This is a genomic window from Infirmifilum sp. NZ (assembly GCF_022693705.1).
Classification (GTDB): domain Archaea; phylum Thermoproteota; class Thermoprotei; order Thermofilales; family Thermofilaceae; genus Thermofilum.
Genome location: NZ_CP094288.1, coordinates 111129 through 168799, shown reverse-complemented (window position 1 = coordinate 168799; position 57671 = coordinate 111129). Strand labels below are relative to the sequence as shown.

General features: G+C 57.6%; 58 protein-coding genes and 1 pseudogene (1 of these 59 only partly in view). 34 read left to right on the top strand and 25 right to left on the bottom strand.

Annotated elements, in window-relative coordinates; genetic code table 11:
* Together MOV14_RS00900 and MOV14_RS00895 are read right to left on the bottom strand one after the other, a co-directional pair.
* Positions 1-300: the 5' portion of an inosine/xanthosine triphosphatase gene (locus tag MOV14_RS00900; protein WP_318537349.1), read on the bottom strand. The gene continues 228 nt to the left of window position 1, outside the view; 300 of the gene's 528 nt are visible here — the first part of the coding sequence; its start codon is at positions 298-300; its stop codon lies off the left edge, out of view.
* A 42-nt stretch (positions 301-342) separates the two neighbouring features.
* A complete protein-coding gene (locus MOV14_RS00895) occupies positions 343-1737 on the bottom strand; it encodes an SLC13 family permease (protein WP_318537348.1) in 1395 nt (464 codons plus the stop codon).
* Between the two features lie 64 nt (positions 1738-1801).
* Here MOV14_RS00895 and MOV14_RS00890 point away from each other — a divergent pair, with 64 nt between their 5' ends.
* Positions 1802-2224 carry a hypothetical protein gene (locus tag MOV14_RS00890; RefSeq protein ID WP_318537347.1) on the top strand — a complete coding sequence of 141 codons (423 nt, stop codon included), beginning with the start codon at positions 1802-1804 and terminating at the stop codon, positions 2222-2224.
* 38 nt (positions 2225-2262) lie between these two features.
* Here the strand turns inward: MOV14_RS00890 and MOV14_RS00885 are convergent, their stop codons facing one another.
* On the bottom strand, positions 2263-3042 hold the full coding sequence (locus tag MOV14_RS00885; protein WP_318537346.1) for an AN1-type zinc finger protein: 780 nt from the start codon (positions 3040-3042) through the stop codon (positions 2263-2265).
* Positions 3043-3163: 121 nt separating this feature from the next.
* On the opposite strand from MOV14_RS00885, the gene MOV14_RS00880 reads away from it, so the two are divergent.
* Entirely contained in the window at positions 3164-3841 is a 678-nt protein-coding gene (locus MOV14_RS00880) for a hypothetical protein (protein ID WP_318537345.1), read from the top strand.
* Between the two features lie 68 nt (positions 3842-3909).
* Here MOV14_RS00880 and MOV14_RS00875 read toward each other — a convergent pair whose 3' ends face one another.
* Both MOV14_RS00875 and MOV14_RS00870 read right to left on the bottom strand, forming a co-directional pair.
* Positions 3910-5517: an ATP-binding protein gene (locus MOV14_RS00875; protein WP_318537344.1), complete on the bottom strand. Its 1608-nt coding sequence runs from the start codon at positions 5515-5517 to the stop codon at positions 3910-3912.
* A 1-nt stretch (position 5518) separates the two neighbouring features.
* Positions 5519-6520 (bottom strand): DNA double-strand break repair nuclease NurA, encoded by a 1002-nt coding sequence (locus MOV14_RS00870; RefSeq protein WP_318537343.1) that lies wholly within the window; start codon positions 6518-6520, stop codon positions 5519-5521.
* Positions 6521-6778: 258 nt separating this feature from the next.
* On the opposite strand from MOV14_RS00870, the gene MOV14_RS00865 reads away from it, so the two are divergent.
* The 4 genes from MOV14_RS00865 to MOV14_RS00850 all read left to right on the top strand — a co-directional run bounded on the left by MOV14_RS00865 (position 6779) and on the right by MOV14_RS00850 (position 12336).
* Entirely contained in the window at positions 6779-7588 is an 810-nt protein-coding gene (locus MOV14_RS00865; protein ID WP_318537342.1) for an HFX_2341 family transcriptional regulator domain-containing protein, read from the top strand.
* Between the two features lie 809 nt (positions 7589-8397).
* A complete protein-coding gene (locus tag MOV14_RS00860; protein WP_318537341.1) occupies positions 8398-9579 on the top strand; it encodes a hypothetical protein in 1182 nt (393 codons plus the stop codon).
* Between the two features lie 22 nt (positions 9580-9601).
* Positions 9602-10981 (top strand): Piwi domain-containing protein, encoded by a 1380-nt coding sequence (locus MOV14_RS00855; RefSeq protein WP_318537340.1) that lies wholly within the window; start codon positions 9602-9604, stop codon positions 10979-10981.
* A 68-nt stretch (positions 10982-11049) separates the two neighbouring features.
* Positions 11050-12336: a hypothetical protein gene (locus tag MOV14_RS00850; protein ID WP_318537339.1), complete on the top strand. Its 1287-nt coding sequence runs from the start codon at positions 11050-11052 to the stop codon at positions 12334-12336.
* 265 nt (positions 12337-12601) lie between these two features.
* On the opposite strand, the gene MOV14_RS00845 is transcribed toward MOV14_RS00850, so the two are convergent.
* A complete protein-coding gene (locus MOV14_RS00845; protein ID WP_318537338.1) occupies positions 12602-16888 on the bottom strand; it encodes a hypothetical protein in 4287 nt (1428 codons plus the stop codon).
* A 305-nt stretch (positions 16889-17193) separates the two neighbouring features.
* Here MOV14_RS00845 and MOV14_RS00840 point away from each other — a divergent pair, with 305 nt between their 5' ends.
* The 9 genes from MOV14_RS00840 to MOV14_RS00800 all read left to right on the top strand — a co-directional run bounded on the left by MOV14_RS00840 (position 17194) and on the right by MOV14_RS00800 (position 25984).
* On the top strand, positions 17194-17853 hold the full coding sequence (locus tag MOV14_RS00840; protein WP_318537337.1) for a DedA family protein: 660 nt from the start codon (positions 17194-17196) through the stop codon (positions 17851-17853).
* A 10-nt stretch (positions 17854-17863) separates the two neighbouring features.
* The gene (locus MOV14_RS00835) at positions 17864-18502 is read left to right on the top strand and encodes a hypothetical protein (protein WP_318537336.1); all 639 of its coding nucleotides are present in this window, start codon (positions 17864-17866) and stop codon (positions 18500-18502) included.
* Entirely contained in the window at positions 18499-18774 is a 276-nt protein-coding gene (locus tag MOV14_RS00830; protein WP_318537335.1) for a winged helix-turn-helix domain-containing protein, read from the top strand. The genes MOV14_RS00835 and MOV14_RS00830 overlap by 4 nt, the downstream gene beginning before the upstream one ends.
* A 61-nt stretch (positions 18775-18835) precedes the next feature.
* Positions 18836-20614, top strand: coding sequence for an NEW3 domain-containing protein (locus tag MOV14_RS00825; RefSeq protein ID WP_318537334.1), 1779 nt, complete (start codon positions 18836-18838; stop codon positions 20612-20614).
* Positions 20615-20619: 5 nt separating this feature from the next.
* The gene (locus MOV14_RS00820; protein ID WP_318537333.1) at positions 20620-21561 is read left to right on the top strand and encodes an ABC transporter ATP-binding protein; all 942 of its coding nucleotides are present in this window, start codon (positions 20620-20622) and stop codon (positions 21559-21561) included.
* A complete protein-coding gene (locus MOV14_RS00815; protein WP_318537332.1) occupies positions 21558-22478 on the top strand; it encodes an ABC transporter permease in 921 nt (306 codons plus the stop codon). Before MOV14_RS00820 ends, MOV14_RS00815 begins: the two co-directional genes overlap by 4 nt.
* 239 nt (positions 22479-22717) lie before the next feature.
* Positions 22718-23071 carry a hypothetical protein gene (locus MOV14_RS00810; RefSeq protein ID WP_318537331.1) on the top strand — a complete coding sequence of 118 codons (354 nt, stop codon included), beginning with the start codon at positions 22718-22720 and terminating at the stop codon, positions 23069-23071.
* Complete coding sequence (locus tag MOV14_RS00805; protein WP_318537330.1) at positions 23055-24536, top strand: tryptophanase; 1482 nt, start codon at positions 23055-23057, stop codon at positions 24534-24536. Before MOV14_RS00810 ends, MOV14_RS00805 begins: the two co-directional genes overlap by 17 nt.
* Positions 24537-24589: 53 nt before the next feature.
* On the top strand, positions 24590-25984 hold the full coding sequence (locus MOV14_RS00800; protein ID WP_318537329.1) for an ATP-binding protein: 1395 nt from the start codon (positions 24590-24592) through the stop codon (positions 25982-25984).
* Positions 25985-26354: 370 nt separating this feature from the next.
* On the opposite strand, the gene MOV14_RS00795 is transcribed toward MOV14_RS00800, so the two are convergent.
* The 4 genes from MOV14_RS00795 to MOV14_RS00780 all read right to left on the bottom strand — a co-directional run bounded on the left by MOV14_RS00795 (position 26355) and on the right by MOV14_RS00780 (position 29477).
* Positions 26355-27563, bottom strand: a complete 1209-nt coding sequence (locus MOV14_RS00795) for an MFS transporter (protein ID WP_318537328.1) — start codon at positions 27561-27563, stop codon at positions 26355-26357.
* 114 nt (positions 27564-27677) lie between these two features.
* Complete coding sequence (locus tag MOV14_RS00790) at positions 27678-28157, bottom strand: PIN domain-containing protein (RefSeq protein WP_318537327.1); 480 nt, start codon at positions 28155-28157, stop codon at positions 27678-27680.
* Complete coding sequence (locus MOV14_RS00785; RefSeq protein ID WP_318537326.1) at positions 28150-28386, bottom strand: hypothetical protein; 237 nt, start codon at positions 28384-28386, stop codon at positions 28150-28152. Before MOV14_RS00785 ends, MOV14_RS00790 begins: the two co-directional genes overlap by 8 nt.
* Before the next feature lie 104 nt (positions 28387-28490).
* Positions 28491-29477 carry an MDR/zinc-dependent alcohol dehydrogenase-like family protein gene (locus MOV14_RS00780; RefSeq protein ID WP_318537325.1) on the bottom strand — a complete coding sequence of 329 codons (987 nt, stop codon included), beginning with the start codon at positions 29475-29477 and terminating at the stop codon, positions 28491-28493.
* Positions 29478-29551: 74 nt separating this feature from the next.
* Between MOV14_RS00780 and hypA the strand changes: the two genes are divergently transcribed.
* The 5 genes from hypA to MOV14_RS00755 all read left to right on the top strand — a co-directional run bounded on the left by hypA (position 29552) and on the right by MOV14_RS00755 (position 32602).
* A complete protein-coding gene (gene hypA, locus MOV14_RS00775) occupies positions 29552-29947 on the top strand; it encodes a hydrogenase nickel incorporation protein HypA (RefSeq protein ID WP_318537324.1) in 396 nt (131 codons plus the stop codon).
* Positions 29948-30676 carry a P-loop NTPase gene (locus tag MOV14_RS00770; RefSeq protein WP_318537323.1) on the top strand — a complete coding sequence of 243 codons (729 nt, stop codon included), beginning with the start codon at positions 29948-29950 and terminating at the stop codon, positions 30674-30676. It abuts the gene before it with no gap.
* A gap of 88 nt (positions 30677-30764) precedes the next feature.
* Positions 30765-31994: an ATP-binding protein gene (locus MOV14_RS00765; RefSeq protein ID WP_318537322.1), complete on the top strand. Its 1230-nt coding sequence runs from the start codon at positions 30765-30767 to the stop codon at positions 31992-31994.
* A 12-nt stretch (positions 31995-32006) separates the two neighbouring features.
* Positions 32007-32234 (top strand): hypothetical protein, encoded by a 228-nt coding sequence (locus tag MOV14_RS00760; protein WP_318537321.1) that lies wholly within the window; start codon positions 32007-32009, stop codon positions 32232-32234.
* Positions 32235-32254: 20 nt separating this feature from the next.
* The gene (locus MOV14_RS00755) at positions 32255-32602 is read left to right on the top strand and encodes a hypothetical protein (RefSeq protein ID WP_318537320.1); all 348 of its coding nucleotides are present in this window, start codon (positions 32255-32257) and stop codon (positions 32600-32602) included.
* A 151-nt stretch (positions 32603-32753) separates the two neighbouring features.
* Here the strand turns inward: MOV14_RS00755 and MOV14_RS00750 are convergent, their stop codons facing one another.
* Positions 32754-32909, bottom strand: a complete 156-nt coding sequence (locus tag MOV14_RS00750) for a hypothetical protein (RefSeq protein WP_318537319.1) — start codon at positions 32907-32909, stop codon at positions 32754-32756.
* A gap of 282 nt (positions 32910-33191) precedes the next feature.
* Between MOV14_RS00750 and MOV14_RS00745 the strand changes: the two genes are divergently transcribed.
* Entirely contained in the window at positions 33192-33353 is a 162-nt protein-coding gene (locus MOV14_RS00745; RefSeq protein WP_318537318.1) for a hypothetical protein, read from the top strand.
* 108 nt (positions 33354-33461) lie between these two features.
* Here MOV14_RS00745 and MOV14_RS00740 read toward each other — a convergent pair whose 3' ends face one another.
* Together MOV14_RS00740 and MOV14_RS00735 are read right to left on the bottom strand one after the other, a co-directional pair.
* The gene (locus tag MOV14_RS00740; RefSeq protein WP_318537317.1) at positions 33462-33671 is read right to left on the bottom strand and encodes a hypothetical protein; all 210 of its coding nucleotides are present in this window, start codon (positions 33669-33671) and stop codon (positions 33462-33464) included.
* Between the two features lie 435 nt (positions 33672-34106).
* The gene (locus MOV14_RS00735; protein WP_318537316.1) at positions 34107-34310 is read right to left on the bottom strand and encodes a hypothetical protein; all 204 of its coding nucleotides are present in this window, start codon (positions 34308-34310) and stop codon (positions 34107-34109) included.
* An 89-nt stretch (positions 34311-34399) separates the two neighbouring features.
* On the opposite strand from MOV14_RS00735, the gene MOV14_RS00730 reads away from it, so the two are divergent.
* The gene (locus tag MOV14_RS00730; protein ID WP_318537315.1) at positions 34400-35242 is read left to right on the top strand and encodes an MBL fold metallo-hydrolase; all 843 of its coding nucleotides are present in this window, start codon (positions 34400-34402) and stop codon (positions 35240-35242) included.
* Positions 35243-35279: 37 nt separating this feature from the next.
* Entirely contained in the window at positions 35280-35594 is a 315-nt protein-coding gene (locus tag MOV14_RS00725) for a DUF5320 domain-containing protein (protein ID WP_318537314.1), read from the top strand.
* Positions 35595-35628: 34 nt separating this feature from the next.
* Here MOV14_RS00725 and MOV14_RS00720 read toward each other — a convergent pair whose 3' ends face one another.
* Positions 35629-36576, bottom strand: coding sequence for a radical SAM protein (locus MOV14_RS00720; protein ID WP_318537313.1), 948 nt, complete (start codon positions 36574-36576; stop codon positions 35629-35631).
* A 474-nt stretch (positions 36577-37050) separates the two neighbouring features.
* Here MOV14_RS00720 and MOV14_RS00715 point away from each other — a divergent pair, with 474 nt between their 5' ends.
* The 4 genes from MOV14_RS00715 (at position 37051) to MOV14_RS00700 (ending at position 40597) form a co-directional block, all read left to right on the top strand.
* Positions 37051-37287 carry an AbrB/MazE/SpoVT family DNA-binding domain-containing protein gene (locus tag MOV14_RS00715; protein WP_318537312.1) on the top strand — a complete coding sequence of 79 codons (237 nt, stop codon included), beginning with the start codon at positions 37051-37053 and terminating at the stop codon, positions 37285-37287.
* Between the two features lie 434 nt (positions 37288-37721).
* Positions 37722-38744, top strand: a complete 1023-nt coding sequence (locus tag MOV14_RS00710; RefSeq protein WP_318537311.1) for an ATP-binding cassette domain-containing protein — start codon at positions 37722-37724, stop codon at positions 38742-38744.
* A gap of 1 nt (position 38745) precedes the next feature.
* Positions 38746-39516: an ABC transporter permease gene (locus MOV14_RS00705; protein ID WP_318537310.1), complete on the top strand. Its 771-nt coding sequence runs from the start codon at positions 38746-38748 to the stop codon at positions 39514-39516.
* Between the two features lie 118 nt (positions 39517-39634).
* On the top strand, positions 39635-40597 hold the full coding sequence (locus MOV14_RS00700; protein ID WP_318537309.1) for an ornithine cyclodeaminase family protein: 963 nt from the start codon (positions 39635-39637) through the stop codon (positions 40595-40597).
* A 67-nt stretch (positions 40598-40664) separates the two neighbouring features.
* On the opposite strand, the gene MOV14_RS00695 is transcribed toward MOV14_RS00700, so the two are convergent.
* The 5 genes from MOV14_RS00695 to MOV14_RS00675 all read right to left on the bottom strand — a co-directional run bounded on the left by MOV14_RS00695 (position 40665) and on the right by MOV14_RS00675 (position 44207).
* The gene (locus MOV14_RS00695; RefSeq protein ID WP_318537308.1) at positions 40665-41198 is read right to left on the bottom strand and encodes a hypothetical protein; all 534 of its coding nucleotides are present in this window, start codon (positions 41196-41198) and stop codon (positions 40665-40667) included.
* A gap of 4 nt (positions 41199-41202) precedes the next feature.
* Positions 41203-43200 (bottom strand): ferrous iron transport protein B, encoded by a 1998-nt coding sequence (gene feoB / locus MOV14_RS00690; protein WP_318537307.1) that lies wholly within the window; start codon positions 43198-43200, stop codon positions 41203-41205.
* Positions 43201-43392 (bottom strand): FeoA family protein, encoded by a 192-nt coding sequence (locus MOV14_RS00685; RefSeq protein ID WP_318537306.1) that lies wholly within the window; start codon positions 43390-43392, stop codon positions 43201-43203.
* A complete protein-coding gene (locus MOV14_RS00680) occupies positions 43379-43672 on the bottom strand; it encodes a FeoA family protein (RefSeq protein ID WP_318537305.1) in 294 nt (97 codons plus the stop codon). The genes MOV14_RS00685 and MOV14_RS00680 overlap by 14 nt, the downstream gene beginning before the upstream one ends.
* Positions 43673-43844: 172 nt before the next feature.
* Complete coding sequence (locus tag MOV14_RS00675; protein ID WP_318537304.1) at positions 43845-44207, bottom strand: NifB/NifX family molybdenum-iron cluster-binding protein; 363 nt, start codon at positions 44205-44207, stop codon at positions 43845-43847.
* Positions 44208-44353: 146 nt separating this feature from the next.
* Between MOV14_RS00675 and MOV14_RS00670 the strand changes: the two genes are divergently transcribed.
* A complete protein-coding gene (locus tag MOV14_RS00670; protein ID WP_318537303.1) occupies positions 44354-44809 on the top strand; it encodes a metal-dependent transcriptional regulator in 456 nt (151 codons plus the stop codon).
* Positions 44810-45029: 220 nt separating this feature from the next.
* On the opposite strand, the gene MOV14_RS00665 is transcribed toward MOV14_RS00670, so the two are convergent.
* Positions 45030-45929, bottom strand: a complete 900-nt coding sequence (locus MOV14_RS00665) for a DUF1028 domain-containing protein (protein ID WP_318537302.1) — start codon at positions 45927-45929, stop codon at positions 45030-45032.
* Between the two features lie 200 nt (positions 45930-46129).
* Between MOV14_RS00665 and MOV14_RS00660 the strand changes: the two are divergent.
* From MOV14_RS00660 to MOV14_RS00635, 6 genes and pseudogenes are all read left to right on the top strand, one after another.
* Positions 46130-46625 (top strand): annotated as a pseudogene (locus tag MOV14_RS00660) (rubrerythrin family protein).
* Between the two features lie 280 nt (positions 46626-46905).
* A complete protein-coding gene (locus tag MOV14_RS00655; RefSeq protein WP_318537300.1) occupies positions 46906-47307 on the top strand; it encodes a nitroreductase family protein in 402 nt (133 codons plus the stop codon).
* A gap of 178 nt (positions 47308-47485) precedes the next feature.
* Positions 47486-49480 (top strand): oxidoreductase, encoded by a 1995-nt coding sequence (locus tag MOV14_RS00650; protein WP_318537299.1) that lies wholly within the window; start codon positions 47486-47488, stop codon positions 49478-49480.
* 9 nt (positions 49481-49489) lie between these two features.
* Positions 49490-49945 (top strand): SCP2 sterol-binding domain-containing protein, encoded by a 456-nt coding sequence (locus tag MOV14_RS00645; protein WP_318537298.1) that lies wholly within the window; start codon positions 49490-49492, stop codon positions 49943-49945.
* Between the two features lie 17 nt (positions 49946-49962).
* A complete protein-coding gene (locus tag MOV14_RS00640; RefSeq protein WP_318537297.1) occupies positions 49963-51162 on the top strand; it encodes an aconitase X catalytic domain-containing protein in 1200 nt (399 codons plus the stop codon).
* Positions 51163-51164: 2 nt separating this feature from the next.
* Positions 51165-51611: an aconitase X swivel domain-containing protein gene (locus MOV14_RS00635; protein ID WP_318537296.1), complete on the top strand. Its 447-nt coding sequence runs from the start codon at positions 51165-51167 to the stop codon at positions 51609-51611.
* 114 nt (positions 51612-51725) lie between these two features.
* Here MOV14_RS00635 and MOV14_RS00630 read toward each other — a convergent pair whose 3' ends face one another.
* From MOV14_RS00630 to MOV14_RS00610, 5 genes are read right to left on the bottom strand one after another with little or no spacing between them, the layout of a single operon-like run.
* Entirely contained in the window at positions 51726-52703 is a 978-nt protein-coding gene (locus MOV14_RS00630; RefSeq protein ID WP_442786713.1) for an ABC transporter ATP-binding protein, read from the bottom strand.
* The gene (locus tag MOV14_RS00625; protein ID WP_318537294.1) at positions 52703-53677 is read right to left on the bottom strand and encodes an ABC transporter ATP-binding protein; all 975 of its coding nucleotides are present in this window, start codon (positions 53675-53677) and stop codon (positions 52703-52705) included. The genes MOV14_RS00630 and MOV14_RS00625 overlap by 1 nt, the downstream gene beginning before the upstream one ends.
* Positions 53674-54600: a nickel transporter permease gene (gene nikC / locus MOV14_RS00620; protein WP_318537293.1), complete on the bottom strand. Its 927-nt coding sequence runs from the start codon at positions 54598-54600 to the stop codon at positions 53674-53676. The genes MOV14_RS00625 and nikC overlap by 4 nt, the downstream gene beginning before the upstream one ends.
* Positions 54597-55601: an ABC transporter permease gene (locus tag MOV14_RS00615; RefSeq protein WP_318537292.1), complete on the bottom strand. Its 1005-nt coding sequence runs from the start codon at positions 55599-55601 to the stop codon at positions 54597-54599. Before MOV14_RS00615 ends, nikC begins: the two co-directional genes overlap by 4 nt.
* 35 nt (positions 55602-55636) lie before the next feature.
* A complete protein-coding gene (locus MOV14_RS00610; protein WP_318537291.1) occupies positions 55637-57667 on the bottom strand; it encodes an ABC transporter substrate-binding protein in 2031 nt (676 codons plus the stop codon).
* Positions 57668-57671 lie beyond the last annotated feature (4 nt).

Sequence of the window (57671 nt, the reverse complement as noted above, 5' to 3'; positions counted from 1 at the left end):
CCCAACAGACTCCCTCCCGTCCCTCGACGCCACGAAGGCAACCTGCACGTCCACAGCAACCCCAGGGAGAGTTAAGATGCCCGCCTCGATCCCGACGCCGAAGTTGCTCCCCTGCACCTGCCCAAGCGCAACCAAGGCCCTCTTCCTAGCGCCGTCCAGGATTTCGCCGAGCCCGATAGGCTGTGGCTTGAGGCCCTCGACCCTGACCCCCACTACCTCCGCCTGCCCGAAAACCTCACGGAATGCTCTCCTCACCCCTCCAAGCTTCGAGGGGTTCAGCGAGCCGACGGCGACGAGCACAGGGAGGGGAGCCCCCGGGGAAATTTAAGCATAACGTAGTAGCTACGGCATTAGCGGGGTCTGAACGTAGATGAGGCTTACCGCGAGGGCTAGCGGCACGACTGTTGCCCACCACCCGTGTCTGAGCCACTCCCTGAGGCTGGGCCTCTGGTAGCCAGCTTTCTCGAGCAGGCCTAGGGCCACGATGTTGGCCGTGCTCCCGATGGGGGTTAGGTTCCCGCCGATGGTTCCGCAGAAGAGGCTGACCCAGTACAGCGGGAAAGAGCTGATGCCGGCAACAGCCAGCGCCTCAACCACGGGAAGGAGCACCGCGACGGCGAGGACGTTATCCATGAAAGCCGACATTAAAGTAGCCGTTGTGGAGTACAGGAGGAGCGTGAGCTCGAATGTGCCTCCAGTCACTGATGAGAATCCTTGGCTGAAGTACTCGATAAATCCGGACGACTCTAGTGCTCCAACAGAGGCAAAGAGCATAGCGAAAAAGATGAGTGTCGGCCAGTCTACTCTCTCACGGAAGGCCTTCATACCCCTGTCGAGGTCGATCATGATGCTCACAGCTGCAGCCATGAGCGGGATGCCTAGCAGAAGCGTGTTTTTCTCGAGGTGCAGGAGCTCCTCGAGCTGGTGATGCAGCGCTAAACCCGTTATAGTCGACAGAAACAGGATCGCGTCCCGCTTGAAGCTCTTCGAGCCCGTAGACTCATCTTGTGGAACAACCCGTTGCTGAGACGCTAGGCCCATGGTGAAGCTGACGATGTAGCTCCTCTGGAAGCGGAACGCCAGGACAGTGAGCACCGCCAGTGCGAGAACGGAGATAGGCGTGGCCCAGCGCAGGAAGTCGCCGAAAGTCAGCCCCCCTCGGAAAGCGACCAGCACTCCAACGGGGTTGCCGATAACAGTCGCACTGCTCCCAATGTTTGTCGCGAAGATGCTTAGAAGGAGCAACGGGACGGGGCTCACACCGGCGAACCTAGAGAGCGGGAGTATGAAGGAAGTCATCACTACTATAGAAGTAACCTCGTCGACGAGGGCGGCCAGGAGCGCCGAAAGCGCGAGAACCGCTAGAATAAGGACGACACCGTTGCCCTTCGAGGCGTTCAGCGTTATAGACACCAAGCGGTCGAAGAAATGCCTCTCTTCTAGCGTCCCCACGAAGGCCATCATGCCGATTAGGAAGAATATCACGTCCAGGTTCGCAAATCTCAGGAACGATTCAATGTTCAGGGCTCCGAGAGCTAGGAGGAGGGCCACTCCGAGGAAAGCCACGGGCACTCTCCTGTCCCAGAGGAGCAGGGTCGCTGCGATCTCGGCGAAGAACACGCTGATCGCCAGCACGGCCATTTCTGGGAAGCCGGCTAGGTAGGATAGGAGGGCTGCAACCAGCGCTATCACTAGGATGGCGGCGAAGCTCGAAAAGTACCCGCTCCTTGCAGACATCACATTCAGTCAGTTAAACAAAGTAAAAAATATAAGCCTTCCTTTGTTACTTGAGTTAGTACCGGTGGTTCGCATGGAGTCCTCGCAGAGGATACCTCCCTCGGTCGTCCAGACAGCCCGATACTTCCTGAAGGCCGGGGAAGTTGTCACGAGGATAGCCGTCCTCGTTTCCATAGTTGTTGCGATCTTCCTCGCAGTGCACCTTGCACCCATCGCGCTCAGGGGGGCCTTGACTACCCGCGAGGTCCTCGAGAACCTGCTCTTCATCTCCCTCAACCTCCTGTGGGCCGGGTTGACGTCAATCGCCATGGACAAGTGGTACCCCGCCTCTAAGTTCAAGCCGCTCGGGCTGCTCGACCTCCTGGCTGGGGCGTTCACGCTCATCAGCGCGCCACCAGCGGGCATTCTCTTCATCGTCGCCGGCCTGCCCTTCTACATCGCCGCGGAAATGATCTCAGTGTTCAAGATAGAGGAGAAGCTCGTATAATCACACATACACAGACTTTTCACAATTTTGACATTTGATTAGAGCTTTCTAATCTCATATACAACTACAGCGTATACATCGCTACGATATTCACAATGAAACTTTTCTACCTTCCCAACGGCTTCATATAGCTCTCCACGATACAGGTTTCGTTGCTCACTAGGAGGAACTATGAGGACATAATATCCTTGGGAGTCTTCCAGACTCAAGTTGCTTAATGTTAAACCTTCGGGGGAAGTGCACGACGAAACAGATACAAACGCTAAACCGAGGAGACCTCTTATCCGCACTACTTTTCCAACGTATTTTTCTGGGTTTTTTGCAATATCTTCTATACTATCGTACGATGCAACAATTGTTGGTTGTGTAGATGTTTGTTGTGCAGTGTTTCCCTGTGAAGTTGCAGGGGTTACTGTTGATGGTTCTGTAACTGTAATTCTCACAGGTGGAATAGCAATCCAGTTGTATACAACATAGATTGCTACAAGAACAAAAACCAGAATTAAGGACAAGACAACTTTCCCGGCTTTTCCCATCGAGATCTCTGGTGACGAATATTTGGCTTGAGACCTTCGATGAGAAGAAGACTTGACAGGCACCTCAATCGGCTTTTCCTTTATGTCCTCCACAGTTCTTCCTCGTGAAGGATAAGGAAGATAAAACCATTTTCCATCACTAGCTTTGGTTGCTTTCAGAAGAGCTAAACTTGGGCAATTATGGTTCTCTGGTAAGTGGTGTTTAACGCAGAAAGTTCCGCCACAATACTTACACTTCCATGGAATACCGTCAATTTCTTCTCCACAATAATCGCACTTCACGATAAGTACCTCACCGAATGATTTTCTACCAATCCTTATATTAAGGATTTCTATATTTTGTCTCCTTTATCACTTAGAAGAAGCTATGTTTTTAAGTCATTTTGAGTAGAAAACTAGTGTTATGGTAGAAGACAAAGATGGTTTTTATGTTGCTACCAGAATCATAAATCCTATCTTACTTAAATTTCGTCAGTTTATTTCTAAGAAGTATGGATTGCAGGTACTAAAAAATCCGCACAAATATTCCCATGTAGCTGACGTCGAAATATGGCTAAGCATTGAAAGGTTAAGAGACGACCTGGCATTTGACAAGATTAGAACAGAGGAATTCACCAACAGTATTCTTAGGATTATTGCTTCTCATAAAAGCCTTTCACCTCAGGTGTATGCTATAGTGGACGAGATCTTTTACGCCATGCAGGGTTGTCATATTCATCAGCTTACGAAGGAGAGCCCAACACTATTGATCTCTAGTGAGGTGGAAAAATCTTTGTCCAACGAATTGCAAGCAACTGAATGGGGGGTGTGTCCTATATGCTCTAAAAATGGTGATGTTGCAGAGAAACCATTGATGAAGTGCAGATATTGCGGAGAATTATATTGTAAAGATCATATTGAGCCCAGGTTAGTTATGACTTTTAGTGCTTATCAGCTATACATTAAAGAATATCGTGACATAGCTGATGTAATCAAGGAACATTGGAGAAGCGAACGTGGGCATCCCTGTATTAAATATACAGCTATTTTCTGGAAAACATATCATAAATTAGGTGGTAGAGGGAAAATAGTGACGGTTTGAGAATCTAGCTCACATTAATTTTCGTTATCATAGCGTGAAGTAAGAGTGCAACTACGCGGTTCAGCGAGCTATCGATTAGGTGCTTGCAGCACTTGCTCCGCTTTCTCTTCCTCTATTAGCCTCGTGCAGTACTCCTCGTAGCTGAAGACCTTGACCGAGACCGCGAAGCGGAAGCCGCTCGGCTGGCTCACGACGACGGCCTCCCCCCTGTCGAGCGTCTTGATCTCGCTCTCCGCCTCGTCGAGGTAGGGGCTGTGGTTTATGACCATGAGGTAGTCGGGCCTGGTGGGGAGGGAGAGTATCACCTTGGTGAGCGCCTGCCTGACGACCGCCTCCATGAGCTCGCTGGGCATCTGCGTTATGTAGAGCCCCCCGACCTTGTACTTCCTGCCGCGCTTCGCGATAACGGAGAAGATGTTCTCCCTCACCTCCCCCCTCCCGCCGAGGGCCTGGGCTGACAGGTACCTGTGGGCCTCCTCGACCATGATGAGGACCGGGGGGAGCTGGCTCCACCTATCCGGGACCTTCTTCCTCATCTCCTCGTAGCTCCTGAAGATCCTCTCCGCGATGATCGTCGCGAGGAGCTTCTCCTCGCCCTCCGTCGCGAACGGCGTCTCCACGAGGACGACTCTCCCCTTAGCTACCATGGAGAGCACGGCTGAGGCTAGATCGTAGTCGCACTCGCGGCAGAATATGTCGCCGTCGCCGACGAGGTACTTCAGCTTCCTCTTCGTCACGTTGATCGTGTTGACGCCGGCTAGCCTGCCGAGCCTCGCGTAGATGCTCCTGCTGTCCGCGGTGAGGAGCGAGTACACCCAGTCTTCACCGAACTGCTTGTACGCAAGCCAGAGTAGCTCCTCCTGGGGGCCCGAGAACTCACCGGTGAGCGTGAAGTCGTGGGGCTTCAGCCTGCTGATGTCCATCTTCAGGGGGTACGCTGGGATGCTCCTCTCCTCCCCGAGCTCGGGCAGCTCGAGCCTCAGCCTCCCAGGCCTGCTCACCCTCCCGGTGACGAGGAAGAGGTACTCCTCCGAGAAGGGGAGGTGGGCGAGCCCCATCTCCCCCGGCTTCGAGCCCAGCAGGTACTCGCTCTCGCAGTCGAAAATCACGAGGCTGTACTTCCCCTTGTTGTGTAGCACCGAGGCAGCCAGCACCCTGCCGAAGTTGCTCTTCCCGGCGCCGGTACCCCCGACCACGAGGACGTGGTGCGGGATCACCCTGGCTCCGCTGAGCGCTACGACGACGTCCACGGGCTCGTGCCCGAACCTCACGTAGCCTATCGGGAGGTCCCCCGTGTGGAGGCCCAGCTTCTCGAGGACGTCTCTGTCAAGCGACTCGACGGTTGAGAAGATCGCGGGCACGCTCGTGGGGCCGTGAGCCTCCCCGTCCGGGTCGATCTGGGCCACTATAGTGCCTATAGCGGTGTCGTAGAGCCTGAGGTCCCTGTCCCTCAGCTGGACTCGTTCCCCCTTGTCGGCCTTGCTCGTGATCACAGCCACCTCGGCGGCGCTGAGCAGGCTCTCAGGCTTGAAGTCAACCACCTTCACGATGAACGTCCTGCCGGCGTCCTCGATCTTGACCAGCATCCCCCTCTCGACCCTCGCTCCCTCGGCGATCCTGAACCTCACAGTCGTGCCCTCTACCCACGTGACCACACCCAGCTTCAACTCAACCACCCTAGTCTCCTACACCCCATATGAAGCGGCTCTTGAACTCGGAGCCAGCCGCGTCCTCGAGCATGCGCGTCGAGACACCGCTCAGCGAGAGGTCCTCGAGGAGCAGGGACCTGTCCAGGTCGAGCTCGTCCTGCGATATGCGCGACAGCTCGTGCACTATCTTCAGGGGCAGGGGGTAGCCGGGGGAGGAGAAGTCCTGCAGGTACGCCAGCATGCCCGCCACCTCCTCGGCGTCCAGCCTCTCGGCCAGAGCGTACGGCGCGTCGACCCTGAACGGCGGCGCGCCCGGCGAGAGCCTCGCAACCGACACAGCCAGCCCCCCGGGCTGGACGCGCGGGTTCTCGAGGACGGGGTAGTAGACCCAGGGGAGGCCCTTGAAGTACTTCTCAGCCAGGCGGAACAGGTAGCCGAGGAGGCTCTCCCCCGTCGACACGCGGAGCGACGTGGACTTCGGGACCCCGATCACCCTCCAGGTGCGCTTGAGGAGCATCGAGTAGGCCCTAGAGGACCTCGACTCGGGGGTGAAGACTAGGGGCCTGTCGAAGAGGATGAAGGCGGAGGGGTACTCGCGGACGAGCCTGAGCGCGGCCTCGAGCTCCACCTCCGCCAGCCAGCTCCCGGCCTCCTCGAGGTTCTCGAAGAGCTGTATCCTTTTGTAGGGCCCCACCAGCTTCACCCTCTCTACGCCCCTCCAGACGCCCGCGACGACCTTCGCGGAGAGGATCTTGTATGACCCGGCGTCGAAGAGTATTCTAGCCGCCGCGTCGACCGAGACCACGTGGAAGTCGTGGGGCAGCTCGTCTACGACCCTGAACCGGCTCTCGGAGATCGGCGGGCCCCTGATCCTAGCGCCGTGTATTTTCGCGACGGGGTATGGCTTGGCCGGGGTGCCCTCGAGGGTTAGCTGCACGCCCCCGGCTCCGCGCCTGTACATTTCGGAGAGCTTCTCCACGAGGATCTTCACGTCGGGGTCCAGGTAGCCTGACCTTTGCAGCAGAGCCATATTGCCTCACACATACTAGCTTTTTACTTTTTATAATAGGTTTCGAAGGTAACCCCGTTATATTACAAAAAACGGGGGTTGCAACGGTATTTAAGCTGTACAACGGTAACTATTTTCTGTTACCTTGACCCGGCTTGCGTTAGGGAGGATGGTTGCATGAAAATGTTACTGTTAATCTTCTCTGCAACAGTTGCAACAGGTATATATACTGGTAGCGCGCTAGTGTTACCGTAGCAGAGAGCAGTTACAGTGGGCGCGATGGTCGTCACAGTGCACTACGTCGGCTTCCACCCGAACCTCGTGTTCCAGGGGTTCGAGCAGATCAGGCTACGCTACCCCATCGAGAAGGTCTACCTAGTCTACGACGCGAAGCCCGACCGCTACGGCGCCGTCTCCCGCTACAACCTCAAGCGCCTTCAGGAGGCGCTCTCGTTCTTCAAGCCCGTGACCGTGAAGGTGAACCCGCTCAGCTACTCGAGCGTCGCCAGCGTCTTCTACGCCATACTCAGCGTCGAGAAGGGCAAGCAGGTCCTCATAGACATAACCGACATGCCCCCCTACATGGCCTCAGCGGTGACCGTCGTCGCCATGATGTTCGGCAACGCCCGGGTTTACGCGGTCCAGCCCCAGCAGCACGGCGAGTTCATACCCGACCCCGACACCCCGGAGTTCGCGGACTTCATCGCGAGGAAGGACAACCTCCAGCTCGGCGCTCTCTTCGAGGTCGAAGTCCCCTCAAGGCCGCTGGAGCTGATCGAGGACGAGAGGGAGGTCGATATCCTCGTGACGCTGTACACCAAGAACGGCTCCGCCGGCAGCATCGCCCAGCTGATAGAGTGGATGGGCGAGGATCCCAGGAACCCCGTCGTCAAGGCGACGTACAGCAGGATCGTGGCGTCGATGGAGGAGAAGGGGCTGCTGAAGAGGATCCGGGAGGGGCGGAACAGGACGGTGAAGCTCACCGAGCTGGGCACAGCCATAGCTGAAGCCAGGGTCAGGCTTGGGGTAGCGAAGCCACCGCCAGCACCCCCTCTACCCGAGAAGCCCCTAAGCCTACACACCCCTTAACTCTCAGCAGAAATCTCCAGTGAACTCCCTTAGCTTCTACATGCCCAGAATGTACCGCTGAGCATTTAAGGAAACCTATCCAATATAGATACCCTTACCCTCAATTCTTAATGATTTTGATCAAATACTAGGTGGGGGAAGCTTTTCAGTTCTCAACGAAACCTCAAGTCGAACGGCACCATTATACCTTTTTTATAGCTCGACGTTATCACAGCCACGGTTGCCCGGCTACCTTGCGAGCCTGCCCTCCTCACTGCCCTGCACTACTCCATCACCGCCCTTCGAGATTTTCTAGGCAAGCATGATCTTCACGCCGCTCTTCCCACATCCGGCGAGCTCCACTCAATAATCTACCTCTACAGGCATTGACAATGGATCCAGGAACGCGACCTGCAACCTCACGCCGACAGCCCTTACTGAGCTCCTCCATACTCCGCCCACAATCAATTTGAAGGGCTAGCCAGTCCCCTTATTACACTCCAGAAGCCTCCGGCTGACCTAAAGGGCTTAAACAAGTTGCTCACATACAGGAAGGTTTAGTAGCTACTAGGCAACAAGAAGATCCACTGGGAAAACAATCTCTTCGTATTTTTAAATTAATCTACCGCGCTTACCAAGTTTTCGTTTTTAAGATTCCTCAAAGTTTGGATCACTGAACATAGCTTGTTCTGCTAGCATGAATTTGTTCAATTATACTCTTTTTTTTAAAAAGTTACTGATAAATTCTTTATTGAAAAATAATTATGTAGTTTGCGCATTAGACGAAAACTTTTAATTTTAGCACTTCGGTACATGTAAAATAAAGGGTTATGAGCGCAAGGAAAACGTATGTGTTGCCGGCCTTCACTAGCAATATTTACGAGTACTTGGTCGATGAATTAGACGACCTATATGTCTTAGTGACTAGAAGCGACTACCTGAAAGTATCCCTCTCGAAAGCGCTCGTTAATCTGAGAAGCATAATCAAGCAGAGATGGCTGGGCAAAGTCTTCGCCTACATAAGAGACAATTATTTAGTGGTGCTTACGCCTTCGAGCGAGGCTAAAAGCGACCTAGTCCAAATCCTTGCAGAGTACCGGAAAGGTGATATATCTCGGGGATGGGAATTCAGGTCGGTGGCCAACCCCCCAGCTCTTCCGAGACCTTCCTTGGCGCTCAGGAAAACTTCTTCTCTCAAAGCTCTGGGTTTGGAGTTCCACTCCTTCACTACAATTCAACAGCCCTTCAAACCAGTTGTGTACGCAGCTCTTGCGAGAGCTTTACTCCACCACACACTGCTCTCTCTTAGCAGTGAGGGTTGGACGTTGCTAGGTCGAGCCAGAGCTTATACTACGAGGAATTACAGCGACTTCGTCGTGGATCTTCCGAGCCCGGTAGGAGAGTATGTCAGCCTGTATCGTGGCACTGAAATCGCAACGCTACCATTAGAAGTATATGCGTTTGGTAAGCGCTTCCAAAGCTTGGGCCTGTGTATCGATTACGCCGTTATCCTAGAGCCCCTGAAGACCCTCCAAGAGCTGATCGACGAGGGGCTAAAGTACAGCGAGGGAAGTCTCATGATCAAAGGAGAGGAGAGGGACGAGCAGTTCGGCTACACTACTGTGAGGTACGAGACATGGGATATTGATGAGCTCGGGCCGCGCACAGCGAAGGTTTACCGGCTGAGGAAGGTTGAAGGAGGAGCGTGGCAGCCACAACAGGACGAGGTGGAGCTGAAAAACGCGTACCCGCTCCGCCGACCTGAGGTCATAGACAGGATGATAAGGAGCAGGCACGAGCTACGCGAGAGCCTAACCAGCATAGTGAAAAGGGAGAGCTTCTTAGTCACTTCCGAGGGTCACAGGAATGAGAATGCACCGCGCCTTAGGCTAGAGTTCACTGAGAGAATCCGGGAAGCTTTAGCGCAGGCGGTCTCTCGGCATCGCTTCCTCGGAAAACTCGAAGTTACGCTATCCGATGAACCTTTTACAATAGAAATAGGTTTAAACTGAATTACACAAAGTGGTGAGTAGCATGCCTACGGGAGGTAATAGACCATACCTTAAGGGTGGTGAATTACCGGAGGTACTGTTGTCATTCAGGAAAGCGCCCCTAGCTCTGGAGCAGGCAACATATGACCCCTACGAGGGGCTAAGATATTACGGACCATATAGAGCAGCTGACGTGAAAATCCTGCATTTAATGACGGAAGTGGCAGAGCCTCACCGCCTTTCCGTTGTACTTGAAAATCTCGAGGAGCAGATTCGGAGTTTTCTGGAAGAACTCTTGGAGAAGGATAAAGCTAAAGTTAAAATAGAGCGAGAAAAGTTCAGTGATTTCCTGAGTATCGCCTCGGAGAGCGCAAACAATAGGAGAGAATTTATGAAGAAGATAGAGGACATTACTAAGAAATATAAAGAATATATCGTGCTAACGTACCTGCCACGCTACGCGCTCCGAGAAGAAGTTAGAAGTAGAGTCTACGCGAGGGTGAAAGCTCTAGGTCTGCAGAAAGGCTTCATATCTCAGTTTTACTCGGAGAGGCTCGCTGGTATGCTTCGTAGCTTTTCTAGGAACGAGGATACGTGGAGTGTGAAAGCGAAGGTGAGGAATCTGTCCTTGAACATTCTGGCTAAGGCCGGGGGCATTCCTTGGGCGCTGTACAACAAGCTAGAGTACGATATCGTAGTGGGCATGAGCTGGAGCATTCGAAGAGAGAGGATTTCTTCCACCGGTCCCACCACCAGAATCTACGGAGTAGTCCACACGTTCAGCAATGCGGGTGTTTTCGAGACCTTTAGGGCGTTTGCATGCAGACCTAAAGAGGAGGCCCTGACCGAGGCTATCCAGAAGAGCCTAGACAAAATAAGCGAGGATAGACCGAATAGCGGGGGAAAGGTACTGATCATGACCAGGGAGCGTTTGAAGAAGAAGTTCCTTAAGAGACTATCAGAGCACCTTAAAACACAACACGGGTACGACCTCGACGTGGTTGGCGTCTTCGCCCACACACCAATAAGGATGTACGACCCGAGAGATAAAGTGCTTCTCGCCCCAAGTGGGCTGTACTTTATGGAGTCTGACCGAGTTGCTTACCTCATCACGACGGGAAAGCGGGAAAAGGCGAAGTACACCGGTATAGGCGTCCCGAGACCTGTGAAGGTAGAGGTACTCTATCACTCTGATCAAGCGGATATGACGTTAAAGCGAGCGCTGGTGGCGGCTCACGCTCTAACGGCAATGAACTGGAGAAGCTTCTGGGGCTCTCTGAGGCTACCCGTGCCCGTGCACTACGCTTTGCTCGTGGCGCAGACCCTACGTGCAATGGATAACGAAGACTTGGAGAATGCATTTGAGATAGACGGCTATCTTTACAAGCCGAAAAATTACGTGGATAAACCATGGTTCCTGTGAAGCTGAGGAAGCCCACACCGGTTCCCCTATACCTGGAGCTTAAAGACATGCTAGCCACGCTGGACAGCTTGAGGGAAGAGGGGCTGTGGTCTTCGAGGCAGTCGGGCAGCGCTCCCGACATCGGCCTGTCCTCGGTCGTGCTCTGGCTGACCTACGATGCTCACGTTAAGCTCGGTTTGAGGGGGCACGCGGACGCGTCGCTGAAAAGGCTCAAGAGCGAGCTAATGCTCAAGCTGGGTGAAGAGGTGGGGGCGCTCAGCGATATTCACAGGCTTAGTACTCTGGAAGTGTTGCAGTGCGCAGTCACCGTGCTGGGGCTCTGGAGGGGGGATGCAGACGACTTAGCCTCAAAGCTTGGTCGTAGATTTAGCGATGAGTGGAGAAACCTCCAGAGTATTATGGGCAGATACACACCCTACGAGCACTCGGCACTATCGCTTTTAGTGCTAGTTGCCCTCTACTTGAACAGGCGCGGTCGCGCTCTTGAAGGTTTAAAAGACGTGCTAGAGTCTTACATAAACTCCATCGCAAAGTCTCAGAGACCTGACCTGTTCGCTGACACCTTTGCACTTTACTGGTTAACGGAGGTTTTACGCGAGCTCGCCAACCTTGAGGAGTATCAGGGACACGTTAGAGACAGCTTGAGTATGCTTGAAGGCTTCATCCGGTTACATACTCGGGGGTCTGGAAAGGGAGAGGAGGTTTTGGAGAAGCTACCACTAGACAAAGTTCTGTGGCTATACCTCGCGGTGGAGAACCTGGCGGAAGTTGAAGAGAAGCTCCGGTCATCAATCGACCAAGAGTTAAGAGCTCTTAACGTTTGCCTTATTAAGCATATCACAGCCAATGGGCTAATCGAGTGGAAGGAGTCGGCGTACGGTAGGATTCTCCGTGCCCAAAGGGATATGCGTTATATTCCTCTCGGAGAGGAGAGACTGGACACTGACCTAGCCACACTCGGTCTCTTGATAGCTGCTTATACCAGAATGAGCAGGTACATTGTAACCTATGTTACAGAGTACGACTTGAGAGAATTAAGCAAGCTTGAAAAGCGTGCGTTCTTCCTTGGTGTAACTCTCACTGCACTAGGAAGTTTCGCTATGTTTTCATCTTTATTGGCGATGGTATTTCCCAGCCTGTTACTGTCCCTGATTCAGTTACAAGCAGTTGAGATTCCATACCTTCACTTGAACATCCTCCAATTTTTCTCGATTATCTTCCTTATTTCTTCGGCTTGGGGAGTAAATATCCTGTACATGTTGCAACGCCAAGAAGTAAAGACGCCTAAAGATCTGTGGCATGCACTCGAAAGAGCGGTGAACTTTGTCCAACAACTCAAGGAACTTTCAAGCTAAGCATTGTTTTTAAACATGAATTTGGGCTCCGAGTCTGTTAGTTAGACTGAGTGAGCTAAGCGGATTAAGTCTGTCGTAAAAATTCTGGCGGATTTAGGTGACACCAGCAGAAAGCTCTGTGTATGTGTACTCTTACAATAGGTAATTAAAAGTACAGTGCTTCCATAGCGCTGAGACCCCCTAGTGCTCTTTCGCTAGCTCCTCGCATAGAAGCCATGGATTGTGCACCTCATGTGTTCAAGAGGGTCAGCTAGGTTGCAAAGCCCTACACGTAGAGGTAAAACAGCCCGATTAGCGCTTTCCTGAACTCCTCATTAAAACCGCTCTCAAGCGACTGAGCGAGCTCGCCCCATAATCTCGCCATTAAGGCGAAGCCCCTTCTTTCAAGTTCCTCTTGCACGAGCCCTGTGAGCCTCCTAGCTAGAGCGGCATTATTCTTCAAGTAGGTTTGGTATACTATCTCAACGAATGTTGTTGGTGCGGTTACCGTAGCGACAATCGCTTCGAGAGCTTCCAGTGCTGAAAGTCCTTTTAAGTAGGGCTCAAGTTCGCCAATGTCGAGAACCTCCTTAAGCCGCAGTAGCAGCATGTTCACATTGCTTTTCCTAACTACCCCCAAGATGTCCGCGAAGATTTCATGCTCCCAAGACATCAGGTTATCCCAAACCCCTTCCTCACTAGCTTCTCCATATAGAACACGGAGCGCAAATGCAAGAAGGTCTGGCGCGCTGTACGTAAGGGCTAAGCGCCTATTCTCCATGAACACCTCTATCACCTTGTCTCTCGCTTTCTCTGCGTCGCAGGCCAGAATGAGGGCTAAAAGCATTGCGCGGGCTCTAGAATTTCTGATGAGGAAGTCATGTTTCCAGTACTGTTCGAGCGCTTCTTCGGGTTTACCCTCCAAGAGGAACGATGCAGCGTACTCCGCGGTGATTGCTTCGCTAACTTCTTCGTCGAGATTGATGAAGCTCCTACTCAGCGCAAGCTCCCAGTTCTCCCTGAGCTCCCGGATGACGTCCTCCCTCTTTCGGCCGGCCAGAAGCATCGCCCTGGCGCGGAGCGAGCGTGAAAGCGCAAGCTTTGAGGGCCCCAGCTTCTCGGCGGCCCTGCAGGCCTCATCCGCGAGCCTCAGCGCCTTCTCAGCGTCGACGCCCAGCTCGACGAGAGCCACCCTGAAAAGCACAGCAAGCTTCAACTCCTCCAGCAACAACTCAGCGGCCTCCTCCGGCACCATAAAGGGGTAGACAATCTTCAGTAGCGGCTTCAAACCATCCGCGAGCTCTGTATTGCTGAGCCACTCCAGTCGCTCGAGGGCTCTGCGCGCCTCCCGAGCCCACTTTAGCGCTTCCCAGGCGGAGCCTACTATACTGAGGGCATCCGCCAGCCTAGCTCCCAGCAGGGCCCTCGCGTGAAGGCCGACAGCGTCTTCTTCTAGTCCCATTAGGAAGGCTTCAACCCTCTCAACCCACTCCTTAAACCCCCCGCCCCGTGCCCTCCGTGCGAGATAGTCTGCCTCCTCGTAAAGTGTGCGCACAAGCACGTCGAGCTTGTCTAATCTCCCAGCTCCTTGCTCTATGATCCGTAAGAGCCCCGAAGCCAGCACAGGTTCCCGTTTTGTCGCGCTATGCGCTACGGCTACTGCCTCGAGCGGCCGACCCTTCCATACGAGTTCCCCCACAAACTTAACGAGAGCCTCCTCTACGCGAGTCAAAACAGGGCTCACCACCAGCAGCGGTATCGCGTTAATCGAAAACCTTGTCATGATGACCGCCTCGTCAGGGCACCCCTCAAGCTCCCCTCTTGAAACAGTTAGCGCGCCGAGAGAAACTACGAGATTGAGATCAGAGTACCTTCTTTCCTTTACAGCTCGTTGGTATATGCTCTTTAAGACTTGGCAGGGGTTAATAGTGTCCCTGAAGGCGGGAGTAGTCTCGACAAGGAACTCTCTGACCGATCGTGGCACCTCGTCCCTGACGGTGAGCCACTCCTTGAGCCCCTCGGGGAGGCCAACCTCTCTCAGGAAGGGCTCCGCCGGGAGGGGCGTGTGGGCGAGGCCCACTAGGGCTACGAAGTGGTAGCTGTTTTCCTTCGCGAGCTCTCTGAACTCCGGATCGCTAGTGAGTGCCTTGAAGAGCACTTTGAGGGGATCTTCCCCACTGCACCTGCCCTCGAAGCTCGCACGCCTCATTGCATCTTTAACCTCCTTTACTCTCTCCTCCATTTCCCTTACTACTTCTAAAATCTCCCTGCTGGCTAGCCCCTCCTCCGCCAGTTTTTGGAGCCTCTCGGAGAGCCCGCCACTAGCTATACCCCAGATCACGCCCTCGACTGTGTTCTCCTTTGGCTGGGAGAGCCACTCTCTGATGAACCTCTTCTCCTCATCCGACAAATACTCGAGCGGGTCCTCTAAGCACTTGACCACGTAGCTCCCGTCAGCCCCTCTTTTCAGAACAGGAAAGCGCTCCAGCCACTTCGGAGGAAGTGGGCCCAGCTCTGCGCGGGCAACGAAAGGAATAGCGATCTTCTGAAAGAGGTCGAGGTTTCCCCTGAGCACATACCTGTAGATGAAGTTGATGATAAACGCCTCGGCGCTCCCAGCCCCCGCCTCGAGCGCGTCCCGAACAGCTTTCTCGTCGCATCTCCCTGCCTCACGAAGCCACTCACCAGCGTACCTAGCCCCGAGCGTGTAGCCGCCCTCATATCTTGCAACGACCTCCCTGGCGATGCTCTCGTATACCTCTTCGCCGCAAGCCCCTCTGCTGTAGTCGCGCACGATGCCTGCCAGGAAGTTCTCCTGCTTGAGGTTGACCTCGAGCACGTAGGCTCTCTCGAGCCTGTCCTTGACCCGCTCGTAGAGGTCGTCAGGGAGCACAACCACCACCGAGATCCTGCCACCCTGTCCTCTGTGGAGTCTCGCCAGCATCCAGACCGTGAGGCCCACGCCAGGTGACAGTGAGAGCTCGTAGCCCGGCTCGTAGTAGAGCGGCGCTGAGGGGTCGTAGAGCACGGCCAGCCTCCAGGGCGAGCTCTTCGTGGCTTCGTGCAGGCTTTCAGTCACCTCAGCCGCGCTCCTCTCGTCGAGCGTCTCCACCTCGTACACTCTCCAGTGGCCAGTCTCGAGGAGCTTTGCGAGCGCGTACCTGGCCAGCACGGACTTGCCAACGCCCCTCGGCCCCGTGACCACCACGAGCTCCCCGCACTCCAGGGCCTCTAGCAGCTTGCCCGCGTGCTCCATGAAGCGGCCGGAGGTGACGAGCCTGTACTCGTTGTTCCCGACCTTAAAGGTGCCCCGCTCGAGGTCGAAGCCCAAGTCCCTAGGCTTCTTGTACACCCCAGCTAGTGCTTGGAGCTGCCCGAGCTCCCCCTCGATCCCGCCGACCTTCCTCTCGAGCTCCTCGACCCTCTCCTCGAGCTGTCCCAGCCTTTCCTCGAGCTCCTCCCTAAGCTGGTCGATCCTCTGTTTGAAGAGCCCTCTAAGCCTCTGCTCGAGTGCCTCGAGGTCGCCCCCGACCTCCTCCCTGAGCTTCTCGAGCTCCTCCTCGGTGACCACCTCCTGCGTGGCCAGCTTGCGGAGGTTCTCGACGAAGTTTTTGAACTCATCGAGGCTCAGGCCCCACTGGCTGGCAACCTCATCCGCCACCCCCTCAAGCTCCTCCCTCTCCACGAACTCCGCCGCGACGATGGCGGCCTGGATGAGCTCCGCTAAGCGCTTAACGTGCTCCCTCTCCGGCCTGCCACCGCCTGCGCCGATCAGCTCCCTGGCGATCTCAAGGAGGAGGCTTGGGGGGAAGACGAAGCCAACCGCCTGGGCCACGACCACGGGGAAGCCCGGCGGCGATGCCAGCGCTGCGAGCGCGGAGGCAACCGCCGCGCCGCCAGCCGCGGCGTAGAACTCCTCGGCCAGCGGCTCGCTCAGCGAGGAAAGCGCCCTCCTGCCAGCATTTACCAGCGCGCCGCCCAGGCCTAGGCGACCGGGGCTCAGCCCCCTCAAAGCCTCAGCCCCCCTCCTCAGCTCCTCCCAATCCTCTTTTTCGCGGTGCTGGAGGAGCTTTAACGAGACGCCCCTGCCACCGCCCTCAGGCTCCACCTTAAGGGCCTTAAATACGGGGGTGTAGTCTACCTCCGCCTCCCTGGGCGGCTTGAATCCGAGCCCCTCCTTGTGGACCCCGGGCGTGAAGACCAAGGCGACCTTATTCTCCCCGAGCCTCTCGCGTAGCAGGCTGTAGGCTCTGATTGCCTCTATGGTGCTCTCGGGGACCACGATCACCCTCGCGGGGCCAGCCTCCTCGACGTACTCAGCGAGAGTCTTGCCGCCCGCGAAAGGCTCACCGCCTTCGAACTCGAGGAGCTCGACACGGCCCTCCCCCTGTAGCCACTCAAGACCCGTGAGCTTGTAGCTAATGATCTTCGACCCCGGAACCCTCTTGGCGACCTCCAGGTGGGAGGAGCCAGGCCCTGCCAAGATGACTACACTTACGCCTTTCTCGAATAGCTCTTCAACTCTTCTAGCCGTGAGCTCCACCAACTCCCCGTAGCTACGCTCGAGGCTCAAGAACGCTCTAAGAAATGGCGTCTCGAATACTAATAAAAATTTTGTCTTTGTAAGCTAAGCCCCAAGCCTCAGCTACCTCTTGTGGAGCATTACTTCGCTGCGTGGTTGTTTCCTTGCCCGCCTCATATAGCCATAAGCATACACGGGTCGCCCACTTCATGCTTACGGCTATATGAGGTCTTCAGTAGGGACATGCGTCGCTGAACTCTGGAGGCTAATAAGTCAGCGGTGTTTTTTCAGGGTTGCCTTAAAATGTGGCTAAACTTAGCCGAAACCGTTATTACTGCCTACCTTCTGTGGGAGTCGTGTCGATTACTGTAGCCGTCAGCGAGCTCGCGGTGAAAGTGCTGTCGGAGCTCGGCCTTCCAGGTGTCTTCCTCCTCATGGTTCTCGAGAGCGCGCTGGTCCCTATTCCGAGCGAGGTCGTGATGGTTTTCGCTGGCTTCCTCGTCTACAGGGGGCGGTTCGGCCTCCTCGAGTCCGTGGCGGCGGGGAGCCTCGGCAACCTTGTGGGCTCGCTGCTTGCCTACTACCTTGGCCTCAGCGCCGGTAGGGGCTTCCTCCTCAGGTACGGCAGGTACCTTCTCGTAAGCGAGCACCACCTGCTCGCCGCGGAGAGGTTCTTCCAGAGGAGTGGGAGGCTCGCGGTCTTCGTCGGCAGAATGCTCCCCGCGGTCCGCACGGTCATAAGCTTCCCGGCGGGTGTGGCGAGGATGAGCGTGCGCGACTTCACCGTCCTGACGTTCCTCGGGAGCATACCCTGGAACCTTCTCCTCGTCGCGGCGGGCTACTACCTCGGGGAGAACTGGTGGCTCGTTGAAAGCTACGCACCCCTGCTCGACGCCCTGGGCGTGGGTCTCCTGGTGGCCCTCGCGGCGTACTACTTCCTCAGGGTGAGGCGCGTCCCCTTGCCTGAAGCGGGGAGCGGTAGACGCTTATACCCGGGTCGCGCTGAAGTCAGTTAGGTGGCTCCGCTTGCCTCACCCCCTCCCTCTAGCGATAGCCCTGCTGGACGGGGCTGGGATAACAGCCCTCATCTTGACGAGCTACTACATCTACAAGGCTTACAGGATCACGGAGTCAAGGCTCTTCCTCTTCTTCCTCGCGGGCTTCACGCTGCTAGCGCTGAGCGAGCTGGCGCGGGCTGTGCTCATGCTGCTCACGCTCCTACTGCCGAGCCCCTTCTTCCTGCGCTTCTTCCTCAGGCACCTCGTGGGCTCTCTAGGGCAGGTCCTGGAGACGGTGTCCTGGAGCCTGATCGCTCTCGGGTACCTCCTCGAGGGGCGCAGGCCAGGCAACAACAGGGCTGCTGGCCCCGTGCCGGTCGCCCCGCCTCCCCCGAGGCCGGAGCACGTCTTCTCGCTCACGTACGGCCTGAACGCGGTGATCCTCTCATTCATCGTTGTCAGAAACCTGTCGGCTTATGCGAGGAGCGGGAATAGGAGCATCCTCAGGACCCTTCTCGCCTTCGCTCTGATCCTGGCGTCGAACGTGGCTGGGTTGGCTGCGGTTCTCTGGGATGTGGAGGGGCTGTTCATACTCTCGCGCATCCTGTTCGTCGCGGGGCTTCTCGTGTTCCTCGCCTTCATAGCAGGGGTGGCCTCGTCCAGATGAAGGAGAGGAGAACGAGGCTCAAGATACTTCTCGACATAATGGAGACGCTGAACAGGCTTGGTGAGGCCAACGTCTCCCAGCTGATAGTCGAGGTGAACATATCAAGCGACAGGCTTTCAAGGTACTTGGACAGGCTCCTGGAAAAGGGGCTCGCCGAGAAGAGGGTTATCGGGAGGGAGGTGAGGTACCGGCTGACGAGGAAAGGCCATGACTTCCTGGACGAGCTGAAGCGCGTGGTCAAGGTGGTCGAGGCCTTCGGCATAGAGATCTGAAAAATGTACGACTTGTACATGATGCTTTTAAAACAGCGCAACCTGCCACTGCTGACCACCTATGAAAGCAAAACTGCTCACAGCGCTCCTGGTCATCGCACTCGTCTCGACGCTTTCACTGTACCTCTCAGCCCCCTACAATCCGCAGGGATCGGCCTCGCGGCCAGAGGTTAGCGCGGGCGTGTCAGGCTACGTCTACGACAGCGAGGGAAATCCGCTACCCGGAGTCGCGGTCACAGTCTACAACTCCAACGGCGGGGTTGAAGGGACTACAACAACCTCCAGCTCGGGCTTCTTCAGCATAGCTTTGATGCCTGGAACCTACACTCTCAAGCTCTCGAAGCCCGGCTACGTCGATAAGTCACAGACCTTCACCATTTCGACAAGCTCGACAACCCCGGGCTACGTGTACCTCGGGACCATCACCATGAGCAGAGCGGTTGTCGTCTCAGTACCCGTCCAGTCCATCAAGCTGCCGGTGCTGTCCACGGCCAGCTACCAGGTCCAAGTCTCGAACCAGGGCTCGCAGCCCGTCAGCGTTGCGATACTCAAAGCCCTCAGCTGCCCGCTGGACCTCAAGCTAACGAGCGGGTCGTCGGAGGTGCAGTCCCTCATGCTTGACCCGTCCCAGACGGTAACGCTGAACCTGGCTGTGACATCCTACTACACCTCGGGGGCCGTGTGCAACGCTACCCTAACCTTCCAGACTCCCTACTACAACATCACCCGAACCCTAACCGTCACGATCTACCCTGTTGACCTCGGCCTCGTCACCACCCAGGCGTCCTCGATAAAGGTAAGCCCCGGCTCCGTCGTCTCGATACCGCTCCAGGTGTTGAACAAGCTCTCCACAGACTTCACAGCAGAGATCAGCGTCGACCTGCCGCAGGGGTGGAGCGGGAAGGTGCTCAGCAGCCAGGGCGTCGAGATCCAAGCCTTGACGCTCACCCAAGGCTCCTCGGCCTCCCTCACGCTGACGCTGGAAGTCCCGAAGAGCGCAACTGCTGGGAGCTACGCGGTGACCGTTCGCTTAACCGGTAAGAGCCCCTACTTCGAGTACGCGCTACCCCTCACGATAGCGGTGTCTGCGGGTGCTCCTAAGCTGAGGATCGAGGCGCAGAGCCCGCACGTCGACACCTACGCCGGCAAGTCAGGCAAGTTCCCGATAACCCTCTACAACCTCGGGGACAGCGACGCGCTCGTCAACTTCACCGTGGAGGGCTTGCCGTCCGGCTACTCCTGGAGCATGCAGGACTCGCAGGGCAACACGGTGAGCCAGGTGTACATCAAGGCGGGCTCCAGCATCCAACTCGCGCTGGTCGTCGGCGCTCCGGTTGTCGCCGAGCCGACCAACGTGCAGTTCACGCTTGTGGCGTCCACCGCCCAGTCCTCAGACAGTGTTAACCTCAGCCTCGGTGTCCTAGGGCAGTACAAGCTGGCGTTCGTGACCCAGAGCTTCTACCTCGAGACTGTTCCAGGGGCAGACGCCTCCTTCCAGGTGCAGGTCCAGAACTCGGGCATGAGCACTGTGACGAATGTAGCTCTAAAGGTGCTGAACGCCCCTAGCGGCTTCACAGTCTCTGTCACCCCCACGAGCGTCGCTCAGCTTAAGCCGGGTGACACGGCGACGTTCATCCTCTCGATCTCGACCGACTCCACGATCAACACTGGCGACTACTACGTCACCTTCGCGGTCACCGGAGACCAGGTCGACGCGATGCAGAGGGATCTGCACGTCTACGTGAAGCCCTCTGGGACGCCGGCCTACCTCATCGGTGCCTTAGTGCTAGTGCTGGTGGTTGCCCTGATTTTAGCGTATAGGAGGTTCGGTAGGAGGTGATTGGTGTGGAATGGGTTGTGGAGACTGAGAATTTGGTGAAGACGTACAGGGATAGGAGCGGCGTCGTGAAGGCGCTGGACGGCGTTAGCGTGAGGGTGCCGCGGGGGGTTTTGTTCGGCCTCTTCGGCCCCAACGGGAGCGGCAAGTCGACTCTCATCTCGATCCTCGTGGGACTGCAGCTACCTGACAGCGGCTCAGCCAGGGTGCTCGGCTTCGACGCGATAAGGGAGTCCGTTGAGATCAGGAAACGCGTGGGGCTGATGCCCGAGAACTACGGTTTCTACGAGAGGATGACGGCCTACGAGAACCTCGAGTACCTGGGCCTCTTGGACGGCATACCTGAGAGCCAGCTTAAGGAGCGGATAATGAGCGTGCTCGAGCTTGTGGGCCTAAAGGAGGCAGCTAACCGGAAGGTCGGAGGCTTCTCCAGGGGCATGATGCAGAGGCTCGCTTTAGCTCAGGCGCTGCTCAAGGACCCAGAGCTCCTGATCCTCGACGAGCCGACGCTCGGCCTTGACCCTCAGGGCGTCCAGATGTTCCGCGAGCTTGTAGGAGAATTGCTCAAGCAGGGTAAGACGATAATAATATCGACGCACCTGCTCCGCGAGATAGGCTACCTCTGCACCCACGCGGCGCTGATAAAGCTTGGCAAGGTCACTGCGCAGGGGAGCATCGAGCAGCTGTCGGAGATCTACAGCAAGGAGAAGGGGTACAGGTGGGAGGTCACGGTGTCCGACAGGCCTGAAGACTTCTTCAGGGCTGTTAAAAGCCTCCCGGGAGTCACCGAGGTCACTCTCTCAAACAACAAGGTCGTCGTCTCAGCCTCGAAGGATGTGAAAGAGGAGATCCTCCAGCTGGCCAGGGGCTTCAAGCTCGAGTCGATAACTCCTCTCACGCCGACATGGGAGGAGCTCTACAGGTTTTTCGAAGGGGGTGGTTGGGAGTGAACAAGGTTTGGGTTATAGCTCGGAAGGAGATTAAGGAGAACTTGACGAGCCTCAGGTACTGGGCGCTCGTGGGCCTCGTGCTAGTGCTGTACATCGTCACCTCTTACCAGAGAGAGTTCGCTATCAGGTTCGCCGGGGGCCCCGCTGGAGAGAGGTTCTTCTTCGGCGTGGGGAACGCGGTCGCGCAGAGCCTGGGTTTGATGGCCCCGATACTGGGCATCGCGCTGGGCTTCGGCGCAATAGCGGGTGAGCGTGAAAAGGGCACCATCAGGATGGTGCTTGCGAGGCCTATATTCAGGGACACGCTGATAAACGGTAAGGTGCTCGCGGGGGTCATTCTGCTGGCTGTGGCAGTGCTCACATCCACCGCTATAGGCATCCCCGTCACAGCCGTGCTCCAGAGGGCGAACCTGACGGCCGACGACTACCTCAGGTTCGCGATGCTGGGGGTAGCGGCGTTCCTCCTCGCCCTCGCGTACTACGCTTTCGCGTTGCTGATCTCCGTTCTTACTAACAGGTCAGGCTACTCGCTGGTCGCAAGCGTCGGGGTGTGGTTCTTCTTCGCCTTCATACTCCCCATGATCGCCGCCTTCGTGGCTTCCGCAGTTCTGGGCCCGCCGCCTGCGATTCCTCAAGGCGCTAACGCAACCGCTATCAGGCAGAACCCGCAGTTCCAGGCGTACCTCAGGCAGTACAACCAGATCTCCAGCACTGTTCAGCTTATCTCGCCGAACAGCCGCTACAGCTCGCTCACCAGCGCGATATTCCAGGCCGTGAGGGGGCGGCAGTCCAACCCGCTCGACGTCGGGGCCCTCTTCGCCCAGCACTGGATAGACTTCGCCGTGCTAATCTCGCTCTTCGTAATCCCCCTCGTACTAGCCTACATCCTGTTCACCAGAACACACGAGGCAAAGTAGCGGCTCTCCAAAATAACATTATTTTTTCTTCTTTAACTTTCAAGGCTTAGTCTAGTCAACAGGCTCTCATTTCAATTTTCTCATATTTTCATGGCAACGAGCCTCACGGAGCCCGTCTGGGCCTTCCCACCTCGCGGAGGGCTAGGAGTTCATCAGGCTTCAGGCTTAAAATCCTCGACCGCTAGAAATATTGGCTTGCCCACATTGGGCGGGATTTTCCGTCCAAAAGGAATATATGCTTGGATCTGCTTCGCAGAGGGCGTGAGGGCGATGCCCCGCCAATATTGAGAACCTTGGGGGTTAGCGAGCTCAACGCTCTGAGGCAGCTTCTGAGGCGCTCGCTGAACGAGAAGCAGGTTCTCCTGCTCAGGGAGATCTCCGAGCACCCTCTAGTGAACGTGACACGGCTTCTGGCAGAGGTTTCGGCGAAGCACGGCCTCCCTGTTTCGACGCTAAAAGGGCACGTGTGGGCGCTCCGCGACTTGGGACTGGTGGTGTACGCCCCGAGGCGCCCTATAAGGCTCACGCCCGCAGGGCGTCTCGTCGTGGAGATACTGGGCTTGAGGGGTGGTGTCGGTGATCCTGAAGTCTAGCAGGGGAGGAGAGCTGTACGTCGAGGACTTCCGGGTGAGGGTTTTCGAGAAGCTCAGGCTCCTGCCGGTGCGCGAGAGGCTCAAGGTGCTGAGGAGAGAGGGATGGAACACCTTCCGCATACCGCTCGACGACGTTTTCCTAGACTTCCTGACAGACAGCGGTGTGAGCGCCGCGAGCACCAGGCAGCTCTCGGACCTGATGGGCATCGGGCTCGAGGACTCTTACGCGGGCAACAGGGCTTTCTACAGGCTCAGGGAGACAATGGAGGAGCTCTTCCCCCACAAGCACCTGATCCTCACCCACCAGGGCCGCGCGGCCGAGAACATAGTCTTCAAGGTCCTGACGGAGGACGGCAGGAAGCCCTACGTGCTGACGAACGTGCACTTCACGACCACCCGCGCGATAGTGGAGGCGGTCTACGGCGGAAGGGTTCTCGAGTTCCCGCACCCGGAGGCCTTCAACGTTGAAAGCGAGTACCCCTTCAAGGCGAACATGGACGTTGCCTCGCTCGAAAACGCGGTACGGGAGCTCGGGCCCGAGAGGATCGCGGCTGTGAGGATGGAGTTCTGCGGCAACCTGCTCGGAGGGCAGCCCTTCTCGATGGATAACTTCGAGGAGGTGCGGGAGGTGTGCGACCGGTACGGCATACCCCTGGTGTCCGACGTGAGCATGCTGGACTGGCAGGTCGCTCTCATGAGGCTCCGTGACCCTAAGTGCGGGGGCATGCACGCGCGCGAGGTCGCCTGGAGGCTTCTGGAGATGACGGACGTGGCCTACGCGAGCGCGAGGAAGGGCTTCTACGTCCGCGGCGGCTTCATCACAACGGGGAACAGCGAGCTCTACGAGAAGATGAGGGTGTGGCAGCCGGTGTTCGAGGGCCACTCTACGTACGGGGGCATGTCGCTGAAGGAGGTGGCGATGCTGATCGACGGCGTCCGCATGGCGCTGGACGACAACCTCCCGCTCTACGAGATCAAGCAGGTCGAGTACCTGGTCAGGGAGCTCGACAGGCTGGGGGTTCCCGTCGTGAAGCCGCCAGGCGGTCTAGGGCTGCACGTCGACGCTAGGCGCTTCCTCCCCCATGTGCCGCTTACCCCGCCGTCCCCGGGCTCCGGCGGCTACCCCGCGGGGGCTCTGTCCGCGGCGGTGTACCTTGTCAGCGGGGTCAGGACGATGGAGAGAGGGCAGGTCTCGATGGACAGGGACCCTGAGACGCGCCAAGAAGTTCCCGTGAAGCTGGACCTCGTCAGGTTCGGGGTACCCAGGAAGACCTACCTGCGGGGCCACCTCGAGTACATCGTGGACAGGGTTTCCTGGCTTTACGAGCACCGCGACGTTGTTAAGGGGCTCGTGTGGACATACGAGCCACCGGTCATGAGGTTCTTCGAGGGGACCTTCACCGACGAGGAGGGGTGGAGCGAGGAGCTGGCCAGAGTCTACGAGAGGGAGCTGGGGGATTTTTAGCAGATTTGTTGATGTAGAAATCAACTTATAGCTGAATTTAAAGTATTATACTTGTGATTCAACTCTTCGTGGATAGGGAGGAGGAGCTGAGGTTCCTGGAGGAGAAGTATACGTCCCCGGGGGCCCAGCTTCTCGTGATCTACGGCAGGAGGCGCATCGGGAAAACAGAGCTCCTGCTGAGGTCCGTTAAGGGGAGGAAGCACGTCTACTACCTCGCAGAGAGAACCTCCATTCCCGCTAACATCGCCAAGCTGGCCAGGCGTATGGCCGAGTACCTTGGCCGAGAGAGCTTCGCCAGGATAAGCTTCGCGGACTTCGAGGAGCTCTTCGCGGACTTCCTCGAGTGGAAGCCTAGGGACGAGAGGGTGGTAGTGATAATTGACGAGTTCCCTTACCTCGTGGAGCTCGACCCCGGAGTCCTTTCGCTCTTTCAGAGGGTGTGGGACGAGTACCTCTCACGGAGATCCGATGTGGTGCTCGTTCTCTGCGGCTCTAGCGTGGGGATGATGGAGACCGAGGTGCTCTCCTATAGGAGCCCCCTTTACGGCAGGAGGACGGGGCAGTGGAAGGTGCAGGAGCTGGGAGTACGGCACATCCTCTCATTCGCGCCTGGCTTCAGCCCGGAGGAAGCGGTGAAAGTCTACGGTGCGGTGGGGGGTGTGCCAGCCTACCTTAAGGTGCTGGATCCCTCCGTGGGGTTCATGGAGAACCTGGAGAGGCTCTTCTTCAGGAGGGGGGCAGTGCTGTACGAAGAGGCTGAGAACCTGCTCAGGCAGGAGCTGCGCGAGCCCAGGAGCTACAAGCTAATACTGCAGGCGCTCGCCGAGGGAAGAAGGAGGGTCACCGAGATCAGCTCCGCCACTGGGCTAGACAAAACCGCTGTGAGCAAGTACCTCGACACGCTGGAGCTCCTTGATGTCGTCGGCTACGAGACCCCCGTCCTCGCGGCCCCCAAGACGAGGAAGAGGCTCTACTTCATCAAGGACAACTACTTCAACTTCTGGTTCCGCTACGTCCAGCCCAACCGGGACCTCATCGAGTCCGACCGCGTCGAGGAGGTTCTGGAGATCGTCTCGAGAGACTACGACAACTACATGGGACCCGTATTCGAGCGCGTGGCGAGGAAGTTCATCTACAAGGCCAGCCCAGCTTTCCCCGTCGCCAAAGCCGGAAGGCACTGGTTCACCACCCCCCAGGGTAAAGTGGTGGAAATAGACATCCTCGCACACGACAGCGCTAAAGAGAGGTTCCTGGCCTGCGAGGTGAAATGGAGCAAACTCGGGGCCAAAGACCTGAGGCGGCTGGCTTGGGAGCTTGAAGAGAAGGTGAGGCTCCTCAATTTGAACGCGGAGGTGCAGAAGTGCATAATCGCGAGAGAACTGAGCAAGAGCGAGGCTCCCGAAGGCGTCCTAGTGTTCAACTTAGATGACATCATCGGGAGCGTTTAAGCCTTAGGGAAAAGGCTCCCCCTCGTCCGGAGCCAGGCAGGCTGAAAAGCTATGCACACAGGGTTATTCAAGGCACCTGGCTCCAACCGCCTAGATGAACGCAACGTGCTTTTAACGGAGAACCCTAAGCACGGTTCATTTATTTGTGTATTAAACATTGAAGGCGCGGTCCCCCTTTGTCTGAGACTTCGACGGGGTTATCGCACAGACCCCGCACAAGGAAGCGTGGGGCCTTGCCTGCGAAAAGTGGGGGGTGAAGGGATTCACCGATGAATTCTATGCACTATATGCTTCGCGAAAGCCGCGGCTGGAGAGCGCGAGGAACATCCTCAAAAGGCTCGCCCCGGAGAAGCTTCTCCTAAGGCACGACTCATGACGCCCCGCTAGGAGCCCTCTGAGCAGTGAAGGGGGCAGATGAGCTAGGCGCGTCCTGACCGGTTTCGGGGAGCAGGTAGCGCACGCTGAGGGCCGCGGACAGTGCGGCTACGCTGGAGACCAGGAAGAGTAGCCTGGGGCTCGTGATGTCCGCTAGGTAGCCCGACGCCATCCCTATCGCTGAGCCGTAGACCGTTGAGAGGACGCCCTCGAAGGCGTAGAACGTTGCCCTCTCCGTCTCGTCGCTGATGTCCATGAGGGCCTTGGAGTACGCCACCCAGAAAAGGGGCCAGACCGGGAATATGAAGAACGCCGCGAAGACCAGGGGGTCTGTGGAGGCGTAGTAGCCCGCGTAGAGCGCCGCCCAGCCCAGCCCCGCTAGGGTGAACATCTGCCTCGTCGATAGCCTGTCGGCCAGCCTGCCGTAGGGTATGGAGGAGAGCCCGGCGAGGACTGTGAGCGAAACGACCGTGGACCACAGCTCGGGCGAGCCCTTCAGGTACTTCAGGAAGTATATGCCTAGGACGCCGCCGCCTATCGCCCCCGGGAGCGTCATGAGAAGCCTGGCCGCGTATAGCCTCCAGAACCTCCTCGGCACCCTGGGGATCCTGAGAATATCCCTGGTCGTGGGCCTCGACGCGCTGTTCTCCTCCGGCACGGTGAGGATGAGGGCGAGCGGGATCAAGTTGAGGGCGGCGTTGAGCCTCAGGAGGTTCCTGAAGCCTATAGCGGAGTACAGCGGCCCAGAGGCGAGGCTGCCCAGGAAGCCGCCGAGGACCCCCGCGGCATTGTACCTGCCCAGGAACTCCCCCCTCCCGTCCCGGAACTTCTCCGCGAGGAGCGCTGAGAAGGCGGAGCCGCCTGCGCTCCCGGTGATCGCCCCAAGCGACTGCACGGCTACAACCTGCTCGATGCTCGTGGCGTAGCTTAGAGCTATGCTGGCGGCTATGCCTGTGCTTGTGGAGAGCACGACGAACGCCTTCCTCTTGCCAGTGGAGTCGGAGATCCTGGCCCACACGAGGGACATCAAGGCTGAGATGGCCGCTGGTAGCTGGCTCCCGATGCTCGTGGCGAGGAAGCTCTTCCCGGCGAGCTCGAATATGAACACCGAGAGGAAGGGGGAGACTATGTTCCCTGCGAGGCTGGACGTGAAGCTGTAGACGAGCAACTTAGCCCTCAGGCTATTGCATAGCCTTTCAAGCACGGAGAGACTCACTCTCCCAGCATATAAATTGTTTAATCACAGCTCCTTCTTATGGCCTCCAATCGTAGTGCATCGCAGGCCTTTTACAAGCACGCTTATAGTCCAGGTAGCTTTTCAACCTTCCGTCCACTCTGCAATAGGATTAATAACTTCAACTCCGTAGAGTTTCCCGATTGTGAGAAAGTGCTTATCAGCTGAGTAAACCTTCTCCACAAATGGTCTCACAGGTAGGAAACACAGAAAATCCCACAGGTGAATTCCAGTCTTCGTACTCATCTCGACAGCTTCACGGAGATGCTCAGCGGTGGTTGGGACTTTCACAACATTTGGATCCTCCAGCAGAGCATGGACGAGCTCTAAAGCCTCGTTGGGTGGTATTCTGATTCCTCGGTATGCCAAGACATGATATATCTCTGCTAACTGGTGCAAGGACATGTATACTTTGAAATCCGGAACCTCCTCTCTAAAGAAGTGTTTAGCTTTTTCATGCATCATTAAAAACTTCTCGAATTCACCTCGAGACTTAAACTTCTCCGCGGAGGGTTTCTTCTTTGCAAGGCTCCACAGCTCAGTGTCAATCATGACCCTAGTCAATGTCCTCGCCCTCGTACTCTGAGTAGTCCTCAGGACCAGCACCCTCCACAGGTCTCAAAAGGATGTCGATGTAAGCGGAGCCTCTCGTACGTGGAGAAGCAAGGTAACTTAAAATAGCTTCAAGGATTACTTCCCTAAGGGTTTTTCCCTCCTCTAATGCTCTCCTCTTTAGTTCGATGTATACATCTTTTGGAAGCTCGAGAGTTGTCTTAACGCGACCCACGTACATAAAACCGTAAAAGAGTATTTATGTATTGCTGTAAAACTCCTTTTTTTACGCAGTAACATACATCGAACTTACCCGACTCTTAGTTCTTGCATTTTTGCATGAAGCTAGAGCTTAACAACGACCTTGACCTGGTCGCGCTCGAACGACTTCTCCATGGCCCTAGGGGCGCTGTCGACTCCGCTGAAGGTCGCCGTCACTAGGGGCTTCACCCTGCCCGTCCTGAGTAGCTCGATCGCCTGCCTGAACTCGTGGAAGGTCCCGCACCTCGTGCCGACGATCCTCAGCTCCTTCACCACGGCCTTCGTTAGGTCGGCTCGGAACACGCCTCCGGGGGTTGACTTCAGATGGATCAGCCCTCTCGGCTTAGCGGCCTCGATAGCTAGGTCTAGCGCATCGGGGCTCCCAGTGGCCTCGAACACCACGTCGAAGCCCCCAGCCGCCCCTTCCCTAGCGTATTCCCCGAGCTCCGCGGTCGTGACCACCTCGAGCCCCAGCGCCTCGAAGTGCCTCGCCTTCGGGCTTCCCTCCCTGACTGCGACAACTGTGTCCCAGAGCCCGCGCGAGGCCAGCACCTGGGCGAGCAGGTAGGCGAGGTTACCGCTTCCCAGAATCAACACCCTGTCCCCCGGCCTGGGCGGGAACTGGGACAGCGCGTTCAGCACGGCCGCTAGCGGCTCTGCGAGCGTGGCGGCCTCTGGGGCTAGGCCTGACGCGTCGTGCAGGGCTGTGAGAGGTGCTGTGAAGTAGTCGGCCATCCCGCCGTCGAAGTCTATGCCCAGTGTTTTCTTGCGGGGGCAGTGCGTGTAGAGCCCGCTCCTGCAGAGCTCGCAATCCCAGCATGGGAAGTTGATCTCGCTGACGACGAGCCTCCCCGCGAGCTCCTCGGGGCCCTCAACCACGACGCCTGCGACCTCGTGCCCGAGCGTGAGGGGCCTCTTGAAAAGGGGGTATGTGCCGGAGTAGAAGGCCTTGTCGGTGCCGCATATGCCCACGGCTTTCGTCTTGACGAGGGCCCAGCCTTTAGGGGGCCTCGGGTCCTCCACCTCCTCGACTCTCAGGTCGCGCGGCCCGTAGAGCCTAGCCGCCTTCACAGCCTGCGTACGTCAAGGATGCTCATATTCTTTGCCCCGGGCAAAGCTTTTATCCCCCGGCTCGAGTAGCGCTTGTGCACGAGTGGGCTTTGGCTGAGGCTGTGACCAGGACCGTCGAGGAGCTCGTCCTGAGCGGGCGGGACGTGAAGAGCGTCGAGGTCGTCCTCGGGGAGCTGCAGGCCGTGGACGAGGAGGTGTTCAGGACAGCGCTGGAGGAGCTCTTGAGCTCCCTCAGGGCTGAGAAGGGGATCAGCGTCGAGAGCTTCACGATCACCAGGGAGAAGGCACTGTTCAGGTGCAACGTGTGCGGAAGCACCTGGACGCTGGACGAGTGGAGCGTGGGGGAGGAGTTCCGGGAGGCGATACACTTTGTCCCCGAGGTCGTGCACTCCCACTACTCCTGCCCCAAGTGCGGCAGCAGGGACTTCGAGATCGTTAAGGGCCGAGGTGTTCAGGTCCGGGTGAGGTAGGTGGAGCTCGACTTCAGGGTGCCGCTCATACGCGAGAGGCTCTCGGGGGTGAAGCTCGTCGTCCCGGTCGCGAGCCCCAAGGGCGGCGTGGGCAAGACGACGATCGCCTCCGCTCTCTCGGTTCTGCTCGCCAGGAGGGGGGTCAGGACAGGCGTGCTGGACCTCGACTTCACGAACCCTACGACCCACATAATGCTCGGAGTCGACGCCGCGGCCGTGATGCCCGAGGAGGAGAAGGGGGTCCTGCCGGTCAGGGTGGAGGAGAACCTCGAGCTCATGGGGGTTGCCTTCTACACGAGGGACAAGCCCCTCCCGCTAAGGGGGCGCTCGGTCGTCGACGCTCTCCGCGAGGTGCTGGCGGTGACCAGGTGGTCTTCCCGGGTGCTCGTGGTCGACTCGCCGCCAGGCCTCTCAGACGCCCTGCTCGAGATGCTGAGGCTCGCGAGGGGCTCGAGGGTCCTCGTAGTCTCGGCGTGCGACAGGCTCAGCCTGGTCTCCACGAAGCGCGTGCTCGAGTTCCTGAGGCAGGAGGGCGTGCCCAGCCTCGGGGTCGTCGCCAACATGTGCGGGGACTGCGCGGAGCTCGAAGCCATCGGCGTGAAGCCCCTCGACTGCGTCCAGCGCTTCGACCAGCTACAGCGCTCGGAGGGGGACAGGGACCTCCTCGCGGAGCTCTTCTCACGAGCCCTGACCGGGACTGTGAGCGAGATCCTGAGGATCCTCGGCTAGCGCCAAGCCCTTTGAAAAATAGGTTTTGTTGTAGACTGAAAATCCACAAGGCTTATAAAGACCCGTGGATTGTAAGTCCACAGGGACTATGGGCATTCTGCTCGAGACGACGCAGGAGTACGTGCAGTCACTCCGCAACCTGAGCCTAGTGGAGCGCGAGGTGAGGCTCCCCTCTGAGCCACCGGACATAGTGGCCGTTGTGGGGGCAAGGAGAGTCGGGAAGACCGTCCTCATGCTTCAGAGGGCCAAGGAGCTGCTCGAGCGAGGGGAGAGGGTGGTCTACGTGTCCATGGACGAGCCCTACTTCAGGAGGCTCGAGGCCAGGAAGTTCGCCGAGCTGGTGAGGGCCGAGTACCGGGAAGGGAGGGTCCACCTGTTCATCGACGAGGTCCAGGAGTGGAGGAACTGGGACTTCAACCTAAGGTGGATGCACGACATGAGAGACTTCTACATCTACGTATCTGGCTCCTCATCCACGCTCCAGTCGTCCGAGATACCCAGCCGGCTGAGGGGAAGGTACGTCTCCACCGTGGTGTTCCCCTTCTCCTTCAGGGAGATCGCCGGGGGGCTAAGTGGGGAGGGCTTCAGGAGCAGGGGTGCTCTCAGGGGCTTGCTGGAGGAGTACATTAGGTGGGGCGGCTTCCCCGAGGTCTGGCTCACGAGGAGCCGGGAAAAGCTCGTCTCGATAGTCGAGACCGTCTTCTACAGGGATATCGTCGAGAGGCAGGGGGTCAGGAACGTACCGGAGTTCAAGGAGGTTTTCTACTACGTGCTATCCCAGTACGCCAACCGGGTCACGTGGCGCTCGCTGAGGAGGCTCCTGAAGGCCGAGGGATTGAGGCTCGACACAAAGACGCTCATAAAGTACGTTCACGCGATACAGCAAGCCTTCCTGATCTTCACCGTCAAGAAGTTCTCGTTCTCGGAGCGGGAGAGAGCTGTCTCGCCGAAGAAGATCTACCTCGTGGACCACTCGCTCGCCACGCTGTTCGAGCAGCCCATGGATCTGGGGAGGAGGCTGGAGAACATAGTCTACCTCCACCTCCTCAGGAGAGCCGGGGACCCCGAGAGGATCTCCTACTACACAGCTAGGACGGGAGAGGAGGTCGACCTGGTCCTGCGTGAACCCGGGGGACCGACCTACGTGTACCAGTGCACCCTGCACGCCGACAAAAGGCACGTCGAGAAAGCCGAGCGCGCCTGCAGAGAGCTGAGGTGCGCGCAGGCGACGGTCGTGGCGCTCGAGATCCCCGAGCAGGCCGCCACCTCCAGGCTAGTCAGAGTGGTCCCCCTCCAGGAGTTCCTCCTCGAGGCGTAGTCCTCGAACCCGATGCTCAGCTCGCCGGCGAACTCGAAGCACCACCTCGCCAAGCCCTCCACTTGCCAGTATCCCGCGATCCTGCCCTCAGCAGCCAGCCGCTCCAGCATCACCCTCCCCCTGTCGTTCACGTTCACTATACAGGCCCGCGCCAAGCCCCCTACCACGTCTTCCACCGAGTTTTACGATGTTTTTGCCTCGGAGGCCTGGACGGGCACAGCCTGTGTGAACGGCCTATAAACCTTCTCACGCGCTTAGCTGTGATAGTCGAGGCGGACAGGGAGGTGTGGGGGAGCGTTGCGAGGTGGCTGGAGCTGACGGGTCTCGCTAAAACGCTCTGGCGCCTAACGCAGCCGAGGCCCCTCAGCAAGGCCTTCTCCACGAGGAACTCAAGGTACATCGCCTCGACCCTTGAGAGGTTGCATGCAGCGGGCCTCGTCAGGGAGGCGGTCGCTGGCGGCACGCGATACGTCTACCTAACGGGGAGGGCGTGCGGCAAGGCTGCCTTGAGGCTTATTCGTTGCGGAGCCGGAGCTGCCTCCGGTGTAGCATCACTGTGGCTATGTGCGTGCATATCCTCGTCTTCCTCACGTAGCCGTAGGCCCTGAAGAAGCAGTCACAGCGGTACCTCGCCTCGCTTACCTACACGTTGTACCACGGGTAGGCGTCGCCGAGCTCGGCTAGCCCCTTGACGAGCCAATGCTCCGCGCCAACCCTCTCGACCTTCCTCGCTAGGAGGCGGTAGGTAGTCCTGTAGAATCACTCAGCGGGCTTGCCCGGGAAAGAGGCTTGCAGCTCGTCCAGCGCGTCGAGCAGGTCACCGCGCTCCTCCGCTACCTTATCACCGCAGCGGCCGTAAAGGGCGCACTTCACCAGCGCCCATGCCAGCCTGCTCTCCTCCCTTATAACCCTCAATCGAGAGCACCCAGAGAGTCTTCTCACTAAGAAAGACGGTGACGCCTGCCGGGTGCGGATTCCTCCTCAGAAAGCTGTACTCCAGCAGCCTCAGGTAGTCCTCCAGCTTAGCTGGTCTGAGCAGGCATGGATACTTCCTTGTTTTGTGCGTTTTCAGTTTCGGCGTTCATTTTCGGCGCAGGGATATAAGGCCGCGCAGCGCAGTACAGCGTTGGCTGAAGCTCAGGGAGGGCTCGGGGCGCAGCGCACTTATACCTTGCGCTCAAACTCTGCCACGTGCACATGCTCGAGCTCATATCGCTTTTCCAGAGAGCGTCCTTCAAGCTCGAGGACAACAGGCTACAGGTCTACGTCGACGGCAGGCTCGCGGCCGAGGTGACCTTCCACGATGAGAAACTCCTCAGAGCGGTTGTGAAGGCGCTCCGAAATCACGGGAAGCTGTAGCTGCAAAACTCCACTCATCGAAACCTCCTGCAACTCCTCTGCCACGCTCTGAGACCCCTAGCCCTAGCAAGTCTAAGCACATCCTCCCTTCCTAGCAGCGAGCCTCACCTATGCGGCAACCCTCCTGGCCCGCGGGCCAGGCTGGCTGGCGTATACCCTTGCGAGCCTCTTCAGGGCCTCGAGGTTGGCGAAGCCGCAGTCCGGCAACGAGTAGCCGAAGTACACGGCGTCTAGCAGGGCTTTCTCCGGCGTGGCGACGAACACGTAGCTCCCAGCCCTCTCCACCCTCTCGTACCCGAAGAACAGGCTGGGCTTCACCCTCCTGTAGACGATCCCAAGGGCCCCGCAGGTGCAGCGCGGCGTGCATCGAAACGTACGAGGGCTCCAACAGCTGCGTGGCGAGCACGAAGTCGTCCCTAGTCAGGCTGATGAAACCCCTTCTAGGCCTCCACGCCCACCCCTTCGCTACGAGGCGGGAAGCGTAAACCTTGGCGTGGTTCTCGGGCACGCCTAGGAGCACCGCCAGCTGGTCTAGGCTGTAGACCAGCCTCCCAGTAGACAGCAGCTTGTCCCTAACCTCGTACAGTTTCAACGTTAAATCGTGGTAACAATTCTGTTACCTGGATTTAACGTTTTCACCCTAGGGGCGGACGGGAAACCTCCGCTCAGACGATAGGCCAGCGTAGCTGGGGTGAGGCCAACGGCAGAGACAACTTCCCGAAGCTTTAGGTTATCGAAGCTAGCCCACAACGGCTACGCGAGGAGGTTCCTCGCGGCCAGCAGCTTCAGGATCTTGAGGGCCTGGGACCTTGACTTCGTCCTGATTAGGACGTGCTCCCCTGCTACGATGAGCTCCACGCCGGGTGGAAGAACCTTCAGCGCCCCGGCCTTAGCCGTGATGACGTAGTAGCCCTCCGGGTCGCGCCTGGCCAGGTAGCTCCTGAACTCCTCAGCCATTCAAAGCCAAGACGACTCCATCGATATTAACCCTTACTGCAGGCCGCGCCTTGCTGAAGCCGGAGCGCGCCTAGGTAAAGCGTTTATAGGTGGTGCTCGCTGAGCTGCACGTGGACGCGGTTAAGGTAGCGGTGCTCTGCTCTCTCCTCGCAGTGTTCGCGTTTCTCGCGTTCACGGCCTTGAAGCGCGAGCACGGGAGAGCACGAGGGGTCAACCATGCTGAGATCCTCGTACTTGTTGACAACACGCCGAACCCCTCGAACCCACGCCTCCTCAACCCCTGGGGGCTGAGCCTCTACGTGGCAACCCCCAGCGCAACCCTGCTCTTCGACACGGGCCCCTCTCCTGACGCCTTGAGGCGCAACGCCGAGGCTCTCGGCGTTAACCTCTCGCGCGTGGACTGCGTGGTCCTCAGCCACGGCCATGGCGACCACACAGGGGGCCTCGAGGCGCTGAGCTGCGGTAAGGTCTACGGGCCGCCCGGCACGCCCGCGAGCATCACAGTAAACGACACCTTGGAGCTGGCGGAAGGCGTCTACGCGCTGAGGCCGCTGTACGGCCCGCCGTGGGAGACAGCGCTCCTCGTGAACGTCGAGGGCTACGGCGGAGTCCTGCTCGTCGGGTGTAGCCACCCCGGGGTGGTGAGCCTAGTCCGGGAGGCTTCCCGCATAGCGAGGGTCAGGCTGGTGGTCGGAGGCTTCCACATGGTGGGTGCTACTCGAAGGGAGTGCGAGTCCGTGGCGACCGAGCTCAGCAGGCTGGGCGTCGAGAGGGTCTGCGCGCTCCACTGCAGCGGGGAGGTGATGCGGGAGGTTCTATCCGAGAGAGGCATGCTTCTCGACGCCCACGTCGGCAGCAGGATTACGGTTTCCTCTAACGGTGTGAGGGTCGAAGAGGTAGGGTCATCCGCTGGTCCTTCAGCGAAAAGTTAATATACTTGTGAGCTATATCACGAAATTGGTGAAAGCGATGCCTGGCTGGTGGGGTCCCTGGCCTGGGAGAGGGCCTTGGTCCTGGCTTCCACCCTGGGAGAGGCCTGGCTGGTGGCTTGGCAGGGGCTGGTGCTGGTGGCTCTGGCCCTACTGGCGGAGCGGATACGTCCCGTACTACTGGGCGCCCCCCTGGTACTCTCTGAGCAGGGAGGATGAGCTGAGGCTGCTCGAGAGCTACAAGAGGGCTCTTGAGGACTACGCAAAGAGGATAGCCGAGGATTACAAGAGGTACATCGAGGAGGAGATCGCTAGAATCGAGGCGCGAATAAAGGAGCTCCAGGCGCAGAAATAAAAAGCATTTTTCTTCTATTCTTTGTTTTTATTCTTCACCTACCTGGAAGCTTCCTCATGTAAAACTCCTCGCCTATGTAGCTCAGCCTCACAACCTCCCCCGAGGCGATGAGCTGCTCCACGAGCTCCATGCCGACGCCTGCCCGCTCAAGATACCTCTCCACTTCAGATCTCCTCATGGGATGCACAGCAAGTATCCCGAGAAGCTCCTCCCGCGGGTTTGCCCCAGACCCGAACTCGCCCTCCGCAAAGCCCAGGAGAAGCCCAACCCTCTCCTCGCCAAGCTTCTCGGAGAAAACCCTGTACGCTCGGAGGACGTCCTGCTCGGGTGGAGGCTCCACCCAGCTTTCAGCGGGGGGCCTCGTCGGGACCGCTATGTAGGCTCTCGACACGCCTAGCCTCCTTACAATGGACGCTATCTCCTCGATCTCATCCATCTGGCCCAACCCTCTCACCAGCATAGTCTCGGAGATAAGCGTCCCCCTGAAGCCCTTTGCGAAGCTCTCCACACCATCGACGACATCGTCGAACCTTAAACTGGGGTGAGGCCTGTTAACTCTCCTCCAGGTCACAGCCCTCGCAGCATCAACCTTAACGGACACGAGGTCCGCTTCCTCTAGGTCGCGGCGCACGTCCTCCATCCACAGCAAGGAGGCGTTAGTTAGGACGGCCACCCTGGCCCCAAGCTCTCGTATGCCCCTGACCTCTGCACCTAGGTGAGCGTCGAGGGTTGGCTCGCCGTCCGGCACAAAGGTAACGTAGTCCACCCCAACCCCCCTCAGCTTGTCGCGTACGGCCTCGATGATGCGTTCCGGGTCGTAGAAGGCCCTCCGCGAGACCTCGAGTTTGACTGTGCGTCCAAGCTGGCAGTACACGCATGAGTAGGTGCACGTCTTGGCTGGGATGTTGTTGACCCCGAGGCTCCTCCCAAGCCGCCTCGAGGGGACAGGGCCGAAGACGATCTCGGCTCCGTTTGAAGTCATACAACGTAAACACGCAAGGCCCGCAGTTAAACCTTTTACTCTAAGGCCAAGTCCCTGGCAGCAAAACCAAAATATTCATGTTCAGAAAGAGTGGTGTAACGGCCGATGAGAGTGATTGTTTCTACTATCTGCCCCAATAGGATTCCCTGGAGTTGAGCTGGGATTTTTACATTGAATTGAAGGCGCTACCTGGGACAGCATTCCTGCGTGCCTGTAGGAGTGATATAGCTGACTTCTTCACTGGCAGCATCAGGGCTGAAGGCAGCGATCGGGCTTGGCTTAACCCCCGTGCAACAGCCAGCAGGTACCCGAGGAGATTGCAGACCTATGCCAGCTCGTTGGGGCACTGGGAGAGGTTAAGATGAGCCGGTGGTTGATGCCTCGGCCTCTCACCGTGCTCGTCGTCGCATCTGCAGGCTTACTGAGATTTGAGGTCAGCAAGGGATATTAAGTAATTAAATTAGGTAATACATTGTGAAACACGTTAAAGTGACGAGGAAGTTTCAGGTGACGATACCGAGGGAGGTGCGGGAGCTCCTAGGCATCAGGGTCGGCGACGTGCTGAGGGTGCGAGTTGAGAGCGGTAAAATCGTGCTCGAGCCCTTGAAGCCTGCTCTCGGCGACCCCGTGGAGTACCTCTCCTCCCTCCGGCCGGAGCCCAGCGACATCGACGCCGTCAAGCTCGTTGAGGAGTCGTGGAATGAGGACTGACGCATACATAGACACGAACATCTACGTCAAGGCTGAGGAACTCGAGGTAATCAAGTCAGACACCTATCCAGCTCGTTGAGCCCAGCTACCTCGCACCAGCTGACTCCGAAACCGCATGCTGTCGGACATTGTGATAAAGGCTACCACGCTCTAGCCGCAGCGGCGAAAAACAACCGCTTACACGCTGCAAAGTTTCGGGCTCAACAGGGGCGCCTAGCGATTATGAGTGGGACTCTTTTCACCGCAGTCGTAACGAGAGCCTCCAATTTGACGGCCTCCAAGTACCCTAAGGGGGGAGAATCCTGAAAAAGCTGGAGCCACCTTAGCTGTGTCGTTCTCTGTATGAATGAGGCGCCTTCGAGGAAAACTGCTCCTTGTACAGCTGGATGATGCATATGAAAAACTTTTTATACGTTCTGAAATAGCTGAGGCCGGTGGTCGTTCTAACGGCCGAGACGAAGGCTGTCTACGTTGAAGACCTAGTCAAAGTTTACCCCGGCGGGGTGAGGGCGCTCGACGGCGTTGACCTCGTAGTGGATGAGGGCGAGGTTCACGCGGTTGTCGGTCCCAACGGCGCTGGGAAGACCACGCTCATGAGGATCTTGACGACGCAGATACCTGCTACTTCTGGAACTGCTTTGGTGTATGGCTTCGACGTGCAGAGAGACGGGAAGAGGGTGCGCAGCCTTATAGGCTACGTGCCGCAGGAGTTCTCGGTGTGGACCGACGTCACAGGTTACGAGAACCTCCTCTTCTACGCAAAGATATACGGGATCCCCCGTGACAGGCGCGAGCGGGTTATATGGGACGCCCTCGAGCTGATGGGGCTCAGCGACGCCGCCAAGAGGCTTGTCAGGACATACTCGGGCGGCATGATCAGGAGGCTGGAAATAGCGGCGGCGATGATGGTGAGGCCGAAGATACTCTTCATGGATGAGCCCACGATAGGCCTGGACCCCCGCGCCAGGGAAATTGTCTGGGAGAAGCTGAGGCAGTACAGGTCAGAATACACCGCCACCGTTGTCTTCAACACCCACTACATGGACGAGGCTGAGAGGTTCGCCGGCAGAGTCACGGTGATCAACAGAGGGAGGGTTATTGCCGAGGGGTCCCCGCGCGAGCTCGTGAAGCTGGTTGGAGGAGAGACAGTGAGGCTGAGAATCAAGGGGGAGCTGGACAAAGCCCAGCAGGCGCTGGCGCGGCTTGACGGCGTCCTCGTGCTCTCCGCGAAGCCCGGAGAACTCCTCCTCTCGGCGCCGGACTCCTCAACACAGCTACCCGCTATACTCAAGGCCCTGACGCTTTCAGGTGTGGAGGTGGAGTCCGCGGCCCTGAGCAGACCCTCGCTGGAGGACGTGTTCATCAAGCTCACGGGTATGAGCGTCGAGGAGGCTGAGAAAGCCTCCGGGATCCGCGAGGTGGCGAGCATCAGGAAGGCTATCCGGAGGGGTGGCTGATATGCCCCTTCAGCAGCTTCTGGAGCAGACGGTCGCCTTCGTAGAGCTCGAGCTACGCCGGCTGAGGCACGACCCGACAGAAGTCTTCACCCGGGCAGTCCAGCCGGTGCTCTGGCTCACAGTCTTCGGGATAACGATGGAGAAACTTCGAGCAATACCGGCAGGCTCCGTAAACTACATAACTTACATCTCGCCGGGCGTCGTGCTACAGTCCGCAAGCTTCATAGCGCTGGCGTACGGGATCATGCTCGTCTGGGAAAGAGAGTCAGGCATACTGAAGAAGCTCGTGGCCTCACCTGTAGACAGGCTCATCATAGTCCTGGGGCGCTCGATGGCCGGCGCCGTCAGAGCCCTAACGCAGCTCTTCATCGTCCTGGCAGTAGCCCTGCTGATCGGAGCCAGGCTCTCGCTAGACCCGCTCAACGTGTTCTTCGCCACCGTAGTCCTGGTCGTAGGCTGCGCGGGGTTAACCTCACTCTCAATAATCCTCGCGGTGTTCATGAAGACCCGGGAGAGGTTCATGGGCATTCTCCAGGCAATCAGCATGCCCCTCTTCTTCACGAGCAACGCCCTCTACCCCGTGGACATCATGCCCGCACCTATCAAGGCGATCGCGCAGGTCAACCCCCTCACCTACATAATCTCCAGCCTCCGCGACGCCCTCGTTTTCGGCGACATCATGTCAGGCCTCACAGGCCTCCTCGTCACGCTAGTTTTCACAACCATCATGGTAGCGCTCGCGACCGCGTTCCTGCAGAAAATCGTGGAGTAACTTTCTCATCGAACCAGCATCCAACCCCTCAACTACAAAAATCTATAAATATTTGATTAACATTGAACTGGATCCCGTGAGTAGCCTAGAATTTTATTACTTGAAACAGGAGGATCTGGTGAAGATTGGCGTACTTGACATCTCGAAAGCTATAGAGGATGTTGAAGTGGCTTTCAAGGCGCTTGCTGAAGGGAGGATCGTGAATCCACCTAAAACGGTACTCGACTTCTACGAGACAGGAGGTTCCTATAAAGGCCACATAGTCTCGATGCCTGTTCACGCTCTTTCCCCTTACAACGTGGCATGCATCAAGTGGGCCGCGGGCTTCGTAAGAAACCCGCAACGTGGCCTCCCGCACGGGATTGACGTCATAGTGATTAGCGATCTAGAAACAGGAAAGCCCCTAGCGATAATGGACGGAACTCTTATCACCGCGGTTAGAACCGGAGCGGTCAATGCTGTGGCTGCCAAGTACCTTGCGCGGAAGGATTCCGAAATCGCAGGAATAGTCGGGGCTGGGGTTATAGGGAGGACGACTGCCTGGGGTCTTCAGGCAGTACTAGAGCTGTCGGAGCTTAAAATCTACGATATAAAACGTGACAAGGCGGAAGCACTCGCACGCGAGCTAGGACCAGAGGCGAAGCCTGTCTCCAGTGTTCAGGAAGCCGTGTCAGAGAGTGATGTGGTTGTGACTGCCACAACCTCGGAGGAACCCTTTGTCGAGGCAGAATGGCTGAAGAGCGGCGTTCTCTGCATACAGATGGGTAAGCGAGAGATTAAGGAGAAAGCCATAGTTTCCATGAACAAGATAGTTGTTGACAACTGGGAGCAGTACAGGAACTACGACAGAGCGCTGGTCACGAAGTTATATAAGTCCGGGCTTATACCCCGACCCTTTGAACTCCCGCAAATTGTTGCCGGCCAATCACCCGGACGAGAGGGGCAAGGTGAGAGGATACTCTTCGACTCCTTCGGGTTGGCCTGTGAGGATTTGGCGGTAGCCTACAGGTTATACCAGGATGCCGTAAAGGGGGGATTCGAGACAAAACTTGCGCTGTGGGACTACCCCCACTGGGTCTGATTTCTGTGCAGAGAACGGCTGGAGGGGTTTCAGGAACCAAGGGAAATAGCGCTATGATTGTCTGCTTTCAGTGGCTTAGACCCTTGAGGATTTCCCTGATGCTCTCGGCAGAGAAGTAGAGCGGCAGCAGCAGTGCGCCGAGGACCATGTGGGGTGCTATCCCCCATGGGTCGCTGGCTAAGCTCCAGCCCATGGACTCGCCACCGAGGAGCAGAGGGTAGTAGGCACCGAGGATGTCTGCAAGCAGTATTAGCACGTTGAGGATCATTAGCAACACTCCGAGAGCCCAGCTGGCGAAGAGAAAGCCTGTTGCTTTCACGTAGTTCTCCTTGCTGTAGAGGTAGACCGCTCTCGCGAGCATTAATCCCACCAGCATGAGCACCAAACCGGAGAAGGGGTCGGGGAAAGCGTTGGGCACGCACGCATCCAGGACGCTGGCGCACAGCTCAACCGGTTCCCCCAGCCACGGAAGCCACCACGCCACCACCCCGTTGTAGAGCTGTAGCAACCCGTAGAGGAGGTACAGCGCCGCCACAGCTAGGGTGTATGCCCGGCTCCACACGCTTAGCTTCACCGCCCCCTCTCTAAGAACCCCGGCCATAGCACTACACCCCTAAAAGACGGCCCACGGTAAGCACGAGCCAGGCCATGCCGTAGGCCAGCAGGATCTCGTAGGCGACCGTGAACAGCGCCCACTTCGTACCGGCTTCCTGTTTTATCGCCGCGATCGTTGCTAAGCACGGGACGTAGATGAGTATGAAGACCATGTAGGCGTAGACTGTCAGCGGGTCGTGTGTCGAGGCTATGACCGTTGCGATTTCGTCTTCACCGGCGCCGTAGAGTAGTGCTAGCGCGCCGAGCACGATCTCCTTTGCCACGAAGCCGAAGACTGCGGCTACGACGAACCTCCAGTCCCAGCCGAGTGGAGCGAAGATAGGCTGCGCGCCTCTCCCCAGATAGGCGACGATGCTGTCCTCGACATTCTCCGTGAAAGTCAGGTTGGGCGTGAAGACCGCGAGCAGACCGAGAACCAGTATACCGGGGAATATCACCTTGCCCGCCTTTGTGAAGAAGAGCTTAGCCCTGCCCCACGCCTTGGACAGGGCTACGCGCGGCACAGGAATCAGGTACTGGGGTAGTTCTATGATGAAGGATGTCGACTCCCCCCTTAGCAGAGTCTTCCTGAGCACAACCGCCACGAGTAGGGATAGGAGGATGCCGAGCGCGTAAAGGGATAGAAGGACGTCACCCGCCGCGCGCCCCCAAAGGGCTGAGGCGATGGCTGCGAAGAATACAAGCCTCGCCCCGCACAGCATCAGGGGGTTTATGACGATCGCAGCTATCCTATCCTTCTCGTCCGGTATCGTCCTCGTGGAGTACACCGCCGGTACGTTGCACCCGAACCCCAGGATCATGGATATTATAGCCCGGCCGGGGAGGCCGAATTTACCCAGTATCTTATCAGTCAGGAAGGCCGCCCTGGCCATGTACCCGAAGTCTTCAAGCATCGAGAGGGCGAAGAATAGAGCCATTATGAGCGGGACGAAGCTGAGCACGGTCCCCACCCCGTTTAAGACCCCATAGTCGCCGAAGAGCAGGTAGTCGAGCCACGGAACCCCAGTAGCGCCGGAGAGCATCTGAGCCGCCCAAGCGAAGGCGTCTCCGAGGAGGCTGTTGAAGGGCGCTGAGACGTTGAAGGCGAACTGGAACATAATCCACATTATGGCAAAGAATATGGGGATTCCGAACGCGGTGTCTAGGAACGCCTGATCCAGTATATCGGAGACTGTCACCGCTCTAGCCCTTACGACAACTCCTTCAAGGATGCTCTCGATAGCCCTGTAGCGCTCCTCCGCGAAAACAGTCTCGGGGTCCCCCAGCTCCCTCGCAAAATCACCTCTTATCGCATCTATTCTCCTCATAGCTTCATCCCCCACGAGGGCTTTCACTCGGCTGGCTACCTCTTCGTCACCCTCCAGTAGTTTGACAGCAACCCACCTGAGGTTCAGCTCGCTCGGGAGACTGCCGCGCAAGAGCTCCGAGACCCTGCCTATGTACTTCTCCACGCTCGGGCTGTACTCCACGATCTTGCGTGTGGGCTGCTTGGAAGCAGCCAACACCGCCTCACACAGCTCTCTCATCCCCTTCTTCTTCGGAGCAACCGTAGGGACTATGGGAACTCCTAACCTCTCGCTCAACAACCTGATGTCGATTCTCGCGCCTGAAGCCTCTAGCAGGTCCACCTTGTTCAGCGCGACGACGACGTTAGCCCCCAGCTCTAGCAACTGTAGCGTTAGGTACAGGTTCCTCTCGAGATTCGACGCGTCGACGATGTTGACGACCACGTCGGGTTTCTCGTAGATTAGGTAGTCCCTTGCGATCCTCTCCTCGATCGAGTACGCCGTGAGGCTGTACGTCCCCGGGAGGTCTACGATGTAGATCTCAGTGCCGTCGAAGTAGCAGAACCCCTCAGCCTTCTCGACGGTTTTACCCGGCCAGTTACCCACGTGCTGGTGCGAGCCAGTAAGGTTGTTGAACACCACAGACTTCCCCACATTGGGGTTCCCTGCCAGCGCTACCCGAATCCTCTGGCGCTCGGTCACCTACTGCACCACCCCCACGAGTATCTTCATGGCGACTCCTCTGCCGAGAGCTATCCTAGACCCCTTAACGTCCAGAAGAATGGGTCCTGACCCGAAGGTCTTAAGCACCCTGAGTGTAGAGCCAGGCGTGATGCCGAGCTCTAGGAGCCTCGCAACGAGCCCCCTCCCAGCCCTTATATCAATCACTCGCACCTCGCTCCCCTCCAACGCCAGAGTCAGGGGAATCATACCCAACGACCTCTACGAGCACAACCTCCGCCTTCTCCCTTTGAATGGAGACGTTGTAGCCCCTCACTTCGAACTCGATCGGGTCCTTCAGGGGCGCGTTCCTCACCATCTTGACCGTCGTGCCTTTAGAAAGGCCCATCTCCACAAGCCTCCTCTTAAGCCAGGACGGCGCATCCGCGTAGCCTACAACAGTCCCCACTTCTCCAGGCCTCAACTCACTGAGCCTTTTCCTAACCGCAGCCATGTTTAGGCTCACCGAATTTTTTCATTCCTTTTGGTAGCGATATAGGTATCCCTAACGGAGTTAGGGTAAATGTTAGGGTAGCCTAAAATTTTACGATATCAGTTGCCTGAAGCCTATTAAAAGGGAAGGGAGCTAGGCACCAAGCACATCTGCAAGTTTGCCGCGTGCTGACTCAGGGCTTTCGCAAAACCGAGTTCAGGGCATCCTCCACCCTTGTACCCGGCTCACACTTGACAAACTTTATTTTAGCCTCAGCGAGCAAGTCTGCGATCCCCATTCCTGCAACCGGTCCCAATACGACTTCAACGCCCTTCTCAGCCAAAGTATACACGAATATCGGGCCCGCGCCCTGACTGAACTTAGCCGCCTTGTTCTCGATCACCTCGAGTAAGCGGTAGCTCATCCCCTCCTCGTCGATCTCGAGTATCGTGAGTGTAGGGCACCTAGCCAGCTCGCTTGCAACCCTATCGCGGAGGCCCTCGTAACCGACTGTGGCTACGGCGACTCTCAGCATCCCCACACTTCGACCCCTCACCCACAGAATAATGTGCTATAGCTTAAAATTTTACCTTAAGATATCGATGGCATTCGCGGGTAGCCCCCTGACAGCAGGAGCCGCTACATTCAAACGCTACCCACTGGGGGAATAATTTTTAGGCTGACCAAACACTATACACTTGTATGGAGTTCATCACGGAGAGGATGGAGGACTACCTGCGAGCAATATACGAGCTCGAGAAGAGCAAGGGGTACGCGCGAGTGAAGGATATCAGCTGTAAGCTCAGCGTCAAGCCTTCAAGCGCCGTTGAGATGCTGAGGAAGCTCGAGGAAAGAGGCTTGGTGACCCACGAGAAGTACGGTGCCGTGAGGCTGACGGAGCGCGGCAGAGAGCTGGCCGAGGTTGTTGAGAAAAGGTACAACTACATCAGGAGGTTTCTCGAAATGCTCCTGGTCCCCGAGGACGCCGCCCGCAGGGACGCGCACATCCTCGAGCACGGCCTGCACCCCAAAACCATTCTGCAGATAATAAGGTTCGTGGACTTCATAGACAAGCACCGAGATCACCCCCGCTCGATAACAGCCTGGCTCAGAAAATTCGAGAGATACTGTAAAGAAGTCGAGCAAAAAGAGCAGTAGGCGAAAAAGCCAGAGACTCGGTACAGCGCTGCAGGCCCCTCCGCGCCTCACCCCCACCGAGCTCAGCTTAGCCTAAATCCTTTAATGCAACTTAGACAGCGGGATACAATGCCTTAAGGATTCATGACCTTACAGGAACAGGGGTCCGCGCTTAGGTCCCCGAGGGGAGGCGTACAGACTTCGCGGCGGTAGAGGTCCAGCTACTCCGAATGGAGGGTTGCTAAGAAACCTGAGCGCTCTCAATCAGGTACCTGTAGATTGTCCCCCAGATCAGCCCGTCGCTCCTCAGCTTGTTCTCGAAGTTGTTTATCATGGCCCACTCCGTGAACGCCTTCTCGGTTTCGTCGTCCCACCTGCCCGTGACCTCGCCCTTGTAGAAGCCGGCCTTCTTCAGGGCGAGCTGCACCCTCTCGGCAACAGCGCTCTTCTCGACGACGTCGCTCGGGTCTTCGCGCTGGAGCAGCGTCAGCTCCCAGATTCTGAAGATCCTCCTCAGCTCTCGGACCGGCTCCGGGTGGTCGTCGACCCTCAGGTCGACGTACCTGTCGGTGTACCCGCCGTAGCCCTCGCCCTCCCTGACGACAAGTATGGCCGCCGACTGCTTCCCCCTCCTGTCGCCCCCAGCCTTGTCTCCCGCTTCGAGCGCCGCCAGTAGCTTGTCGACGAGCTCGCCCTTCGTCGTCTCAAAGGCCCTGGCCATGGCCTCGACGACCTCCGGCCCAGCAAGTATGTTGCCCTGAGCCGCGAAGAAGTCTCCGACCACGTGCCCAGCATAGGGGTAGCAGTTCTTCCCCGTAAAAGCGGCCGCCTCCCCCCTCGAGTCCACTACGCCGACCTGCCGGTCCTCCCTTCGTGGGTCGTCCTCGAGTAGCATCGCTAAAACCTGCTTAGCCGAGTGCCCCTTCGCCAGCAGGTCGAGCCCGCGAGGCCCATAGGACACGTTTGCCAGAGCCTGGGTGGCTATGGCCCCTACCCGGGCCTTCGCCCAGGGGACTAGAGCGCCGACGGCCACGAACTTCGACGCCACAGCTACGCCGAGGTCCCCCGTCTCGGGGTCAAACCCCACTATCGAGAAAGTTGCAGGTCGAGCACTTGCCGAGTAACGGCTGTGCTTGTGCATGGTGATTACGCTGGGAAAACCGCTTATCAGCCTTTCCGTCCTAAACACGTAAGAATTTTAGCCGAAAGCGCGAACCGAAACAGAAGTCTTCTATCCCCTTTCCTGTTCGGAAAATACAGAGAATTAAGGTGATTTTACCGTCCAGACGATCAAACCTGACGATCAAGGAGGTTCTGGTCAACGCGCTCTCCGGGGAATCTATGGTGCACACACGGTACCTTGTTTTCGTCGATACCTCCGAGAGGGGCTCCCGAAACGTGGCCCGGCTCTTCAAGGCTATAGGCTTTGCCGAGCTCGTGCACACGGGGAACCACTACAGCAACCTCAGAGGCCTAAGGGAGGAGGCCAAGGTCTCAGCCGGCCTCCCCATCGGTCCCGGCAACACGAGCAGGAACCTGGAGATAGGCATCATGGGGGAGACGTTCGAGGTAAACGAGATATACCCAGCGTACATAGCCATAGCGAGGTCACAGGGAGAGAAGGAGGCTGAGAGGTCATTCACGTGGGCGCTGGAGGCTGAGAAGATCCACGCAGAGCTCTACTCGAAGCGAAGGAGTACGTCGACAAAGGCCAGGACATGCCCATAGACGGCAAAGTGTGGATATGCCCCGTGTGTGGCCACACGCACGTCGGCCCTGAGCCCCCGAGAAGTGCCCTGTCTGCGGTGCACCCAGGGAAAAGTATCAAGGCTTCTAAACATCTCCCATTTTTCTCCCCTCCTCACTCCCAGCGGCTTCGCCTCCGGCCCTGAAGCGATTCTTCCCTCAATACGCTTTACTAAGCGAAACGATATATATGCAGTATCTGGATACATAGCGTGCGTGAACACCGGAGGCTGTACACTGGAAGCCCTGATCGAGTTCCTTAAAGCCAGGAGAAGTATAAGGAGGTTTAAGTAGCAGCCACAGCCGCTAAGCCTAATCCTGCAGGCCATCGACACGGCCTGCTTCGCCCCCAGCGCGCGGAACAGTCAGAGTTGTTCATAGTCGTCACAGACCCCGTCGTCAGAGAAAAGCTGGCCCAGGCCAGCCCACCACCTCCCGACCCTGCCAGGCCCAAGCCACTCCTAGAGGCACCACTAGTCGTGATCCTCGCTGTTAATAAGGACGAAGACCCCATGTTCCACAAGTACGACGGCGCGCTTGTAGCGGCTTACTTCATGCTCGCCGCGCACGCATTAGGCCTTGGCACGGTATGGGCGGGCATCGGGACAGAGCAGGAAATCAGCGCCGTGCGCAGAGCTGTAAGCCTACCCGACAGCTACCTTTCAGTGGCGCTCATCCCCGTCGGCTACCCCGATGAGAAGCCGGAGCCCCGGCCGAGAAAGCCCATTGAGGAAATAACGCGCTACAACATCTTCCAAGTTAACGTAGCCTAGAGCCGAAGAAGACATTTTTCTTATGCATCTTCACCTATAACGCAAAGCTAGACAAAGTAAAACGGTAAGTCTATACACAGGAAGCCCAGAGCTCCGGTGGAAGTCCGCGTGACAAAGGTGTATTACGAATGGCTATTAGTAAAGAAAGCATATACGTAATAGTTTTGATACATTCTTGATGCAGGGGAAACTTCTGTTCAGACCCATAAGCATCGGGAAGACGTGGATCAAGAACAGGATCGCGATGGCTCCGATGGGTTTAGTGACGATGGTGAACCCCGATGGGTCTATCAACCGGAGAATCGTGGACTATTATGTCGAACGCGCAAAGGGTGGGGTAGGTCTAATCATTACTGGCCTCACTCGGGTTGAGAACGAGATAGAGGACTTACGCTTGGATGGGCGTCACGTGCTACCAATACTTGACTCAGTCAAGCACGTCTCCCCGATGTCGGAGCTCACAGAGGAGGTTCACCACTACGGCGCCCGCATCTTCGTACAGCTCACAGCCGGTGTTGGACGTGTGGCACCCACGCTCACCCTTCTTTCCGGCTTTAAGCCGGTCTCCGCATCAGAGGTCCCCTGCTACTGGGTTCCCACTCTGAAGACGAGGGCTATGACGAGGGAGGAGATCAAAAAGCTTGTAGAGGCTTTTGGTCGTGCCGCCGAGTACGCGTATCTCGCGGGCTTCGACGGGATCGAGCTACACGGGCACGAGGGATACCTTCTCGACCAGTTCACAAGCTCCATATGGAATAGGAGGGATGACGAGTACGGTGGAAGCCTTGAGAACAGGCTTAGACTCCCTATTGAAATTCTCAACGCGATTAAAGACACTGTTGGCAAAGATTTTCCAGTTGTTTACAGGTTTGGAGTTAAACACTTTTTGAAGGGATACAATAACCCGGGGTTACCTGGGGAGGAGTTCGCGGAAGCTGGGAGAGATATAGAGGAAGGGATCCAGATGGCGAAGATCCTGGAAAAGGCGGGCTTCGACGCGCTACATGTTGACGCCGGATGCTATGACAGCTGGTACATGGCTCACCCTCCCGAGTACCTCCCACACGGATGTTTGGCCGACTTCGCCGGGATGGTGAAGAGAGAGGTCAAGATACCTGTTATAGCGGTTGGTAGGCTGGACGACCCTGTCGTCGCCGAGAAGGTCCTTGAGGAGGGGAAGGCTGACATGGTGGCAATAGGGAGGGGGCTACTAGCTGACCCTTACTGGCCGGCGAAGGTGAGAGCAGGGAGGTACGAGGAGATAAGGCCGTGTATAGGTTGCCACGAGTGCTTGTACAGGATCATCGAGCTGGCCCGTCCCCTCTCCTGCGCCGTAAACCCTGCAACAGGGCGTGAGAGGGAGCTGGAGCTGAAGCCGGCAGCTCATAGGAGGAGGATCGTGGTTTGCGGCGGAGGCGTTGCCGGAATGGAGTTTGCCCGAGTGGCCGCGATCCGTGGGCACGAGGTAATACTGTTCGAGAAGGACTCGGAGCTAGGCGGCCACCTGATCGAGGGGGGTGTTCCCGACTTCAAGTACGATATTCGCAGGCTTAAGCGCTGGTATGAACGGCAACTCGAGAAGCTGGAAGTCGACGTAAACCTCAGGACTGAGGCCACTGTTGACAGGGTTCTGGGGGAAAACCCCGATGTTGTCGTCGTCGCAACGGGGTCTAGGCCTGCTGTTCCGCCTATTCCAGGGGTAGACAAGCCCAACGTGGTTCAAGCCGTTGACCTGCTTCGAGGCCTTAAAGCCGTTAAAGATGATGTCGTGATCGTAGGCGCGGGTCTCGTGGGCGTTGAGACAGCGATCTGGCTCGCGCAATCTGGGAAGAAGGCCACAATCGTCGAAATGCTACCTGCTCCTAACATCAGTGTAAGCCACGCTAACAAGCTGTACCTGATGACCATGCTCAAGTACCTAAAGATCCCCTTGATGCTGAATACCAAGGTTAAAGAGGTTCTCGACGGTCGCGTCGTCGTGGAAACACCTCACGGTGCGCGAGAGATACCTTGCGATAGCGTTGTTCTAGCCACGGGGATGGTCCCCAACAGGGAGCTTTACGACGCTCTCGCAGCCGAGCACCCGAATGTTCATATAATCGGGGACGCGTTAAGCCCCAGGAAGATAAGGGATGCTGTTTGGGATGCTTATTACCTGGCGATCTCGGTGTAGGTGGTGGGTATGCCGGTTGACATGACTACGTGTATCCTCCTCGATACCGTTAAACGGAGGCTGAATTCCAGCGAGAAGTTTAAGAGCGCCGCGCGGGGGTGGACGAGGACAATACTGGTTAAGCTTACGCCCACTCTCCCGGGTCTACCCTACGTCTACAAGACCTTCATAACGATAAGGGACGGCCGCTGCGCCGAGATACGGGCTCTCGAGCCAGAGGAAGAGGAGAAGGCCGACATAACCGTCGAGATGAGCGTCTCCACATTCGACGCGCTCTTAAGGGGAGAGGCCTCGAGCGGCGCGATGGTTCTCAGAGGGCGCGTGAAGATTAAGGGAAAGGTGTTCGAGCTGCTCAAGAGGAGCGCTGTCCTCGAGGAGGTAAACAGAGCCATGCGCGAGCTGATATTCGGGGGTAAGGCTATACCAGAGATGCTTCCCTACCTAAAGAGGGAGTTCACCTTCTAGGGCACCCGGGTGGGAGCATGACAGGTCCCGTTGATGAGAGGCGCCTCGTCGAAGGCCGCGAAGAAACCCTGAGAAAGTGCTACAGAGTATTGGAGGCATACGGGAAGGTCTACGGCGCTGAGAGGTTTGCTGAGTGCAAGAGCTGCCACTGGGTTACCTCGTGCGGCCTCAGGTTCGTAAAGTCGATGTTCATGGTTCTTGAAGAACTGGCCAGCAAGGACCTAAAGTCCAGGGTGCCTTTAACCGCTAACCCACGGCCCCCTCAGACGTCAATACCCCTCGTCGAGAAGCTCGTCGGGAGGTACCTCTACAGCAAGCAGGGGAGGCTGGAGTCCCTGCTTCTGAGGCTAGGGCTCATCGACCCGGACGCTTTCACCTGCACGCCCTACTACATAGGCAACAAGCCCTCATACGGTGACATCCTAGCCTGGGCCGAATCCTCCGCAGTGATATACGCCAACTCCGTGCTGGGCGCTAGAACAAACAGGAACTCCTCAATAGTCGAGCTGCTCTCGGGCGTCACCGGAGAAACCCCGCTTTTCGGACTTCTTTTAGACGAGAACAGGAAAGCCGACTGGCTAGTCGAGGTGAAAACATCGTCTAAGCCAAGCCCCTTCATTCTCGGGAGCTTAATCGGGAAGAGCGTCCTGGACGGGGTCCCATACATAGCGGGTCTGGACAGGTGGGAGTTTGAGGAGTACGAGCTGAAGGACATGGGAGCCGCTATGGCAGTGTGGGGTGCCGTCGGGCTATTTCACGCGGAGGACCTCACTCCCGAGGCTGTGGAAAACGGGAGAAAGATCTTGAGAAGCGATCACAAAGTGCTGAGAGTGGGGGATGAGGAGCTTTCCAAAATGAAGAGAGAAATGGAGGCGAAAGCCGCCCCCGGGAAGCCCGACCTGGCGATAATCGGCTGCCCACACCTGTCCCGAGAGCAGCTCGACTTCTTCGCTAGAGAGCTTTCCGAAGCGGAGCTCAAGACCCGCACGCTACTCCTAGCTGCACCGAAGATAGCCCGAGAGTTCAAATCCACGAAGCTGTACTCCAAGCTCAGGGACGCGGGTGGGGACGTGGATAGCTTCTGCCCTCTCATGCTGACAAACATACCCACCTCGAAGCGGCTAAAAATACTCACAAACTCCGGGAAGCTCAGTTACTACAGCCATGCCGCCTTCATGGATACGCCGCAGCTCCTCTCCTACCTCAGGGGTGAGTAGATATGCCTGAGACGTGCTTCAAAGGCCGGGCAATCCTCCCAGGAGACGTGGATGGAGAGGCCGTTGTCTCCCCTCAAGGCTTCAACATACTCGCAACGTACCAGGAGACAGTGATCAGGCGTAGAAAGCGCGCGATAGGCGGTGACAAGAACAACCCCCACGTATACGGTGTAGACCTCACAGGCAAGATACTGATAATACCCTCCGGAATCGGGTCCACAACCGGCGGCATAATAATCGCCGAAATCGCCCTTCTAGGCGTGGCACCTAAGGCTATCGTCTGCACCCGCGAAGCCGACACCTTGACATCATCAGGAGTAGCCCTGGCCCACGAGTGGTTCGGGAAGAAAATAGCACTCATAGACAAAGTTGGTGACGAGATCTTTCAGCACGTGAAGACCGGCAACCGCGTGAAAGTAACTTCTAAAGGCGAAGTGTGCATCATATAAAATAAAGTTTTTTCTCACTTCGCTAATCACTAAAGCCACCTGCATAGCGTCAGAAATGTCAATAGCTAACTTCGTGACCAGGTTTCACCGGCGTAAAAACACGCGGTCACTTCTTTAAGATCTACTGTACAGCCAGCATGCTACGAGGTGTCCCTTCTCTGCTTCAACTAGGGGCGGCTCCTCGACGCGGCACTTGTCGGTGGCGAAGGGGCACCTCGGGTGGAACCGGCAGCCCTGAGGAGGATTAACAGCGCTGGGCGGCTCTCCGGAGGGTTTGATCTTCGTCCTAGACTTGGCCAGCTTAGGGTCGGGGATAGGTATCGCTGAGAGCAGCATCTGCGTGTAGGGGTGCAGGGGCTTCTCAAATACTGTTGCGGAGTCTGACAACTCGACTATTTTCCCGAGATACATTACCGCTACGCGGTGGCTCATGTAGCGGACCACGGCGAGGTCGTGGGATATGAAGAGGTAGGTGAGGTTGTAGTTTTTCTGGAGGTCTTTGAGGAGGTTGAGGATCTGGGACTGAACGGAGACGTCAAGCGCCGACGTCGGCTCGTCCAGGACGAGAAACTCGGGCTTAACGGCCAGCGCCCTAGCTATGGCTATCCTCTGCCGCTGTCCACCGCTGAACTCGTGAGGGTACCTGTACAGGTGCTCCCCGGAGAGGCCGACCCTCTCGAGGAGCGAAGCCACGTAGTCCTCAAGATCGCCCTCCCCGCCCGAGTTTGTCTCAGTTACGGCTTCAGCTATAATATCGTAAACCATCATTCTCGGGTTCAGGGAGCTGTAGGGATCCTGAAACACTATCTGCACCTTCCTCCTAAACTCCTTCAGTTGCCTGTTCTTGAGCTCGAAGATGTTAACGCCGTCATAGTATATCGAGCCGCTCGTCGGTTCAAGTAGACGTACCGCTAGCCTTCCAACAGTGGTTTTGCCACAGCCCGACTCTCCCACCAGTCCCAGCGTTTCACCCCTGTGGATTGAGAAGCTTATCCCGTCTACCGCCCGAACCCACCCTCTTGTGAACAGGAAGCCTTTAACCGGGAAGTGTTTCTTCAGGTTCTCCACTCTTACGAGCACGCTCACACCCATCACCCCTTGCTATACAGCCAGCATGCTACGAGGTGTTCCTTCTCTGCTTCAACTAGGGGCGGCTCCTCGACGCGGCACTTGTCGGTGGCGAAGGGGCACCTCGGGTGGAACCGGCAGCCCTGAGGAGGATTAACAGCGCTCGGGACGCTGCCAGGTATCGAGTACAGCTTCTCGATGTTTCTGAGGGGGTTCGGGACAGACTTAAGCAGCCCCTGCGTGTAGGGGTGCAGGGGCTTTTCGAAGAGGTCCTCAACGTCTGCGACCTCGACGATTTTCCCGAGGTACATGACAGCAACCCTCTCGGTGTACTCGGCCACCAGCCCAAGGTTGTGTGCTATCAGAAGAAGTGTGGACCTGTACCGCTTTTTCAGGTCCATGACGAGGTCCATGACCTGCGTCTGAATAGTGACGTCCAGAGCCGTTGTGGGCTCGTCGGCTATGAGAAGCTTGGGATTATTCGCGATGGCGGTCGCAATTACGGACCTTTGCTTCAGACCCCCGCTCAGCTCGTGGGGGTAGCTCCTAGCCCTCCTCTCCGGTTCAGGAATTGCGACACTACTGAGGATCTTTAGAGCTTTGATCCAGGCTTCAGCCCACTTGGCCGAGTTGTGGGAAACGATCGTTTCGGCCACGTGAGCCCCTATTGTGAAGAGGGGGTCTAGGGCGCTCATCGGGTCTTGTGCTATGTACGCTACCTTCGAGCCCCGGATTTTGCGCAACTCCTCTTCGGAGAGGCTTAAGATGTCTACGCCGTCGAGCACTATTCTCCCCGAGACGACTCTCCCCGGGGGCGGGATCAACCCCATGATGGCGCGCGCCACCGTTGACTTACCGCACCCCGTCTCGCCCACGAGGGCAAAGCTCTCCCCCTCGTACAGCCTGAGGTCGACTCCGTCGACCGCCCTGGCTACACCTGCGTAGGTGTAGAAGTAGACCCTGAGCCCCTCGATACTCAACAAGGGGTTGCCGCTCATTCTCCTTCCACCTCCCTAAACTCCAGCCGCCTCCTGTACTTCGGGTCGAACACATCCCGCAGGGTGTCCCCTAAAAGGTTCCAGCCCAGCGACACTAGGAATATCATCAAGCCCGGGAAGAACACGTACCACCAGGCCTGCGGGAAGTAAGCTCTCCCGTCAGAGACGAGCCTCCCCCACTCGGGTAGAGGCGGTTGCGCGCCGAGGCCGATAAACGAGAGGGATGATGTCACGATAACCACGCTTCCGAAATCGAGAGTAGCCATGACTATGACCGGTGTTAAGATGTTCGGCAGGAGGTGCCTGATCATGATCTTCAGCGGGCTAAGCCCGAGGGCTTTCGCCGCCTCCACGAACAGCGAGCTCTTCACCTGTATTACCTGCCCCCTAACGAGCCTAACGTAGGAGGGCCACCAGATCAGGGCCACCGCCAGTATCGCTGACCACAGCCCCGCGCCTAGGGTGGCGCTGAATGCTATAGCTAGCACTATGCCTGGGAACGCGAGGAATACGTCCGTGATCCTCATTATCAGTTCGTCGACTGCCCCACCGAAGTAACCCGCCAGCAAGCCAAGCATGATGCCCACGGGGACGGCGACGCCCAGGACTGTGACCGCCGACAACAGCGAGAGGCGTGACCCGTAGAGAACCCTGCTCAGCATGTCGCGCCCGAACTCGTCTGTCCCGAAGGGGTGCGCCAGGGACGGGGGCTGTAGCCTCAGCTGGTTGACCTTCGCGAAGTCTATCAGGATGGGGTCGTAGGGGGTTATGTGGGGCCCAACCACACCAAGAACTATGAACAAGAGCGATAGGACAAGGCCTGCAACACCAGCTGGAGAGCCCATGAGTATGCGGAGGATCAGCTTCCGCTCGCTCCTACGCTGCCCCGCACCCCTCCTTCTTTTAAGGAGCACCAGGCTCATAGCCTCACCCTTGGATCGACGAGCGCGTAGAGGATGTCCACGAGGAAGTTTATCGCCACGTAGATCAGTCCCATGAGGAGGGTGACGCCAACGATAGCCGGGAAGTCGACGTTCGCGATAGCGCTTGTCGCGTAGCTTCCTATCCCTGGCCAGGCGAAGATGGCCTCGACCACAATTGCCCCGCTGAGCAGCCAGCTGAACGTCAGGCCCAGCACGGTGATTATCGGAACGAGGCTGTTCTTCAGTATGTGCTTGAGCATGAGCCACCTCGTCAAACCCCTCATGCGGGCGAAGTCGATGTGCTCAGCGGAGAGCGTATCTAGGATGCTCCCTCTGGTGATCCTCGCTATGAGACCCACCGACGAGAACGCGAGCGTCACCCCGGGGAGTACCATGTGGCTGAGGTTATCCCAGAACGCGGCGAAGTCGCCGCAGAGAAGGCTGTCCAGCGTGTACATGCCTGTAAACACCCTCGGCGGCGGGGTACCCCTGCCTACGGCGGGGAGCACGCCCAAGCTGTGGTAGAAAGCCAGCTGGAGGAGGACGCCCAGCCAGAAGACGGGGAGCGAAGCCCCGCCGATCGAGATCACCCTGACTAAGTGGTCCACCCAGCTGTCGCGCTTGAGGGCAGCCACCATGCCGAGCGGAACCCCCACCGTTACGATCAGCACGAAGGAGAAGACCGCGAGCTCCACCGTCGCCGGGAAGTACGAGGCAATGTCGGCTAAGACTGGCCTCCGGGTTACTGGGGAGACGCCCCAGTCGCCGGTGAAGATGTCCCTGAGGTAGTAGAAGAACTGGACGTACAGCGGCTCCTTGAGGTGGTACTTCTGCGCGAGCTGAGCTATGACGTCTTCCTTCGCCTTCACTCCCCCGGCCCAGAGCCTCGCTGGGTCTGCAGGTATCATCCTCGCGATGACGAACGTGAGGGCAACAACACCCACTACTGTAGGCAGGAACGTGATCAGCCTCCTCAAAATAAAGTACTTGAGATCAGTCATTGAGAAAAACACCCCTTTTAGGGCTCCTACTCGAGCTACCTTCCAGGGCCAACTATCACAACCCAGTCCATGCACTCTATGACCTTCGCGCTTGCCATGTCAACGAGCTGCTGTGCCTGCTCTAAGCTGTACACCTGGGTTACGCGGATGTTGCTAAAGGTGTGTCCACCGTACGTGAGCGGGCCGGCGTAGTCGTCCGGATCAACGTAGTCCGGCCCCCAGGAGATGAGGTTGATGTCGAAGCCGTCCTTACTGATCATCCTGTCGTTGAACACTGGCCGTGAGAGGACCTGGATGTCTATCCGGAAGCCGAGCTGGGACCAGGCGGCCTGCAGAAGCGTCGCCTCGTCCTGGAACTCCTTGTAGCCCTCGGGGACTATTATCGTGAACCTGTACTTCGCCGGGTCGACGCCGGCCTTCTGCAGGAGCTCCCTAGCCTTGTTAAGGTTGTAAGTGTAGTTGATAACGTCGGTGTTCTGGAAGCCGAACATCCCCTTGGGTATTACGCCGTAGGCTTTGAACGCCAGGCCGCCGAGGGCAACCGAGGCTATCTGGTCGTAGGGAGTCGCGTACGCGAGCGCCTGCCTCACCTCGAGCTTGTTGAAGGGCTCCTTGTTCACGTTGGGGACTATGTAGTACAGCCAGAACGTGGGCTGCTCCCTGCTTACAACCCTCCAGGTTCTCCCGCCGTAGTTCAGCGTGACGCCCTGCACTTTGAAGAAGAGGGAGGGGGGTATGTCCAGTATGTCGAGGTCACCCTTCGTGAAGAGCATTATCCTCGATGAATCCTCGGGTATGAGGTGGATCTTGACCCTCTTCACCTTCGGCTTATCACTCCCCCAGTAGTATGGGTTTGCGGCGAGCTCGACGTACTGCCTGTGCTCCCACTTGACGAGGTAGTAGGGGCCGGTCCCGACGGGGTGCTCGTAAACCCAGGGGTTCTGCTCGCCGGGCGTCACGCCGCCGTGAGCCTCGACAACGCGCCTGCTTACTATCGAGGCAGGGGAAGTTGCGAGGACGTTGAGGATCGCGGGGTAAGGCATCTTCATCCTGAGCTTAACTACCCCGGCGACGGGGCCGCTGTAGCCGAAGAATCTGAGGAGCTCATCGTAGGAGCTCACCCTCCTCGTCTCTCCCTTGAAAGTCGTGTAGAGCCCCTTGCTGAGCTCTGCCCTGAAGTCGTCCAAGCTCACGACCTGGGAGTTATCTACGTCAATGAACGTGTCTATCAGCCAGTAGGGGTCCTGGTGCATTGCGACGACTCTCTTGAACGAGTACACGACGTCCTGGGGCTCGAGGGGGTACGTCTTATTCTCGTAGGGATCGTAGAACACGACGTTCCCCCTGATCACGAAGAACCACTCGTTGCCGTCCTCGGTGAAAGCCCAGGCAACCCCCAACGCCGGGACAACGTACTCTGAGTTCTCGCCCTCGTACGTCACGAGCTTGTCGTAAATCTGGTGCATAATCCACCAGTCGAAGCCCCAGTAGCTCACCGCGGGGTCGAGGCTGTGCGGCTCGTCGGTGCCGCCGTAGTTGATGACGTCAGGGTTGGGGGCTCCAGGGTCCTTGCTGAGGTGGTTAAACCTGAACTCCAGTGTGGGGTGGAAGTATATGCCGCTTATCCACTCCCAGTAAGCTCGGGGGGCGATTCCCTGCACAGTCCATATTAGCGGAAGCTCGTAGTTCGTGACCTTCTGGATAGTGTTGTATATGACCTGCCTGAGCGTGCTGTTCGCCTCCTGCCGCCCAGCCAGTATCAGGGCGTCGAGCGTCAAGTTGCTGTACCAGCTAGGTGATATTGAGGAGTATGGGACGAGCTCGCTCTCGTTGAGCCTCTGCGCGCCGTAGAATGCCACGACGAGGTACTTCTTCGAGGAAGGAGGCGCGGTGACGGCTTGGCCCTGGCCAGCCGCCCCGGTCGGGGCGCTTGGGGCGACGGCGGGGGCCTGGGGCTTCTGGAAGGCAAAGTAGAGCACTATGCCAGCGAGAGCTAAAACGGCGACAAGGATGGCCGCTATCGCTTTTGAAATACCCCTGCGCTTGCCCTTATCCACCCCTTTCACCGGT

Excerpts from the sequence above, each read along its gene's own strand:
- MOV14_RS00630 (WP_442786713.1), bottom strand. The coding sequence starts at position 52,703 with ATGGGTGTGAGCGTGCTCGTAAGAGTGGAGAACCTGAAGAAACACTTC.
- MOV14_RS00650 (WP_318537299.1), top strand. The coding sequence starts at position 47,486 with ATGCAGGGGAAACTTCTGTTCAGACCCATAAGCATCGGGAAGACGTGG.
- MOV14_RS00625 (WP_318537294.1), bottom strand. The coding sequence starts at position 53,677 with ATGAGCGGCAACCCCTTGTTGAGTATCGAGGGGCTCAGGGTCTACTTC.
- MOV14_RS00720 (WP_318537313.1), bottom strand. The coding sequence starts at position 36,576 with ATGACTTCAAACGGAGCCGAGATCGTCTTCGGCCCTGTCCCCTCGAGG.
- MOV14_RS00825 (WP_318537334.1), top strand. The coding sequence starts at position 18,836 with ATGAAAGCAAAACTGCTCACAGCGCTCCTGGTCATCGCACTCGTCTCG.
- MOV14_RS00895 (WP_318537348.1), bottom strand. The coding sequence starts at position 1,737 with ATGTCTGCAAGGAGCGGGTACTTTTCGAGCTTCGCCGCCATCCTAGTG.
- MOV14_RS00870 (WP_318537343.1), bottom strand. The coding sequence starts at position 6,520 with ATGGCTCTGCTGCAAAGGTCAGGCTACCTGGACCCCGACGTGAAGATC.
- MOV14_RS00855 (WP_318537340.1), top strand. The coding sequence starts at position 9,602 with ATGCCTACGGGAGGTAATAGACCATACCTTAAGGGTGGTGAATTACCG.
- MOV14_RS00725 (WP_318537314.1), top strand. The coding sequence starts at position 35,280 with ATGCCTGGCTGGTGGGGTCCCTGGCCTGGGAGAGGGCCTTGGTCCTGG.
- MOV14_RS00735 (WP_318537316.1), bottom strand. The coding sequence starts at position 34,310 with ATGGCTGAGGAGTTCAGGAGCTACCTGGCCAGGCGCGACCCGGAGGGC.
- MOV14_RS00880 (WP_318537345.1), top strand. The coding sequence starts at position 3,164 with ATGGTAGAAGACAAAGATGGTTTTTATGTTGCTACCAGAATCATAAAT.
- MOV14_RS00760 (WP_318537321.1), top strand. The coding sequence starts at position 32,007 with ATGCTCAGCTCGCCGGCGAACTCGAAGCACCACCTCGCCAAGCCCTCC.
- MOV14_RS00695 (WP_318537308.1), bottom strand. The coding sequence starts at position 41,198 with ATGGCCGGGGTTCTTAGAGAGGGGGCGGTGAAGCTAAGCGTGTGGAGC.
- MOV14_RS00615 (WP_318537292.1), bottom strand. The coding sequence starts at position 55,601 with ATGACTGATCTCAAGTACTTTATTTTGAGGAGGCTGATCACGTTCCTG.
- MOV14_RS00830 (WP_318537335.1), top strand. The coding sequence starts at position 18,499 with ATGAAGGAGAGGAGAACGAGGCTCAAGATACTTCTCGACATAATGGAG.
- MOV14_RS00705 (WP_318537310.1), top strand. The coding sequence starts at position 38,746 with ATGCCCCTTCAGCAGCTTCTGGAGCAGACGGTCGCCTTCGTAGAGCTC.
- MOV14_RS00765 (WP_318537322.1), top strand. The coding sequence starts at position 30,765 with ATGGGCATTCTGCTCGAGACGACGCAGGAGTACGTGCAGTCACTCCGC.
- MOV14_RS00860 (WP_318537341.1), top strand. The coding sequence starts at position 8,398 with ATGAGCGCAAGGAAAACGTATGTGTTGCCGGCCTTCACTAGCAATATT.
- MOV14_RS00680 (WP_318537305.1), bottom strand. The coding sequence starts at position 43,672 with ATGGCTGCGGTTAGGAAAAGGCTCAGTGAGTTGAGGCCTGGAGAAGTG.
- MOV14_RS00640 (WP_318537297.1), top strand. The coding sequence starts at position 49,963 with ATGACAGGTCCCGTTGATGAGAGGCGCCTCGTCGAAGGCCGCGAAGAA.
- MOV14_RS00745 (WP_318537318.1), top strand. The coding sequence starts at position 33,192 with ATGCTCGAGCTCATATCGCTTTTCCAGAGAGCGTCCTTCAAGCTCGAG.
- MOV14_RS00635 (WP_318537296.1), top strand. The coding sequence starts at position 51,165 with ATGCCTGAGACGTGCTTCAAAGGCCGGGCAATCCTCCCAGGAGACGTG.
- nikC (WP_318537293.1), bottom strand. The coding sequence starts at position 54,600 with ATGAGCCTGGTGCTCCTTAAAAGAAGGAGGGGTGCGGGGCAGCGTAGG.
- MOV14_RS00865 (WP_318537342.1), top strand. The coding sequence starts at position 6,779 with ATGGTCGTCACAGTGCACTACGTCGGCTTCCACCCGAACCTCGTGTTC.
- MOV14_RS00645 (WP_318537298.1), top strand. The coding sequence starts at position 49,490 with ATGCCGGTTGACATGACTACGTGTATCCTCCTCGATACCGTTAAACGG.
- MOV14_RS00670 (WP_318537303.1), top strand. The coding sequence starts at position 44,354 with ATGGAGTTCATCACGGAGAGGATGGAGGACTACCTGCGAGCAATATAC.
- MOV14_RS00785 (WP_318537326.1), bottom strand. The coding sequence starts at position 28,386 with ATGTACGTGGGTCGCGTTAAGACAACTCTCGAGCTTCCAAAAGATGTA.
- MOV14_RS00665 (WP_318537302.1), bottom strand. The coding sequence starts at position 45,929 with ATGCACAAGCACAGCCGTTACTCGGCAAGTGCTCGACCTGCAACTTTC.